This is a genomic window from Staphylococcus sp. CoH_129_LAB_1, from assembly GCF_058191515.1.
In genome coordinates, this window is record NZ_JBXWKZ010000010.1 from 1 (window position 1) to 57,671 (window position 57,671).

General features: G+C 32.2%; 50 protein-coding genes, 1 tRNA gene, 2 pseudogenes and 1 riboswitch. Of the genes and pseudogenes, 40 read left to right on the top strand and 13 right to left on the bottom strand.

The features are described from left to right. Positions 1–101: 101 nt before the first annotated feature. The 6 genes from AC2FB1_RS04520 to mcrC all read left to right on the top strand — a co-directional run bounded on the left by AC2FB1_RS04520 (position 102) and on the right by mcrC (position 7,605). On the top strand, positions 102–1,139 hold the full coding sequence (locus AC2FB1_RS04520; RefSeq protein WP_490674103.1) for an acyltransferase family protein: 1,038 nt from the start codon (positions 102–104) through the stop codon (positions 1,137–1,139). A 241-nt stretch (positions 1,140–1,380) separates the two neighbouring features. Further along, positions 1,381–2,361: a metal ABC transporter solute-binding protein, Zn/Mn family gene (locus AC2FB1_RS04525; protein WP_490674104.1), complete on the top strand. Its 981-nt coding sequence runs from the start codon at positions 1,381–1,383 to the stop codon at positions 2,359–2,361. A 175-nt stretch (positions 2,362–2,536) separates the two neighbouring features. After that, positions 2,537–2,761 carry a hypothetical protein gene (locus AC2FB1_RS04530; RefSeq protein WP_490674105.1) on the top strand — a complete coding sequence of 75 codons (225 nt, stop codon included), beginning with the start codon at positions 2,537–2,539 and terminating at the stop codon, positions 2,759–2,761. A 194-nt stretch (positions 2,762–2,955) separates the two neighbouring features. After that, positions 2,956–4,317: a branched-chain amino acid transport system II carrier protein gene (gene brnQ, locus AC2FB1_RS04535; protein WP_490674149.1), complete on the top strand. Its 1,362-nt coding sequence runs from the start codon at positions 2,956–2,958 to the stop codon at positions 4,315–4,317. 136 nt (positions 4,318–4,453) lie between these two features. Continuing rightward, complete coding sequence (locus AC2FB1_RS04540) at positions 4,454–6,574, top strand: AAA family ATPase (protein ID WP_490674106.1); 2,121 nt, start codon at positions 4,454–4,456, stop codon at positions 6,572–6,574. Further along, positions 6,571–7,605 (top strand): 5-methylcytosine-specific restriction endonuclease system specificity protein McrC, encoded by a 1,035-nt coding sequence (mcrC, locus tag AC2FB1_RS04545; protein WP_490674107.1) that lies wholly within the window; start codon positions 6,571–6,573, stop codon positions 7,603–7,605. The genes AC2FB1_RS04540 and mcrC overlap by 4 nt, the downstream gene beginning before the upstream one ends. Positions 7,606–7,706: 101 nt before the next feature. On the opposite strand, the gene AC2FB1_RS04550 is transcribed toward mcrC, so the two are convergent. After that, the gene (locus AC2FB1_RS04550; protein ID WP_490674108.1) at positions 7,707–9,089 is read right to left on the bottom strand and encodes an amino acid permease; all 1,383 of its coding nucleotides are present in this window, start codon (positions 9,087–9,089) and stop codon (positions 7,707–7,709) included. Between the two features lie 306 nt (positions 9,090–9,395). Here AC2FB1_RS04550 and AC2FB1_RS04555 point away from each other — a divergent pair, with 306 nt between their 5' ends. From AC2FB1_RS04555 to AC2FB1_RS04570, 4 genes and pseudogenes are all read left to right on the top strand, one after another. Next, entirely contained in the window at positions 9,396–10,016 is a 621-nt protein-coding gene (locus AC2FB1_RS04555; RefSeq protein ID WP_490674109.1) for a nitroreductase family protein, read from the top strand. A gap of 227 nt (positions 10,017–10,243) precedes the next feature. After that, positions 10,244–12,253: a catalase gene (locus AC2FB1_RS04560; protein WP_490674110.1), complete on the top strand. Its 2,010-nt coding sequence runs from the start codon at positions 10,244–10,246 to the stop codon at positions 12,251–12,253. Between the two features lie 140 nt (positions 12,254–12,393). Beyond that, a pseudogene (locus AC2FB1_RS04565) lies at positions 12,394–12,930 on the top strand (VOC family protein). 125 nt (positions 12,931–13,055) lie between these two features. Continuing rightward, a complete protein-coding gene (locus tag AC2FB1_RS04570; protein WP_490674111.1) occupies positions 13,056–13,349 on the top strand; it encodes a hypothetical protein in 294 nt (97 codons plus the stop codon). Between the two features lie 217 nt (positions 13,350–13,566). On the opposite strand, the gene lip is transcribed toward AC2FB1_RS04570, so the two are convergent. Next, the gene (gene lip / locus AC2FB1_RS04575) at positions 13,567–15,897 is read right to left on the bottom strand and encodes a YSIRK-targeted triacylglycerol lipase (protein ID WP_490674112.1); all 2,331 of its coding nucleotides are present in this window, start codon (positions 15,895–15,897) and stop codon (positions 13,567–13,569) included. Between the two features lie 552 nt (positions 15,898–16,449). Next, a tRNA-Lys gene (locus AC2FB1_RS04580) sits at positions 16,450–16,540 on the bottom strand. A 217-nt stretch (positions 16,541–16,757) separates the two neighbouring features. On the opposite strand from AC2FB1_RS04580, the gene AC2FB1_RS04585 reads away from it, so the two are divergent. Both AC2FB1_RS04585 and AC2FB1_RS04590 read left to right on the top strand, forming a co-directional pair. Then, on the top strand, positions 16,758–17,630 hold the full coding sequence (locus tag AC2FB1_RS04585) for a trypsin-like serine peptidase (protein ID WP_490674113.1): 873 nt from the start codon (positions 16,758–16,760) through the stop codon (positions 17,628–17,630). A gap of 609 nt (positions 17,631–18,239) precedes the next feature. Next, positions 18,240–19,082, top strand: a complete 843-nt coding sequence (locus AC2FB1_RS04590; protein ID WP_490674150.1) for a YdeJ family lipoprotein — start codon at positions 18,240–18,242, stop codon at positions 19,080–19,082. 26 nt (positions 19,083–19,108) lie between these two features. Here AC2FB1_RS04590 and AC2FB1_RS04595 read toward each other — a convergent pair whose 3' ends face one another. Together AC2FB1_RS04595 and AC2FB1_RS04600 are read right to left on the bottom strand one after the other, a co-directional pair. Further along, positions 19,109–19,984, bottom strand: a complete 876-nt coding sequence (locus AC2FB1_RS04595; RefSeq protein ID WP_490674114.1) for a hypothetical protein — start codon at positions 19,982–19,984, stop codon at positions 19,109–19,111. Positions 19,985–20,102: 118 nt separating this feature from the next. Further along, positions 20,103–20,957, bottom strand: coding sequence for an oxidoreductase (locus tag AC2FB1_RS04600; protein WP_490674115.1), 855 nt, complete (start codon positions 20,955–20,957; stop codon positions 20,103–20,105). 82 nt (positions 20,958–21,039) lie between these two features. Between AC2FB1_RS04600 and panB the strand changes: the two genes are divergently transcribed. The 4 genes from panB to AC2FB1_RS04620 all read left to right on the top strand — a co-directional run bounded on the left by panB (position 21,040) and on the right by AC2FB1_RS04620 (position 24,087). Further along, positions 21,040–21,867: a 3-methyl-2-oxobutanoate hydroxymethyltransferase gene (panB, locus tag AC2FB1_RS04605; RefSeq protein ID WP_490674116.1), complete on the top strand. Its 828-nt coding sequence runs from the start codon at positions 21,040–21,042 to the stop codon at positions 21,865–21,867. Beyond that, positions 21,851–22,702, top strand: a complete 852-nt coding sequence (panC, locus tag AC2FB1_RS04610) for a pantoate--beta-alanine ligase (RefSeq protein ID WP_490674117.1) — start codon at positions 21,851–21,853, stop codon at positions 22,700–22,702. The genes panB and panC overlap by 17 nt, the downstream gene beginning before the upstream one ends. 5 nt (positions 22,703–22,707) lie before the next feature. After that, the gene (panD, locus tag AC2FB1_RS04615) at positions 22,708–23,091 is read left to right on the top strand and encodes an aspartate 1-decarboxylase (RefSeq protein ID WP_490674118.1); all 384 of its coding nucleotides are present in this window, start codon (positions 22,708–22,710) and stop codon (positions 23,089–23,091) included. Between the two features lie 186 nt (positions 23,092–23,277). Continuing rightward, complete coding sequence (locus AC2FB1_RS04620) at positions 23,278–24,087, top strand: alpha/beta hydrolase (protein WP_490674119.1); 810 nt, start codon at positions 23,278–23,280, stop codon at positions 24,085–24,087. Positions 24,088–24,189: 102 nt separating this feature from the next. Here AC2FB1_RS04620 and AC2FB1_RS04625 read toward each other — a convergent pair whose 3' ends face one another. Then, positions 24,190–24,873, bottom strand: coding sequence for a M15 family metallopeptidase (locus AC2FB1_RS04625; protein ID WP_490674120.1), 684 nt, complete (start codon positions 24,871–24,873; stop codon positions 24,190–24,192). 203 nt (positions 24,874–25,076) lie between these two features. Here AC2FB1_RS04625 and AC2FB1_RS04630 point away from each other — a divergent pair, with 203 nt between their 5' ends. From AC2FB1_RS04630 to AC2FB1_RS04655, 6 genes are all read left to right on the top strand, one after another. After that, entirely contained in the window at positions 25,077–25,946 is an 870-nt protein-coding gene (locus AC2FB1_RS04630) for a hypothetical protein (RefSeq protein ID WP_490674121.1), read from the top strand. Positions 25,947–26,134: 188 nt separating this feature from the next. Further along, positions 26,135–27,424 carry an arsenite efflux transporter membrane subunit ArsB gene (gene arsB / locus AC2FB1_RS04635; RefSeq protein WP_490674151.1) on the top strand — a complete coding sequence of 430 codons (1,290 nt, stop codon included), beginning with the start codon at positions 26,135–26,137 and terminating at the stop codon, positions 27,422–27,424. A gap of 305 nt (positions 27,425–27,729) precedes the next feature. After that, positions 27,730–29,124, top strand: a complete 1,395-nt coding sequence (locus tag AC2FB1_RS04640; protein WP_490674122.1) for a YfcC family protein — start codon at positions 27,730–27,732, stop codon at positions 29,122–29,124. 299 nt (positions 29,125–29,423) lie between these two features. Continuing rightward, on the top strand, positions 29,424–30,203 hold the full coding sequence (locus AC2FB1_RS04645) for a (S)-acetoin forming diacetyl reductase (protein ID WP_490674123.1): 780 nt from the start codon (positions 29,424–29,426) through the stop codon (positions 30,201–30,203). A gap of 296 nt (positions 30,204–30,499) precedes the next feature. Continuing rightward, a complete protein-coding gene (locus AC2FB1_RS04650) occupies positions 30,500–30,739 on the top strand; it encodes a hypothetical protein (RefSeq protein ID WP_490674124.1) in 240 nt (79 codons plus the stop codon). A 403-nt stretch (positions 30,740–31,142) separates the two neighbouring features. Further along, on the top strand, positions 31,143–32,846 hold the full coding sequence (locus tag AC2FB1_RS04655) for an ABC-ATPase domain-containing protein (RefSeq protein WP_490674125.1): 1,704 nt from the start codon (positions 31,143–31,145) through the stop codon (positions 32,844–32,846). 53 nt (positions 32,847–32,899) lie between these two features. Here the strand turns inward: AC2FB1_RS04655 and AC2FB1_RS04660 are convergent, their stop codons facing one another. Further along, on the bottom strand, positions 32,900–34,123 hold the full coding sequence (locus AC2FB1_RS04660; protein WP_490674126.1) for a metal-dependent hydrolase family protein: 1,224 nt from the start codon (positions 34,121–34,123) through the stop codon (positions 32,900–32,902). Between the two features lie 14 nt (positions 34,124–34,137). Further along, positions 34,138–35,307: a hypothetical protein gene (locus AC2FB1_RS04665; protein WP_490674127.1), complete on the bottom strand. Its 1,170-nt coding sequence runs from the start codon at positions 35,305–35,307 to the stop codon at positions 34,138–34,140. A 277-nt stretch (positions 35,308–35,584) separates the two neighbouring features. On the opposite strand from AC2FB1_RS04665, the gene AC2FB1_RS04670 reads away from it, so the two are divergent. The 3 genes from AC2FB1_RS04670 (at position 35,585) to AC2FB1_RS04680 (ending at position 38,475) form a co-directional block, all read left to right on the top strand. Then, a complete protein-coding gene (locus tag AC2FB1_RS04670) occupies positions 35,585–36,025 on the top strand; it encodes a MarR family winged helix-turn-helix transcriptional regulator (protein ID WP_490674128.1) in 441 nt (146 codons plus the stop codon). A 17-nt stretch (positions 36,026–36,042) separates the two neighbouring features. Continuing rightward, positions 36,043–37,386: a dihydrolipoyl dehydrogenase family protein gene (locus AC2FB1_RS04675; protein ID WP_490674129.1), complete on the top strand. Its 1,344-nt coding sequence runs from the start codon at positions 36,043–36,045 to the stop codon at positions 37,384–37,386. Between the two features lie 231 nt (positions 37,387–37,617). Continuing rightward, complete coding sequence (locus AC2FB1_RS04680; RefSeq protein WP_490674130.1) at positions 37,618–38,475, top strand: ABC transporter substrate-binding protein; 858 nt, start codon at positions 37,618–37,620, stop codon at positions 38,473–38,475. Between the two features lie 320 nt (positions 38,476–38,795). Here AC2FB1_RS04680 and AC2FB1_RS04685 read toward each other — a convergent pair whose 3' ends face one another. Beyond that, positions 38,796–39,482 carry a type 1 glutamine amidotransferase domain-containing protein gene (locus AC2FB1_RS04685; RefSeq protein ID WP_490674131.1) on the bottom strand — a complete coding sequence of 229 codons (687 nt, stop codon included), beginning with the start codon at positions 39,480–39,482 and terminating at the stop codon, positions 38,796–38,798. Positions 39,483–39,773: 291 nt separating this feature from the next. On the opposite strand from AC2FB1_RS04685, the gene AC2FB1_RS04690 reads away from it, so the two are divergent. The 3 genes from AC2FB1_RS04690 (at position 39,774) to AC2FB1_RS04700 (ending at position 42,085) form a co-directional block, all read left to right on the top strand. Continuing rightward, positions 39,774–40,286 carry a DUF308 domain-containing protein gene (locus AC2FB1_RS04690; protein WP_490674133.1) on the top strand — a complete coding sequence of 171 codons (513 nt, stop codon included), beginning with the start codon at positions 39,774–39,776 and terminating at the stop codon, positions 40,284–40,286. 178 nt (positions 40,287–40,464) lie between these two features. Continuing rightward, on the top strand, positions 40,465–41,661 hold the full coding sequence (locus tag AC2FB1_RS04695) for a 3M3SH-releasing C-S lyase (RefSeq protein WP_490674134.1): 1,197 nt from the start codon (positions 40,465–40,467) through the stop codon (positions 41,659–41,661). A 16-nt stretch (positions 41,662–41,677) separates the two neighbouring features. After that, the gene (locus AC2FB1_RS04700; protein ID WP_490674135.1) at positions 41,678–42,085 is read left to right on the top strand and encodes a carboxymuconolactone decarboxylase family protein; all 408 of its coding nucleotides are present in this window, start codon (positions 41,678–41,680) and stop codon (positions 42,083–42,085) included. Between the two features lie 45 nt (positions 42,086–42,130). Here the strand turns inward: AC2FB1_RS04700 and AC2FB1_RS04705 are convergent, their stop codons facing one another. Beyond that, the gene (locus tag AC2FB1_RS04705) at positions 42,131–42,748 is read right to left on the bottom strand and encodes a CadD family cadmium resistance transporter (RefSeq protein ID WP_490674137.1); all 618 of its coding nucleotides are present in this window, start codon (positions 42,746–42,748) and stop codon (positions 42,131–42,133) included. Positions 42,749–43,010: 262 nt separating this feature from the next. On the opposite strand from AC2FB1_RS04705, the gene lpdA reads away from it, so the two are divergent. The 9 genes from lpdA (at position 43,011) to rarD (ending at position 52,666) form a co-directional block, all read left to right on the top strand. Further along, the gene (lpdA, locus tag AC2FB1_RS04710) at positions 43,011–44,363 is read left to right on the top strand and encodes a dihydrolipoyl dehydrogenase (protein WP_490674138.1); all 1,353 of its coding nucleotides are present in this window, start codon (positions 43,011–43,013) and stop codon (positions 44,361–44,363) included. A 41-nt stretch (positions 44,364–44,404) separates the two neighbouring features. After that, the gene (locus AC2FB1_RS04715) at positions 44,405–45,358 is read left to right on the top strand and encodes a thiamine pyrophosphate-dependent dehydrogenase E1 component subunit alpha (RefSeq protein WP_490674139.1); all 954 of its coding nucleotides are present in this window, start codon (positions 44,405–44,407) and stop codon (positions 45,356–45,358) included. Between the two features lie 72 nt (positions 45,359–45,430). Further along, positions 45,431–46,471, top strand: coding sequence for an alpha-ketoacid dehydrogenase subunit beta (locus AC2FB1_RS04720; protein WP_490674140.1), 1,041 nt, complete (start codon positions 45,431–45,433; stop codon positions 46,469–46,471). A 14-nt stretch (positions 46,472–46,485) separates the two neighbouring features. Further along, complete coding sequence (locus AC2FB1_RS04725) at positions 46,486–47,772, top strand: dihydrolipoamide acetyltransferase family protein (protein WP_490674141.1); 1,287 nt, start codon at positions 46,486–46,488, stop codon at positions 47,770–47,772. 154 nt (positions 47,773–47,926) lie between these two features. Then, positions 47,927–48,265, top strand: coding sequence for a PadR family transcriptional regulator (locus tag AC2FB1_RS04730; RefSeq protein WP_490674142.1), 339 nt, complete (start codon positions 47,927–47,929; stop codon positions 48,263–48,265). Beyond that, a complete protein-coding gene (locus AC2FB1_RS04735; protein WP_490674143.1) occupies positions 48,255–49,028 on the top strand; it encodes a hypothetical protein in 774 nt (257 codons plus the stop codon). The genes AC2FB1_RS04730 and AC2FB1_RS04735 overlap by 11 nt, the downstream gene beginning before the upstream one ends. A 6-nt stretch (positions 49,029–49,034) precedes the next feature. Continuing rightward, positions 49,035–49,250 (top strand): zinc ribbon domain-containing protein, encoded by a 216-nt coding sequence (locus AC2FB1_RS04740; RefSeq protein ID WP_490674144.1) that lies wholly within the window; start codon positions 49,035–49,037, stop codon positions 49,248–49,250. A 187-nt stretch (positions 49,251–49,437) separates the two neighbouring features. Next, a riboswitch (TPP riboswitch) is annotated at positions 49,438–49,541 on the top strand. Positions 49,542–49,739: 198 nt separating this feature from the next. Next, positions 49,740–51,482 (top strand): phosphomethylpyrimidine synthase ThiC, encoded by a 1,743-nt coding sequence (gene thiC / locus AC2FB1_RS04745; protein WP_490674145.1) that lies wholly within the window; start codon positions 49,740–49,742, stop codon positions 51,480–51,482. A 278-nt stretch (positions 51,483–51,760) separates the two neighbouring features. Further along, positions 51,761–52,666, top strand: coding sequence for an EamA family transporter RarD (rarD, locus tag AC2FB1_RS04750; RefSeq protein ID WP_490674146.1), 906 nt, complete (start codon positions 51,761–51,763; stop codon positions 52,664–52,666). Between the two features lie 71 nt (positions 52,667–52,737). Here the strand turns inward: rarD and AC2FB1_RS04755 are convergent, their stop codons facing one another. Next, positions 52,738–52,881, bottom strand: coding sequence for a hypothetical protein (locus AC2FB1_RS04755; protein WP_019835086.1), 144 nt, complete (start codon positions 52,879–52,881; stop codon positions 52,738–52,740). Between the two features lie 761 nt (positions 52,882–53,642). Here AC2FB1_RS04755 and isaB point away from each other — a divergent pair. After that, a complete protein-coding gene (gene isaB / locus AC2FB1_RS04760) occupies positions 53,643–54,161 on the top strand; it encodes an immunodominant staphylococcal antigen IsaB family protein (RefSeq protein ID WP_490674147.1) in 519 nt (172 codons plus the stop codon). A gap of 48 nt (positions 54,162–54,209) precedes the next feature. Here isaB and AC2FB1_RS04765 read toward each other — a convergent pair whose 3' ends face one another. Further along, a complete protein-coding gene (locus tag AC2FB1_RS04765; RefSeq protein ID WP_232133175.1) occupies positions 54,210–54,374 on the bottom strand; it encodes a hypothetical protein in 165 nt (54 codons plus the stop codon). Positions 54,375–54,703: 329 nt separating this feature from the next. On the opposite strand from AC2FB1_RS04765, the gene AC2FB1_RS04770 reads away from it, so the two are divergent. Next, entirely contained in the window at positions 54,704–54,892 is a 189-nt protein-coding gene (locus AC2FB1_RS04770; RefSeq protein WP_049434216.1) for a hypothetical protein, read from the top strand. Positions 54,893–54,949: 57 nt separating this feature from the next. Continuing rightward, on the top strand, positions 54,950–55,570 hold the full coding sequence (locus tag AC2FB1_RS04775) for a hypothetical protein (RefSeq protein WP_053091519.1): 621 nt from the start codon (positions 54,950–54,952) through the stop codon (positions 55,568–55,570). Between the two features lie 695 nt (positions 55,571–56,265). On the opposite strand, the pseudogene AC2FB1_RS04780 reads toward AC2FB1_RS04775, so the two are convergent. Further along, positions 56,266–56,873, bottom strand: a pseudogene (locus AC2FB1_RS04780) (stage II sporulation protein M). Positions 56,874–57,671 lie beyond the last annotated feature (798 nt).

Consider the following 57,671-nt stretch of genomic DNA (forward strand, 5'->3'; position numbering starts at 1 on the left):
TCCCCTGTAAAATACAGAGAATTAGCAGCCTAGAACATAGTGTTTTTATTAAGTTCCCATTTTAAGGGTTCAGTGCCGTCTATACCTCGGTTATTTTTTGGATGAGAGCAATTGCTTGTTTAAGTGTAGTGATGATACATACAATTACTACGACATTTTACAAATTTGATATGCCCAATCATGGGTATCTGTTACGTTTATTTCAATTGCTTATATTATATGCCACGCCAATGTTTGTATTTATTTCTGAATTTTTATTAGCTAAGCAGTATAAAACAAAAGTAAAAGAAGGATTTATAAAGCAAAAGTTGCTTACATTAGGTATTCCCTACATATTAATTAATTTAGGATTAGCATATGTTTATGGACATCCACACGACTTTAAAGATTATTTAAAATCAGTTGAGTTTATGATGTTTCATGGAGGAACTTTAACCTATTTTATAGTTATTATTTTTCAGTTTTATGCTTTACATATATTCCTAGCTAAATATCTTGTAAAACTTAACCCATTTAAAATTATTGTGATGTCTTTAATAATAACAACGTTTTATTGGGGTATACGAACATTTGTTACCCCCTCAAGCGTAGTATATTTAAACTGGATATGGCAACGAGAAGGTTGGATGATATGCATTGGTTGGCTCAGTTATTTCTTTTTAGGATTCTATATGGGCTATTATTATAAGGAGCTAATGCAAAATATTCAAAAATATACAATTCATATTGTTAGTAGCGCAGTGATTGTGACGTGTATTGTAATAATAAATTATTTATCTGGATTTTTGACACTTGTGGATTCAAAACGAATAGATACGCCTATTTATGTGACGATAATTATTTTATTATTTTTCTTAATTGCATCATATACAAAGTATGTTCCAAAATTTTTTGTATTTATTAGTAATTATTCATTTTCAATTTATTTAGTTCATTATTTTATCGTACATAGATTAGGAACGTTACACCACCATCCATTTTTAAATGTTATTTTTACATTTACGCTAACGGTGACGTTCGCTATTTGCATTGCTTACGTTGTAAATTTATGGAAATATGGAAAATATATTGTTGGCGGAATAGGACGAGTAAAATACGATACATTTTATAAAAGTTATCAACAAGGTTTAGTGGATTAGGCTATTTAAAACGTTAGTTTATGATTAAGTTAGTCTTTGTCATATATAGCATATCTAGTAATTAAAGAATGGATAGTCGTTTCACATAGATAAATAATTTAATAATCATAAAATTGTCAATTTGGATTAAACATCAGTGCATTTTTAGCACTGGTGTTTTTATTTTTATTTCTAATATTGACAAATGGAAAATGAAATGAGATTATTAAAACGTAATAATTACGATTTAGGAGAGAAGAACATGATTAAGAAAAGTTTAATGTTAGTATTCATCGGTATTTTAACGTTATCACTTGTCGCATGTGGTACGTCGAATAATGACAAAGATAAAAAGGGCGAGAATAAAGATAAGCTTGAGGTAAAAACGACAGTATATCCACTGAAATCTTTCGCTCAACAAATTGGTGGTAAATATATCCATGTTGAATCGGTCTATCCGAATGGAATGGATCCACATACATATGAACCAAGTCAAAAACAAATGGTAGATATTGGTAAATCAGATTTGTTTGTATATACAGGGGATAATTTAGATCCAGTTGCTAAAAAAATTGCAAATACGATTAATGATAAAAATAAAACATTATCATTAGAATCATCTTTAAGTAAGAAAGATTTATTAAAAGGTGAAGAGGATGAACATGAGCACGAACACGAACATGGTGAACACGAAGAACATGAGCATCATCATGGTAAATATGATCCTCATGTTTGGTTAGATCCTGTATTAAGTCAACAATTTGCGAAAGACATAAAAGACGAATTAGTTAAAAAAGACGGTAAACATAAAGATTACTATGAAAAGAATTATAAAAAATTAGTTAATGATTTGAAAGATTTAGATAAAAACATGAAGGATGCCGTTAAAGGTCAAGAAGGTAAAACAGTATTTATTTCACATGATTCTATCGGTTATTTAGCTGATCGCTATGGCTTTAAGCAAGAAGGCATCGAAAATATGAATGCTGAAGAACCAAGTCAAAAAGATCTTACAAATATTGTAAAACAAATTAAAGAGGATAAGGTAAACTATATCCTAGCTGAAGAAAATGTGTCGAATAAAGTTGCAGACACGGTTAGAAAAGAAACACATGCCAAAACACTTTCATTCTATAATATGGGTTCTCATACTAAACAACAAGACAATGACAGTAATACGTATCAATCATTTATGAAGAAAAATATTAAAGCTATTGAAAAAGCTTTAAAAAATGAATCTTAAAATTAAAGTAAAGAAGTAAGATATGAAGATTGCGTAAATTCTATCTTACTTCTTTTTTATAGGCTTCCTTTTTCAAAAAAAAGTGGTATATTAAAACTAAATAATATGTGGGGCATTATTTATTGTTTTTACGAAGTATGGCTTAACCAATAATAGATTGGAAGGGGAACGTGTCATGAATATTTATAAATTGTTTTATCAACACCATAAAGATATTGTAGACGATAATATTTTAACTGTATTTGTATTAGCGAAAAGCGAAGAAGATGTACGCAAATTTGCGAAAGTCGTCAATTATAAAATTGAAGATATTAAACAAACGACATATGAAGATTATGAAGAAGCTAAAGCAAAAGGTGAAACATATCGTCTTGAACATGCAGATACATATATCGACTAAAAGTATAAAAAAGTATAAATATTGATGGATGTAAAGTTACATCAAAAACTTCTTTTTGCATAAAAAATGAACGTCATCATGCAAAAAGAAGTTTTTTTATGGATTAATATCTAACTTTTTAAAAAATTCTAAAGAAATTGATTTTGAAAAAATGTATAATATCTATTATCACTTTAAAAGGAAAAAGAGGAAAGATAATGAAACAAAAACTTACATTTAAAGAGAATCTCTTTATTGGATCGATGCTTTTTGGTTTGTTCTTTGGAGCAGGAAACTTAATTTTCCCAATTCATTTAGGTCAAACAGCAGGTGAAAACGTATTACTTGCGAATTTAGGATTTTTAATTACAGCGATTGGATTACCATTTTTAGGAATTATTGCTATCGGTATTTCTAAGACGAACGGTGTATTTGATATTTCTGCACGCGTAAGTAAAATTTATGCATACATATTTACGATTGGTCTTTATCTTGTTATTGGACCATTCTTTGCTTTACCAAGACTTGCGACAACATCATATGAAATTGCATTTTCACCATTTATTTCTCCAAGCAGTGGAAAATGGATTTTACCTGTTTTTAGTATTTTATTCTTTATTGTCTCTTGGTTCTTCGCACGTAGACCATCTAAAATATTAGACTATATTGGTAAGTTTTTAAATCCAGTCTTTTTAATTTTATTAGGTATCGTGGTCGTACTTGCATTTATTCATCCAATGGGCGGTATTAGTCATGCACCAGTAACTGCAGACTATAGTAAAAGCGTATTATTAAAAGGTTTTATCGATGGATATAATACACTAGATGCCCTTGCGTCACTAGCATTTGGAATTATTATTGTAACAACAATTAAAAAATTAGGTATTACAAATCCTAATGATATAGCTAAAGAAACAGTGAAATCGGGTGCCATTAGTATTATTGGTATGGGTGTGATTTATACACTTCTTGCCGTAATGGGAACGATGAGCCTTGGACAATTTAAAGTAAGTGAAAATGGTGGTATTGCCCTTGCACAAGTTGCACAACATTACTTAGGTGATTTCGGTATTATCATTTTGTCACTGATTATTATTGTGGCGTGTTTAAAAACAGCTATTGGTTTAATTACAGCATTTTCAGAAACATTTACTGAACTCTTTCCTAAAGCAAATTATTTAGTTCTAGCAACAGTTGTAAGTGTGCTCGCATGTATATTTGCGAACGTTGGATTAACAAAAATCATTATGTACTCACTACCAGTGTTAATGTTTATTTATCCATTAGCCATTACACTCATTTTATTAACATTAGTCAGTCCATTATTTAATAATTCGTCAATTGTGTACCGATTCACTACATTCTTTACAGTGATTGCGGCATTCTTTGATGGTATTAAAGCAAGTCCAGAACCTTTTGTGAAAACAAACTTTGCGCAATCATTAATCGGTTTTGCTGAGAAATATTTACCATTATTTGATATTGGAATGGGATGGATTGTTCCAGCATTAATTGGATTTATTATTGGACTTATTGTCTATAAAGTGCGCGGGAATAAACACGAAGTTCAAGCATAATTAGACGATTTAACATAAGTTATAAGAAGTTGAAATGATACTGTCTTATAGCTTATTTTTTATACTTTTAAAGGTATAAATATATTTATAAAATATATTAAAATGAAGATAATAATGATTTTGAGGAGAAATAAAGATGGACTATAAGATAGATAAAACATGGGCAATCTTTTATAAAGCCTTAGCCAACAAATTGCTAGAATATCAAAATTATCGTGATAAATTGATTGAGAAAGTACGTGAACTTTATATTAATACTCAAATACATATGCCAAAATTAGAAATTGATAATGAAATTATAGATATGGATCCATTTACTGTATTTGGCTTATTTAATAAGAGTTCTATGACTAGAGAAAATAGAATTAAAATTATAGAAGAAATAGCTAAACTATTTGATGTGAAAGCAGATATACCACAAAATTTTGATGGTATTCCAACAGTTATGAATTTACGTGCTACATTTTATAATTTTAGAAATAATCGTGAAGCACAAGATATTGAAAATTTATGGTCGTTGTTTGAAATTGCTTTAATGTATGCATCAGATAAAAGTAAAGATAATGAAAATAAATTTAAGAGAAAGTTTAATCAAGTGATGGCTCAGCCTGGTATAGGTATGGGTAAGTTGACAAGTGGATTATTTTGGATTAATTCTGACACATTTGCGAATTTAGATTCCCGGGCAATTTGGTATATTTTTGAGGAAAGTGAGATTAGTAAACAGTATATCAATGTTGATATTAACTTTAAAAATCCATTGACGGCAACAAATTATTTAATGATTATTGAAAAATTAAAACTATTTCTGCAAGATAATAATGATTTGAACGACTTTATTGATTTAAGTTATGAGGCATGGCGTAAATCAGAGGAAGTCAATCAAAGCTCAAAAGTAAAAGACATTGATGCAGATAAAGATTTAGAAGTTGTGAATTATTGGATTTATTCTCCAAAACCACAAGATATTGATTTTGCTTCTTTCATTCAAAATGGAGAAATGTCTATTGGATACAATGAGCTAGGAAATTTTTCGAAATATGACTCTAAAGAGGAAGTTAATCAAAAGTTACAACAATTGAATCATAATCACCATAATTATATCCATACGGTTAATGCAATATGGGAATTTAGTAAAGAAATGAAGTACGGTGATATTGTTTATGTGAAAAAAGGACAGACTGACATTGTAGGGTGGGGCGTGGTTTCATCAAGACATCAATATAAAAATGGCAAAAATACCATTCAACTTGTTTGGAAAGAAAAAGGAAACTGGAAGATTCCAATAAAAACCTTAAATAAGACGCTAACTAAAATTACGCCGTATAGTGAAACAATTCGAAAATTTAACGAGTTATTTTCAGTTGATCATTCTGATGGATTAGTTGCAACACAAACGACTTATCCTGTGTATACAGCAGAACATTTCTTAAATGAAGTGTTTATGAATGAAGAAGGTTATGACACGCTTGTTCAATTAATTAGAAGAAAAAAGAATGTCATCTTACAAGGGCCACCAGGTGTAGGTAAAACATATGCAGCCAAGCGATTGGCGTATTCAATGATGGGGGTCAAAGATAAAGAACGTGTGAAACTTGTACAATTTCATCAAAGTTACTCATATGAAGACTTTGTGATGGGGTATCGTCCTACGGAGAGTGGTTTTGAATTACGGACAGGTGCCTTTTATAACTTCTGTAAACAAGCAGAAGAAGATAGTGAAAAAGATTACTTCTTTATCATTGATGAAATCAATCGTGGTAATTTAAGTAAGATTTTTGGGGAATTATTTATGTTAATTGAAAATGATAAACGAGGTATGGAAATAGACTTACTTTATGCAGATGAGAAATTCTGTGTTCCAGACAACGTTTATATTATCGGTATGATGAATACAGCAGACCGTAGTTTAGCAATTCTAGATTATGCATTACGACGTCGTTTTGCCTTTTTTGATTTGCGTCCAGCTTTTGATACTATCAAATTTAAGAAATACCAAGAATCATTAGAAAGTCCGAAATTTGATGCCTTAATTGATGCAATTGAAGCATTGAATGCGGAAATTCGAGAAGATGATATGTTAGGTGAAGGATTTGTCATTGGTCATAGTTATTTCAGCAATATGTTTGATGTCTCAGAATCTGAACTATCTAATATTATTGAATTTGAAATTATTCCATTATTAAAAGAATATTGGTTTGATGAACCTTCAAAAATAGATATTTGGGAGGTACGTTTAAGGGATGCGATTCAATGATTAACATTCACAATATTTATTATATGTTATCTTATGCATTTACAGTTTTGAATAAGAAAGGCTATCAACATATAGCAACAGAACCATTTAATAATGTGGCAGATTTATATAGTGCCATTCTAGTTAAAGGAGTATCTAATCAGTTGAAACATGGTCTTCAACATGAATATATAGAACAAACTGGTTCACTTAATGTAATACGAGGAAAAATTAATGTAACAACTTCTATAAAACATGGGGATATTATGAATAAACGACTCAATTGTACGTATGATGAATTTTCAATTAATACGTATATGAATCAAATTCTAAAAACGACAATGCTTAATATGCTCAAATTAGATATTTCTCGCACGCGTAAAAAAGCATTAAAACGATTGTTGATATACTTTGAACAGGTAGAAGTATTAGATTACCGACGCATCGATTGGCAATTACGATTTAATCGTCATTATGAAACGTATCGTATGTTAATGGCTATTTGTTATCTTGTCATTCAAGGACAAATTCAGTCAGAAAGAAGCGGTTCTAGAGAAACAATGATGTTTGAAGATGAACAACAAATGGCACATTTATATGAACGGTTCGTTAGAGCCTATTATAAAAAAGAATTTCCAGAGTTAAAAGTAACGGCATCTCATATCCCTTGGGCACTTGATGACGATAATCATCAAATGTTGCCTACTATGAGAAGTGACATTATGTTGACCTATGGTAAACAATGTTTAATTATTGATACAAAGTATTATACGACGACGTTACAACAATATTTTGATACAAGAACGATTCATTCTGGAAATTTATATCAAATTTTTGCTTATGTAAAAAATGAAGCACTTCACTTAAAATCAAAACAGATAAATGTTGCAGGAATGTTATTGTATGCGAAAACGAATGAATACATAGTACCTGACAATACGTTTCAAATGAGTGGCAATACGATTAGTGTAAAGACATTAGATTTGAATCAAGATTTTATTCATATTGCTAAACAACTTGATGATATTGTGTATGAGTATTTTGGATTATAGAAAAAGAAAAGTAACATTTAGCAGAGCTTTTTTAATATATTAAATATTTTTAAACTAAAACACGTTCTTCATTGATAGAGGAACGTGTTTTAAATAAGATATTATTCTTTTTCCATTTTAACTTTCGCTTTTTCTGACTCTTTTTTGTATTTTTGATACATCACCCAAAGAATAATTGCCCATACTGGCATAAATAATACAGCAATTCTTGTAGAACTATTGATTAGTAAAATAATAAAGATAAATGCAAAGAACGCTAAAATGGCCCACGCCATATATTTACCACCAGGCATTTTAAATTTACTATTTTGATGCAGTTCAGGATTACGTTTGACATAACCTAAATAAGCTACCATAATAAGCGTCCAAATCATAATATTCAATACTGTTGAGAATGTAGTAATTTGAACGAATACTTTTGTTGCATCTTTAAAAACAGCATTTAAAATAACTGAAATACCTAATAAGCTACATGTCACTAAAATAGCATAATGTGGAACACCATGCTTATTTGTCTTATGTAAGAATGGTGGACCTTGTTTACGACCTGCTAAACCGTACATGGTACGACTATTCGCAAAAATACCACTATTACATGACGAAGCAGCTGCAGTTAAAACAACGAAGTTAATGATACCTGCCGCAAATGGAATACCAATTAATCCGAATAATTTAACATATGGACTGTCTGCTGGGTCTAATTTATCCCAAGGGACGACAGACATAATCACTGCAAGCGAACCAACATAGAAAATCAAAATACGTGCTGGAACGTTGTTAATTGCTTGTGGAATGGTTTTGTGTGGATCCTTCGTTTCACCAGCTGTAATACCAATTAATTCAATCCCAATAAATGAGAAGATGGCCATTTGGAATGCCATTAAGAAACCTTGAATACCATTGGGGAAAAATCCACCTCTATTCCAAAGGTTTGTTACACTAGCTTGACCATAAGATGTTTTCATGCCAAGGACGACCATGACGATCCCGACAATGATTAAAGCTAAAATAGTCACAACTTTAATAATAGATAACCAAAATTCTAATTCACCAAAAAGTTTGGCACTAAATAAGTTTAAAGCGATTAATACCAGAATCGTAAACGCAGCTGTAAGCCAATTTGGTACAGTAGGGTACCAGTATCCTACATATTTAGCTACAGCGGTTACCTCAGCCATACCTGAGATAATCCATGTTAACCAGTAAGTCCAACCGACCATAAAACCTGCAATAGGGCCAATGTGATGATGTGCGATATCACCAAATGATTTAAATCCTAAATTAGATAATAAAATTTCTCCCATTGCTCTCATGAACATAAATAATACAAATCCCACAAGAAGATATGTTAATAAAATTGATGGACCAGCTAGGTGGATAGATGCGCCTGAACCCAAGAATAGACCAGTACCAATAGCGCCACCAATCGCAATGAGTTGAATATGTCTATTGCTTAACTCTCTTTGTAGTGTGTCATCTGCCATAATTTTCTTCCCTTCGTGAGTAACATTATGACTGAAACAATGATGACTGAAATGTATACCCTTTGTTATATCATAAATAATTCTTTCAAAATCAAATTATTTATTTGTTAAAATTAATAATACCCTAATAAATTAATACTAATCAAATATAATTTTAATTGTTAAATGTTAAAGTATTATTAATTTAGATTGTTATTTATAAATTTAAAGTATTTTTTAATATTGAGTAAGCAGATTACTTCTATTTATATGTAAAATATTTCATAATTTATGATACTTAATTTAAATAGAGAAAGTAGGATAAATATGAATGACTTTAACGAAATATTAGAAGGTAGAAAATCTGTTAAAGGATTTGATCCCAATTATAAAATTCCACATGAAGAAATGAATGAAATGATTGCAAAAGCAACAAAAGCACCTTCTTCAGTGAATATGCAACCATGGCGTTTTGTAGTAGTAGAAAGTGATGAAGCAAAAGAGAGATTACGTCCATTAATCCGATTTAATACATCTCAAAACGATACTTCTTCTGCAATGATTGTCATTTTTGGAGATTTACAATGTTATGAGGAAGGCGAATTTATCTATAATAAAGCTGTTGAAGAAGGACATATGCCGGAAGAAGTAAAAAATCAAATGTTACCGCTTGTTATGGATTCTTACAAAAATAGTTCGCGTGAAGTTATGAGTGACATTGTAAAAGTAGATAGTAGTTTAGCTGCGATGCAATTAATGTTAGTGGCAAAACAACATGGTTATGACACAAATCCTATTGGTGGATTTGAGCATGACAAAATTGGAGAAGCATTTGGATATGATTTAGAACGTTATGTGCCAGTGTTAATCGTTGCGATCGGTAAAAAAGAAAAAGATGCCCATACATCTTATAGAATGCCCGTAGATAAAGTTGTAGATTATAAATAATTAAATTGAAATGCAATATATTGAAGGATATATAAATTTATAGAAGGAATATATTATATAAATGATTTAAAATGAATGTATTTTAAATAAAATTTGTAGAAATATATTTCTTCTTTAAAATGATTAATTCTTTTATAAATGGGAATAACTAACTGTATTTCGTAAAAAGAAATCAATGTACATAACAATGTATTAACGATACCAATCTATATCTAGGAGAGATAAGTATGGATCAATCAAAAGAAAATAAAAAACAACAACAATTAGATGCTTTAAGAAAAAATAATGATGACAAAGCAATGACTACAAATACTGGTACAAAAGTTAGTGAAGATGAAAATTCACTTACAGTAGGCGATAGAGGTCCTACTTTATTGGAAGACTTCCATTTTCGTGAAAAAATGATGCACTTTGACCATGAACGTATTCCTGAACGTGTGGTACACGCACGTGGATTTGGTGCACACGGTGAATTCCAAGTGTATGAAGATTTAAGCGAATATACAAGTGCTGACTTCTTAACACATCCTGAAAAAACAACGCCTGTATTTGTACGTTTCTCTACTGTACAAGGTTCTAAAGGTTCCCCAGATACAGTACGTGATATTCGTGGTTTTGCTACTAAATTCTATACTGATGAAGGTAACTTCGATTTAGTAGGTAACAACGCACCTGTATTCTTTATTCAAGATGCAATTAAATTCCCTGACTTCGTACATGCATTAAAACCAGAACCACATAATGAAATGCCACAAGGTGGTTCAGCGCACGATACATTCTGGGATTTCATTGGTCAAAACCCCGAATCTATGCATGCAGTATTCTGGGCAATGAGTGATAGAGGGATTCCTAAAAACTTCCGTCAACAAGAAGGCTTTGGTGTACACACATTTAGACTTGTAAATAAAGAAGGTCAATCTTACTTTGTTAAATTCCACTGGAAACCTAAACAAGGTTTAGAAAGCTTAGTATGGGATGAAGCGCAAATCTTACATGGTAAAGATATTGATTTCCATCGTAAAGATTTATATGAATCAATTGATAAAGGCGACTATCCTGAATGGGAATTAGGTTTACAAATTATCAAAACTGAACAAGAATTTGATTTTGATTTTGATATTTTAGATCCAACTAAATTATGGCCAGAAGATCAAGTACCTGTGAAAATCGTAGGTAAAATGACATTGAACCGTAATGTAGATAACGTCTTTGCAGAAACTGAACAAGTTGCGTTCCACCCTGCACATATCGTTCCAGGTATCGATTTCTCTAATGATCCATTATTACAAGGTCGTTTATTCTCTTACACAGATACACAAATTTCTCGTCTTGGCGGACCAAACTTTAACCAAATTCCTATTAACCGCCCAGTTGCAGACGTTCATAATAATCAACGCGATGCAATGCATCAATCATATATTCATCAAGGTCAAACAGCCTACCATAAAAATGGCTTAAACAACAATGAACCTCATACAACACCTAAAGAACAAGGTGGCTATGAACACTATCAAGAAAAAGTAGAAGGCTACAAAGTACGTCAACGTAGTGATAGCTTCAAAGATTACTATACTCAAGCTAAATTATATAAAAACAGCTTAACTGAAGCAGAACAGCAACATTTAGCTGATGCATTTTCATTTGAAATTGGTAAATGTAAATCACCAGAAGTAAAACAAAATGCTGTTAATCAAATTAATAAAGTTGATCGTAAATTAGCTGAATACGTAGCAAACAATGTAGGCGTAGAGGTTCCAGCAGAAAACGAAGAAGTGCAATCAGATGCTAAAGATAGCCAATTAACTTTAGAAAAATTTGATATTCCATTAAAAGGACACTCTGTAGCAGTGCTTGTAAATGGTGATATTAGCGCTGAAACATTAAAATCATATGCAGAAGTATTTGTTAACAACGACTTAAACTATGCATTTGTTGGACAAACAGCTAAAAATCTTAACGATGGCGAAATTGGTATTACTGAAACTTATAGTACAGCAAGTTCAACAGTATTTGACAGTGTGATTGTTCTTTCAGATGGTAAAGAATTATTGCCAGCTGCTGTAGACTTCGCTGAAATGAGCTACAATCATAAAAAACCAGTTGTAATTACTGAAGAAGCAAAAAATGTATTACAAAGTAATAAAATTGATTTAGATGCACCTGGTGTTGTAGTATCTAGTGAACCACAAGCAATCCTTGATGCATTCAAACGTTACAGATATTTCGATAGAAAATAATAAATGATATCTTTATTGAGCCTGGGACATAATTAAGTGTCTCAGGCATTTTTAATATATAGGAAGTCGAGTTTGAATGTTGAATGGGACGACGAATTCAAAATGAAGTCTGTCCTATTCTTATTTATTAAGGAGGGAATATGATAAATCGAGGTATTAATCATATTGGTCTTACGGTTCCTAATATTGAAGAAGCAATGACTTTCTTTAAACAAGGACTAGATGGAAAGATTGCATATGATAGTCAAACTAAAAAAGATAATCCAAGAGGCGGCGCGGCGAATATGTCTAACATATCTTAGGTCTAGAAAAAGGAGCTTCAATGATTCATAAACGTATGATGGTGTTTGGTCATGGACCTAATATTGAAATGTTTGAATTTCAACACGCGCAGCAACATGGACCGCAACCACTATAAGATATAGGTTTTATATATATTCTTTTTATATTGAAAATGACGCGTTTGATAACGTGTTAGAGCGTATGAAACAGGCAGGGGGAGAGCCATTACCTAAACTACATTCTAATACAAAATATGAGGATACAGAGGGTAATGAAACTGTTTATATCGAGCGCCATGAGGAAGTTTAATCGAACGTCAAACATTACCTAAAAGTTTTTATTATCCTAGTGATAGTGAAGCGAAGGTCTTTATTCCTAAAAGCAATAATGAATGATAAATTTCACTTGCCGATATATTGATTTTTTCGACAGTGACGATTTTGTATATTTTTCTCGAAAAAGGGTATTAAACTAAGAGGTCATATAAAAAATCTAATGACAGTTTAAGGGAGTAGAAAAAATGATTGATATTCAAATTCAAAAAAGTGACTTAATTGAAGTAATTGAATCAATAATCAATGAAAAAGCCGAAGTTGAAAATCAAGATGCATGTGAATATTTATCAACTGAAATTGTGAACGGATTAGAAGAATACAATAGTGAAGAAACTCAAGCAAATAATTTATTAGGCTTGAACAGTGAATTACGCCATGAAGTCAAAGAATCTAATAACGCAAAAAAAGTAATACTTACAGCAAATGAAGAAGCGTTCGTATCAAATGATAGTAATATAGATATAGCTTCACAGAACTAGAATGAAAAGTTTACGACAGTTTATTACATCATCTTTTTCTAATTCTTGCACAATGAAAAGCACCTCCTAACGAGTGAAAATTTTTTCATCTCATTGGGAGGCGCTTTTATTTATATTAGATTAGAAAAATAATGATTTAACTATTCTGAAGAAAGAACCAAGTAATTGAAAGACATCGCCAGACATTAGATATCCACCTTTCTGTAAAAGTTTAAAATTAAGCTTCGTTAGTTGAAGTTAAGGTTTCTGTTTGAACTAAATCATCTGCTAAATTATGCCAAAACTGTTGTAATTCTTCTCGTGTGCGTTTTGTATCTGTACTATCTTGACCTACAAAATCGACATGATCCCAATCGTGTTTAGTAGGCGTTACTTGCCAAATGCCTTTTTGATTTGTATCAGTTGCTTCTATATAAGCTTGATTGAAAGGATGTTGAGATGAAATAACAGATACAAGACCGTCATTTTCTCTCCATTCTTTTTCAGTAGCTTTACCAATCACATTTCCTGTCATTGTGAATGGTAAGAACATATTATAGTCTGCTTTTTGTTTTCCTAATAAAGTCGGATGCGTTGCCTCAGCTGTATACGTTTTATAAACGATATTTGGATTTAAAGATGTTTTACGATTTAAATCTGTAGCGCCATCACGTGTTAAATCATAAAAACCATTATCTTTAGATTGCCATAATTTAGAGTTTTTAGCGCGTAAAAGGTAAGAGATGTAGCTTTCACCAGGTTGTTGTTTTAGACCCCATTGAGACAAACCGAAGTCTACACGTGAATTTTTATTACCTAATCGTTTACCTAAATCAAAGACTACTTGACGAACGAGTGCTTCATTTCCTAATTCATCTGCAGCGTGGGTACCATTATGTGGTGTACCTAGTGTTGTGATTGAAGAAATCATATTGTCATGATTACCTTGGAATAATGGAGAAATGTCGCCTCCGTGTTCTTTTTGATATTCAATTTCTTCTTGACTACCATTTCTTAGTAATTCTTCTAATTGACGAACAGTTTGACCTCCCATACTATGACCTACAAGATGTACTTTTTGACCTGGTTGCCAATCTTTATAGACACCTTCATAAGTTTTACCATAGCGTTCGTGGCCATATCTTTCTGCATGTGCAGCGCCATAATCCACAGTACCACCTTTAATATAGTAATAAAGCTCAACGGCACGGTCATAGTTACTACCAAATGCACTAATACTTGCTTCATGTGCTTCGTATCCATTTTCCTCTAAGTCCTGGCGAATATTTAATTTATCGCCGCCCCAATAATGCGCCAATACAGAAGGGTTAATATCATCAGTAAATCCATTAAAACCGTGAACAAGAATAATTGGATCTTGGTTTTTGTATTGACCTTGCTTAGCGACTTTGTTGGTTTGATCTTTTGTTTCAGTTGTACCTTGTTGTTGAGATGTATTATTTGTCGTTGCTACCGCATTGTTAGCTAATGTCTCTAAACCGGCTTGTGAATTTTTTTGATCTTTAGCATCTTTATTTCCAACAGTTTCATTTGTCGTTCCATCAATTGAGATAGTTTCATCTTGTTGAGTGTTTAAAGTATTCTCTGTAGGTGTAGTGGAATCTGTTGAGTGTTTTGCTGTCACAGTTTGTTTTGTTTCAGTACTCTCGACTGTATCATTGTTTTGTTCAGCGGACGGTGTTTTCGCTTCATGCTTGTCATTAACATTTGACTCTTCTTCAGACTCAGATGATGTGGATGGCGTAGTTTTTTTGTTTAGCTCTGATTGGTTCGTTTCAGCTGAACGATTGTCAGTTGTTTTTAATGTATTCTCTTTTGTGGATGGTGTTTTTGATTCACTAGTTGAATGTTCATGAGTCGTCGCTTTCTCTGTTATTGGATTTTCATTTGTTGCTCCTTCTGAAGAATGAGAGGGATGTTCATCCAAAGATGACTCGCTTGCTAGTGTGTCTTCTGTTGTATTATCTTTTTCATCTGAAGTTGGAGTGTCTTTTTGAATTGTATTTTTAGTCGATTCTTGTGTTTCAAGAGAAGGTTGCTCCTCTTTAGTTGAAGCTGATTCAGGGTTATCAGAAGATGTTTTTGTAGTTGATGTTTCTTTAGCTTCTTCAGTTGATGCTTCTTCAGTTTCAGGTGTTGTCTCTTCAGTTTTAGCTGCTGAATATTTTGTAGTTTGATGGGTTACATTGTTGTCAGTCGTTTCTTCCTTTGTATTAGTTTTATTATTGGCGTTTTTATCTTGAGTTGAGGTTGTATTTTCATTATGTAAACTCTGTTGTTTTTCATTTTCATTAGCTATTGACTGAGATGTAGCAGTTGATGGTTCTTCATTAGATTGAACTTTGTCTTGCTTAGTCTCTTGGTCATCAGTTTGTTTTTGATTATCCCCAATAGATTGTGCTACAGCTGATTCAGGAGTTCCCACTTCCTGTTGAGTTTCTGCTGCTTGTGCAATGCCACCTCCCATAAATAGTAACGACGCTACTAAAATGGATGAAGCTCCTACACTAAATTTACGAATACTGTATCTATTTTGTCTTGTTTTCATAAATAGCACCTCTATTAATTATTTTTTGATATAAGATATATAAGTTAAATAAAAGTATTAATTATTGAACGTGGAATAAATCCAAAAAGTTTACTAAATATCGCCTTAATATGTTCCAAAGTAACCATCCTTTCTTAATCGACAATTTAGAAAGCGTTTACAAATATAGTGAAAAATTGTCGTATGTAGAATGAAGCTACATACGAGATTTAACGAGCAATGTTGTCGATTGAATTTAAATAAATAGTAACGCTACATGAAAACGTTGTCAATAATCTGTCACAATTATATAGAGTAAATGTACATTTTAAGAATATATGGGCTTGAAATATGTAATAACATCGTAAATTAAGGGGCAAAAATCTAATAAAGTAGACTGTTCCTTGAAAATTATTAGTTGTGTGTATTCAAATGTAACTCGAGGTTTCTAGGCGAACGAGGTGGCGCATTTCATTTTCTTGTTATAAGAGACATTTTGATAATAGAAAATACTAATATAAAGAGTGAAATAAAAAAGAAACCTAAGAATTGAATCTTAGGTTTCTTAGATAGCGGAGGGAGAAGGATTTGAACCAACGCGAGCTAAAAGCTCCTACTAACCATAAAATGGTTAGCCTCTTAAGCCAGGCTTGAGTATCCCTCCATAAAATTACTTAATTACTATACTATATATTTTAAAGTTTGTAAAGAAAAATATTTTTATGTAAATACTTTATAAATGTACATTGAAATTAAAAATAAATTGTTTTATAAAAAAGACGCATACTGTCCTTTGTTTGTTTTATAATATTGATGTACATATTTTATTTTAAACATAAAACAAATTCATTTCTAAATGGAAGAAAGCAGGGGACAAATTAATGTTAAAATTTAAATTTGGTAAATCATTAGTAGCGAGTGTCGTTATTGGTGCCAGTGTACTCGGATATTCTGCCCAACATCAAGAGGCTAAAGCTGTAGAGACCAACTATTATTATGACGGTATACAAAGAGGATCATATCAAGCCTATTTAAAAGCGAAAAAAATTAGTAACAGCAGTATTTCAATTCAACGCTATCCAAATGCCTCGCAAAATAATTTAAAGGCGATTGGTCGTGTATCTAATTTAAATGGTTGGAAAAAAGGCTCACCTGATGCAAAAGTAAGAAAACAAGATTCAATGGGAACAGGAACAGTGATAGGAGCGCACACATTTGTAACCAATGCACACGTTATTGATGATCAATATGGTCGTGCAGCAGCACCTAAATATATTAAATTTCAAATGAATCGTGATGGAAGTCGTATGCCATACGTTTTCCAAGCAACAGAAGTGATTAAAGTACCACAATATGATATTGCAGTGGTTCACACAAAACAAAATATGTCTAAATATGTGAAACCAGTTAAAATTGCAACTGATTCAGAGATTAAGAAATTGAAATTCAATTCGCCACTTTATTCATTAGGATATCCATGGCAATATAACGACAACACCAAAGCGTATTTTAATAAACTTCTTGTAACTCAATTTTCAACAAATGGTACCGAGATTCAAACGAAAGATATTTTTAGATCAGGCGCTTCAGGCTCACCAATGTTAAATAGTACATTTACAAAAATGTATGGCTTAAGAACGTATGGATATAACTTAATGGGTGGTTCAACGGATGCTTATGCTAAACAAGAAATGTCTGGTGGCGAATCATTTAAAGGATATGCAGGTCGTTTCGTACGCCAACATATTAAGTAATTGATATAAAAAAAGTACATGCTTTAGATAATGAAGTGTGTACTTTTTCATAACGACATACAGAGTCTGTTTAATATTGTAAGTTGAAGATATATATTTTTTATTTTAAAAGGAGCGAAACAAATGAAGAAACATTACTTAGCTATCGGCGCAATAACGGCGACAACTTTACTTGCAGGTTGTGATTTAGGAGATATGATTGGGCTCAATAATTCTAGTGAAAAATCAGAACATACTACATCACAAAGTAACCAATCATCAAATCAACAGCGCCCCAATTCTCATAATAAGTCTAAAGATAGCGTAGAAAACTTATCGCAAGGTGAAAAAGTAGCGTTAGCATTAAATGATCCGTCAGTTTCAGATTATGTCATCAACGCTAATGAATTAAAAAATCACTCTTATTTTGCGAATTATAACGGTGGCGGCGAACAAAAAAACATAGATACCTATCAATTAGAGACTACAGAACAGCTAGAAGGTGCACCAAGTGATATGAAATTCTATAATGCACAACCGGCAAAGGGTTCATTTGCGACAATCATTGGTGTTGGAAGTGACAAAGTCTTTATTGCTGCCACGCAAAGTCCGGGTACGTATGAACAATTCATGAATTCTTCTACAGGACATGAGTTAGATGTAGATACATTATTTGATAAATATAGTAAAAGTATTGATTATAAAGAAATTGCAAAACAAATTTCATTTAGTGGTAGTAAATCATCAGAAAGTCGCCATACATCTAATACAGATAATAAAAATTCAAAAGAGTACTTTGCTAGAGTATGGCTCACAGCAAGAAATGATGTAGACAAGGTATTTAAAGAAGATAGTATGAACTATACGCCTATAGACGTGTCGGGTGAGCCTATTAATCCATATAATAAAGAGGCTTCAAAAGTATACCCAGACGGAACAATTCTACTATCTCCAAGTTATATGTATTTAGGACATGTGATTTTTAAAGATAATGGAGATGGAACAGTGACATTTTATGATGTACCAAGTCATTTCCAAGATAGACGTTGGGATGAAGATGATTATACTAAAAATGAAACGACACGTATTTTAGATAATGGAGAAACTAAACAATTTGCTGATCCTTCAGAAGCCAAGTTAGACAAAGTTGCAAGTCATATCACTAATGATACACCAGAACAACCAGAAGAATTTGATACTGACACAGAATCAAGTTCTGATGATACATCAAGCGAGAAGGATACCTCAAGTGATGAAAAAGTCACACGTGATAATGTTATTGATAAGGTAGAAGATTATGAAGGTCACCAATTAGATACAGATACCTACACATATAAAGAACCAGAACAAGATGAAAACGGAGATTGGGGCTTCTCAATTTTAGATAAAAATGGAGATTTAGTTGGCTCATATATTGTTACTTCTGACGGTGTAGTAACAAAATATGATGAACATGGAGATCCAATTGATTAGTAAAAACCAACAGCTGATTTTAATGGTCAGCTGTTATTTTCTGTGTGAGTACGTTTAATTTCATCTAAACGCTCAATAAAACTATTGATATATGATTCCGGGGCAATGATTTTTGCTAAAGGAGCAAGTTGATAAGCAATATAATAAGCATCAAATCTCGTGCAATTTACCCATGCCGAAATTGTGTCTTCATTACGTGAAACAATCTCTTTAATTGAAAATTGTTGTTTAAATTGATTCCAAATGGTTGTACTCATTTCAAATAATACTGCATTATTCGCGACGTCTTTAGAAAATTTTGTATCTAGAACGTGTAAGGATGGTATCGATTTCAAAGGAACAGTATGTATTTTATGTTGAAATTCGTAAGTAAACCAATAATCATAATGCATATACAAAATGGATAACGGTTTAATAGTTATTTTGTTATGATCTACTTCAATACGCACTCTATGTTTATTGACGATTGCTTTTTGAAGATCCATTAATATTTTTCCAGGAAGTAAATCATCACGTACTTTGAATTGATGTAACATCGTCATCAAAATATGTTTATCTTCTATTCTGACAGATGACATCGCATTTAAAAAGAATTTGTAAATATCATAATGAAGAATAGGTGTGAGACTTTGTAACTTAATGAGTAAACTTAATACACCAAGGCTTTGTTTGTTCATAGTATCATGTGTGAGTTCGTAACCACCTAATTGATAATTATAGACTACTTTAGTATGATTGCTTCTCCAAAAATGGCTTTCATAAAAAAATGTATTAATTGTATTAATATCACGTTGAATGGATTTTTTGCTGACATTTGTAAAGCGATCTAAGTCTTCTTGAGTGACAACATGACCATTTAATAATAATGTAAAAATATTAAGTATACGTGTTGCTTTATCCAAAGATATATCTCCTTTTTATTAAAGTGAAAAAGTTTTTAAAAATAATTATGTAGTTTATAATATGGTTTATTACTATATAATTTGACAAAATATTAATGGTTAAACATTGATTTTAACATTAATATTCAATGGATAAAGAATGGTGAGACCGTAATAATGCGTAAACTGTATCTAACGATGGGGTCGAAAGATGATGTGTTCTAGCCTTACGATAAATAAAACCTTGAATTGCTTCTACTTCTAGCGGTTGATGATGAATGACGTCGTAATACATGCTTGTGCCCATATGATCAGGGTAACCTGCATAGATATGCATAATGTCTTTCACAATCGTGTTGGGCAATTGAATACCTTCTGCTTTCGCAACCTGTTTGCCTTCTTCTAATAAGCGCATACAACATTGATAGACTTCTGGTATTTTTAAGATTTGTGCAGTATTGCCACCTAATGCAGTAATCGAATTAATACCAAGATTGACAAGTAATTTATACCAAATCGTTGTTTCTATGTGATCTTCTAATATAAGCTCAATTTTAGTACGTTCTAAATAATGTTTAAGTTGTTCAGTCCGACGATCATGCTGAATGTGTAAACGATAATCTCTAAAGTGGGTAACTTCATTATTTTTTTTCTGACCACTAATGTAGACCACAGCTTGGTAGACATACTTAAAAGGTAAAGTTGAATGTAAGCCGTAACCATTTTGCGCTAAAATAATGGTTGTCTCATCATGAGTAAGATGTTTTAAATCTGAAATTAGAGCATCAAGTTGATATGTTTTTACAGCTATAATAATTACATCAAATGGTTTAGACATATCTTTTATATCTTTAACAGATACAAGTTGATTTGCAGGTTGGAAAAGGATAGATTGTTCTCTTCTTCCGAGTAATATAACATGAGATAATGTTTGTTGTAATTCATAAGCAATAGTGGTTCCTACAGCACCTGGTCCAATAATTGCAATACGCATTTATAACTTTCCTTTCATTAAAATATTACATATAATTATACGTAATATTATTGAAAGAATGATATAGGAGATAGGTAAAATAATGAAAAATTTATCAAAACTTTTGGAAATGAAGCAAAACGGTACAAAGATTTCAATGGTGACAGCATATGATTATCCCAGTGCAAAGCAAGCCCAACAAGCAAATATTGATATGATTCTAGTAGGAGACTCGCTAGGGATGACAGTCTTAGGTTATGACACAACCACTCAAGTTACTTTAGACGATATGATTCATCATGGTAAAGCTGTTCGTCGAGGCGCCGATGATACATTTATTGTTGTAGACTTACCTATTGGAGCAGTAGGCGTAAGTGCAGAACATGATTTAAATCATGCTATAACGTTATATCAACAAACTAATGCGAATGCATTAAAAGCAGAAGGTGCACATTTGACTGACTTTATTAAAAAATCGACACAAATCGGTATTCCAATTGTTGCACATCTTGGTTTAATGCCACAAAGTGTAGGCGTAATGGGTTACAAATTACAAGGCGGTACAAAAGACGCAGCAGAACAACTTATTCGCGATGCACATGCAGTTCAAGAAGCGGGTGCAGTTGCTTTAGTATTAGAAGCAATTCCAAGCGACTTAGCTGGATTAATTAGTAAGCAATTAGAAATTCCAGTTATCGGCATTGGTGCAGGTAAAGATACAGACGGACAAGTATTGGTGTATCACGATATGTTGAATTATGGCGTAGATCGTTATGCTAAATTCGTAAAACAGTTTGCAGATTTATCTGTAGGAATTAATGGTATTAAACAATACGATAAAGAAGTGAAAGCGGGAGAATTTCCTGCAGAAGCACATACATATAAGAAAAAAGTATTAGATGAGGTTAATAAAGATGACACAAGTAATTAATACCGTAAAAGAAATGCAAGCCATCACACAACAAATAAAAGCATCTGGCAAATCGATAGGTTTCATTCCAACAATGGGCGCCCTTCACGAAGGACATCTAAGTATGATGCGACGTTCAGTTAAGGAAAACGATGTGACAGTGATTAGTGTGTTTGTAAATCCATTACAATTTGGTCCGAATGAAGATTACGATGCATATCCTCGCCAAATAGATAAGGATGTTACTTTAGTTAAAGATATCAATGTCGATTATGTATTCCATCCTTCAGTTGAAGAGATATATCCAGATGAATTAGGTATTACATTAAAGGTGGGACGTCTAGGGGAAGTCTTAGAAGGACCACAACGTCCTGGACACTTTGATGGTGTGGTGACAGTAGTGAATAAGTTGTTTAATATTGTAAGTCCTAATAAGTCTTATTTTGGTAAAAAAGATGCACAACAACTAGCAATTATTGAAAAAATGGTAAAAGATTTTAATCATCCTATTGAAATTATTGGTGTCGATATTGTGCGTGAAGACGATGGACTTGCGCGTAGTTCTCGTAATGTTTATTTAACTGCAAAAGAACGTGAAGAAGCGGTTCATTTAAGCAAAAGCTTAACATTAGCTAAAAAGATGTACGATGCAGGTGAACGTCAAAGTCATAGGCTCGTAGGTGCAATAAAGACATACTTACAAGAACATACAAGTGGTCACATCGATGAAGTCGCAATTTATAGTTATCCAGAACTAGAAGTTGTTAATGAAATAAATGGTCAAATTTTTATCGCTTTAGCTGTCAAATTTTCTAAAGCACGTCTAATAGATAATATTATTTTAGGGAGTAGATAGAGAAAATGATTAGAACAATGATGAATAGTAAAATTCATAGAGCACGTGTCACAGAATCAAATTTAAATTATGTAGGGAGTATTACTATCGATGCTGATATTTTAGATGCTGTTGATATCCTTCCAAACGAAAAGGTTGCGATAGTAAATAATAATAATGGGGCACGTTTTGAAACATATGTGATTGCAGGCGAACGCGGCAGTGGAAAAATTTGTTTAAATGGTGCTGCATCACGATTAGTAGAAGTCGATGATGTTGTCATTATTATGACTTATGTTCAATTAGATGAACATGAATTAATCGATCATGCTCCAAAAGTTGCTGTGATGAACGAGCATAATGAAATTATTCAAATGATACATGAAAAAGAAAATACAATAATTAAATAACCGGATGTGCGAGTAGTTTTGAAATCTAGGAATCTAAAAATAATTGAAAAAATAAAGCAAACACATGCTTGATATAGTATTAAGGTCTATGCAGTGAGATTTAATCTGCTCTGTAGATCTTTTTCGTTTTTCTATTTAAAAGTAAGGGTAAATCATTAATAAAAATAAGCAAAAGGGATGAAACATATGAACTACCTTAAATATTTAGAATCAAAAGACGGCACAAAACTTTATACAAAAATAAATGAGGTAAAAGAAAGTAAAGCGAATATCGTTATTGCGCATGGCCTTGCAGAACATTTAGATCGTTATGATGAATTAGTTTCATTCTTAAATGAACATCATTACAACGTCATTCGTTTTGATCAAAGGGGGCATGGACGTTCTGAAGGTAAGAAAGTATTTTATAGTAACATAGATGAAATTGTAGATGATTTAGATACAATCATTAATTATGTTCAAGAAAACTTCACTGGTAATATCTTTTTAATTGGTCATAGTATGGGAGGCTATGCAGTCACATTATTCGGTACTAAACATCCAAATAAAGTCGCAGGTATCATTACATCTGGTGCTTTGACTCGCTATAATAAACAAATTTTTGGAGAGCCAAATCGAGATATCCCGGAAGATACATATGTTAAAAATGAACTTGGAGATGGCGTGTGTTCAGACGAAGATGTTATTAAAAAATATAGTAATGATGATTTAGTAGCAAAAGAAATTTCAATGGGGTTAGTATATACGTTATTTGATGGAATTACCTATCTAAAAGAACATTCAAATGACTTTAAGGATGAAGTGCTTATTTTACATGGCAAAGAAGATGGGTTAGTAAGTCCAAAAGATTCAATTGATTTATATAACGAGATTGCTTCAGAACAAAAATCGCTTCATATTTATGAAGGATTGCAACATGAAATCTTTAACGAGTCTTCTTATAATCAAAGTATTTTTAGAGATATAGTTGACTGGTTAGATAATAAAATTAAATAAAATACATTTTGTTTAACGTGAAACATTTAGATGGATATAAAAAATCATGAGTAGGATGCGACCTATTCATGGTTTTTTATGTGAAGTTTTTTGAAAAACGAATTATTTTAATCCTACATATTCTTCTAATGTTTTACCAGATTGATACACTTTTGTAGCAGTGTCTTTTCCTAAATAGCGCAAATGCCATGGCTCATATTGATAACCTGTCACTTCTTCTTTTCCTTTAGGATATCTGACAATAAAGCCATATTTATATGCGTTTTTTGCAATCCATTGACCTTCTTTAGTCTTTCCAAAACTTGCATATAAGTTTTTATCTGAATTAACGCCCCCTACATCAAAGGTAAGGCCTGTTTGGTGTTCTGAATATCCAGGACGTGCGCTATATTTGTCTGCAGCCTGTTTGCCATCGCGTGCAGCATAACGATTGTATAGTTGAACTTGAGTAGGGTAACTTCTGTAACCACTAATTTTGTATAATTGAATACCATCTTTTTGTGCAGCGTTAAATAGTTGCTGTAATGCTTGTTGTGCTTTTGGATCTTCCCCAGGATTATAACTTGAGGGAAGTCCAATATCTTTATTTACAATTAAAATATCATCTGCGTAAGTACGACCATCTTTAACGACTTTTTTATGTTGTTGCGTATCATCATCATGTTTATGTGATTGTGAAGCTTGTTTAGAATGATCTTCGCTTTTTTTATTATCATCATCATGACTGTGGGAACAAGCTGAAAGTAATAAAGCGCTTGTCATTAGTATTGCAGGAAACTTTTTCATATATATGCTCCTTTAATCTTCGAGAATATAGATAGGATTTAAACATTGTACACAGTATAACATATAAATTATTTAAGTAAGTTACAAGTTTTTATGAAAAAAGTGATTTTTAACGAAATTTATATTTATCTTACCCTTCAAATAATGTATAAATAATGTATAGTATATTAATAAAATAAGAAGAATGTATGAGGGGCCAATAGATGAAAAAATTTTTATTTTTGGGTAGTGTCATGATGATGTTATTATCTGCTTGTAGTACACATGAATCTTCAAAAGAAGAACATAAATCAAATCAAAATAACGTTCAAAAAGCTAAAAAGAACGAAACAAATAAAAAAGATGAAACATCATCCATCCAAACGTCTAAATTATCAACAAAAGAAAGATTAGCTTTAGCATTTTGTATTGACGGTGTCGATCAATATACATTGACTAAGAATGAGATTTTAACCGGTATTTATGAATACCGACTACCAACGGGAAAACATAATTATAAATTAGTTGATTTTACATTAGTCAAAGTGAAACAACCAGTAAAGCATGCACCAAAACATATGGAGTTTTTTATGGTTTATCCAGATAAAAGTACAACACAATCACTGATTGGGGTTAATAAAGATACAATTTATGTAGGACGTATGCAAAAAGGAACATTGGATTATAATGATTTACTTGATAAAGGAAAAGAAGTTAATTTAGCAGAAGTATATAAAGACAACAAAGATAATAAAGCCTTACCAGAATTAACAAGTAAAATGCATATTTCGAATTCATTGCCTGATAGTGCAAAGAATGAAGGTAATCCTTTAGCATCAAACGATTTAGAAAAATCAGGTAGTGTAAATACGCGTTACCGAAATGAAGTGTATCGACTCATTTCCGATTTTGATGATGTAGATTTGAAAAAATCAGGATATTTATGGGATGATGTAAAAATGACAGATCATAATGGTAACTGGATTGTGAACTATCGTAATAAAAAAGGTGAAATTCTAGGTACTTATAGAACGAAACATGGAAAGATTCAAAAGTTAGATGAAAAAGGAAATATTGTAAAAGAAGAAAAGTAAATCATTGTTTAATAAAACGTTGTGAGATGATTAAGTTAAAACATGTCGCAACGTTTTTCTTTTTATTATGATACGATAAATATAATAGTAGGAGGTTTGAAACGGATGAAATATAAATATAGAACATTTCATTTTTGTGCAACTATACATTATCAATATTTAAAACATGAAAGTGATAGATATAGATGATGACTGCTTTAGCTATTACGATTTTTATACTGACATTGATTTTTGTTATTTGGCAACCTAAAGGACTAGATATTTCAATTACTGCTGTCATTGGCGCTATTTTGGCATTGATAACAGGAGTGGTAGGTTGGTCAGATGTGGTAGAGGTAACGAGTATTGTTTGGAACGCAACACTAACATTTGTAGCAGTGATTCTAATTTCACTCATTTTAGATGAAATTGGTTTCTTTGAATGGGCAGCACTTCATATGGTACAAGCTTCTAAAGGACACGGATTGAAGATGTTTGTTTATATTATGTTGCTTGGAGCGATTGTAGCTGCTTTCTTTGCAAACGATGGAGCTGCACTTATCTTAACACCTATTGTTTTAGCAATGGTTCGCCATTTAGGTTTTAAAGACAAGATGATTTTTCCTTTTATTATCGCGAGTGGTTTTATTGCTGATACGACCTCATTGCCTTTTACAGTCAGTAATTTAGTGAATATCGTCTCATCAGATTATTTTCATATTGGATTTGTAGAGTATTTAAGTCGAATGATAATCCCTAATCTCTTCTCTCTCATAGCAAGTATCGTGGTTTTATGGATATATTTTAGAAAATCAATGCCTAAACATATTCATATCGATCGTATCAAAACACCAAGTTCAGTGATTAAAGATACAATGTTATTCCGCTTATCATGGATCGTATTAGGATTATTATTAATAGGTTATCTAACAAGTGAGTTTATGCACATACCTGTATCCATCATTGCGGGTATCATTGCTATTATTTTTCTTATTTTATCTGCACGATCAAATGCTGTGCCAGTTGGAAAAGTAGTCAAAGGAGCGCCATGGAATATTGTGATTTTCTCAATTGGAATGTATTTAGTGGTCTTTGGCTTGAAGAACGTTGGTATTACAAGTATTTTAGGACAGATATTTTCAGCAATATCCAATCATGGATTGTTTACAAGTATCATGGGCGTAGGTTTCATCTCGGCTATATTATCTTCTATTATGAATAATTTACCGACTGTGCTCATTGATGCAATTGCTATTCATCAATCACAAGCGACGCATATACTTAAAGAAGGTATGGTTTATGCTAATGTGATTGGATCTGATTTGGGACCTAAGATTACACCTATTGGTTCTTTAGCAACACTACTATGGCTTCATGTCTTATCACAAAAAGGAATTAAAATATCGTGGGGCACTTATTTTAAAACAGGTATTGTCATAACAATTCCAGTCTTATTTATGACTTTATTAGGATTATATATTACATTACAGTTCTTATAAAAAAAGCCAAAAATCTTTTGATTTTTGGCTTTTAATCATTTAAGTAACGATAAAACATAATGTCGTCTCGATAACTTTTTCTGAATATGTCATTGGTAATCAATGTCTAACATGACATTCGTAGAGGACATCATGAAGTATGTCATGTTTAATAGTAAATATTGCAAGTCTTCTTTGAAATAACAGTAAGTGATGCTCTTTAATAAATAGTTATAAAAATTGTAATCTTATCATTTAATTATAAATAAGGTATGATAATAAATATATTTTATATTCAAAGTTCATATAAAAAAGGATGGGATGCTATGGAACAAAAGAAAGAAGAAAAATTTAAATTAAAGATGCCACATACTTATGCAATATTAATGTTTATTATTCTAGTTGCTTGGCTTATGACATATATTATTCCAGCAGGAGAATATGTTAGAGAAAAGAAAAATGGGCAAACATTAGTTGTGTCAGGTACATATCACACTATTTCGTCAGAACATATTAATTTCTTAAATATTTTTAGAGCAATTCCAGAAGGACTTATAAGTGGGGGCGAAATTGTATTTTATGTATTTTTAGTAGGTGGTGCGTTTGGGATTGTGCATAAGACAGGCGCATTTGAAAATGGTGTTAATAAAGCAATGAGAGCATTAGGAAAAGCGAATTTTTTAATGATTCCTTTAACTATGACTGCTTTTTCAATTTTAGGGTTTACGATTGGTTTAGCAGAGGAAACGATTATTTTTGTTCCAATTGGTATTATTATTGCACGTACATTAGGATATGATGCAATGACAGGGGCAGCTATGGTGATTTTAGGTGCTGCAAGTGGGTTTAGCGGAGGAATGTTAAATCCATTTACAGTAGGGGTTGCTCAAACAGTTGCGGAACTTCCAATGTTCTCTGGTTGGGGGCTTCGTACCATCATATATCTCTTTATACTAACAACTGCTATTACAACTGTCATGGTCTATGCAAATAAAGTAAAACAAGATAAGACGAAGAGTATTGTATATCATTTAGAACAAGAAGAAGGTCATATTCAACAAGATATTGAATATCAACACTTTAGTAAAAAACAAGCAGGTAGTTTAATCATTATTATGGCCACAATATTATTTAACGTTTTTGGTATTTTTAAATTCGGATGGGGCTTTAATGAAATGAGTGCCAATTTTTTACTTGCAGGTATTTTAGCTGGATTTGTAGGCGGACTTGGTTTCAATGGAACATTTGATGCCTTAGTTGAAGGAATGCAGAAAATATTATTTGGCGCGATGATTGTTGGATTTGCAAAAGGAATTATCGTTTTATTAGAGAATGGAAAAATTATTGATACTATTGTTCATGGAATGACGACGCTACTAACAGATGTACCCTCGTCTTTAGTCATTATCGCAATGTTCATATTGCAATTTATGCTTAACTTTTTTATCCCGTCAGGATCAGGTCAAGCTTTAACGACTATGCCATTGATGGTACCTATTTCAGATTTACTTCACATTAATCGACAATTAACAGTACTCGCCTTCCAATATGGTGATGCAATCAGTAATGTATTATTTCCTACCTCGGCAATTTTAATGGGAGCCTTAGCTGTAGGTAAAATCTCTTATACTGAATGGTTAAAATTTGTATGGAAGCCACTGATTATTTGGTTAATGATTTGTATCATCGCAATGTCAATTGCTTTAGCTATAGGTTATTAAGTAGGAATATACCTAGAAGGGATACTGACGGTTGTCTGAAGTCAGTGAGATGGCTGTCTTAAAAAGGTGTGAATATCAAAGGTATTAAAACGATGTCTGCCTTTAGGACGCTTGATTCAATTATTAAAGATAGTTTCTTAGTAAATGGAATATATAAATTGTTCTTTTGTGCTACTATTTATGGACTAAAGGAATAAAGCTAAAAGTTTGTTCAAAAGTTCACAAACTTTTCATAGTATTTTACATATAAAGTGCTAACATAATAACTGAAAGTTATATTACTTTAAGAGGTGTAATACATGGCAAATTCTAAAAAAGTAGCACTTGTTACAGGTGCAGCACAAGGTATTGGTTTCAAAATTGCAGAACGTTTATTTAATGATGGCTTTAATGTTGCTATTATTGATTTCAATGAAGAAGGTGCTCAAAAAGCTGCTGAATCACTTTCAAAAGAGGGCCAAGAAGCAGTAGCATTTAAAGCAGATGTATCTAATCGTGACAATGTCTTTGAAGTTACACGTAAAGTTGTAGAACATTTTGGTGAATTAAATGTAGTTGTCAATAATGCAGGATTAGGACCAACAACACCTATCCATACAGTAACACCTGAACAATTCAATCAAGTTATCGGCGTGAATGTGGGTGGCGTATTCTGGGGCATTCAAGCAGCTTTAGAACAATTTGAAAAATTAGGACATGGTGGAAAAATTATCAACGCTACATCTCAAGCAGGCGTTGAAGGTAATGCTGGATTATCTTTATACAGTAGTACGAAATTTGCAGTGCGTGGATTAACTCAAGTTGCTGCACGTGACTTAGCTGATAAAGATATTACAGTAAATGCGTTTGCACCAGGTATTGTTGAAACACCTATGATGGAAGGCATTGCTAAAAAATTAGCTGAAGAAAATAACCAACCAGAAGAATGGGGTTGGAAACAATTTACTGATCAAATTACATTAAAACGCTTATCTAAACCAGAAGATGTAGCTAATGTTGTTGGCTTCTTAGCTAGCAGTGATTCTGATTATATTACTGGTCAAACAATTATTGTTGACGGTGGTATGAGATTCCATTAGTTTAAAAAGTATTCAATAAGAAGATTATACATTGAGCCTAAGACAAAATGAGTTGTCTTAGGCATTTTTAATATGGTGGCAGTCGAAGATTAAATTCAAAATGAATTCTGACTACTCCCATTATTTGAAGATAATAAAAATATTTAGATATTCAATCAAAACAAATATTCTTATTCAAATTTTAGATATTCATTACAAAAATAGTTTTAAGATTTTGAAAAAAATAAATATATAGTAAATTTTAGAGTAAATATGTTATATAATATTGTTTAAATCTTACAGAAAGGAAGTCATCAATGAGGTTAAACAATATTAATATAGTTTCTGGTATTTTGTGTGTATTATCATTTTTACTTGCAGTTTCGATTACATTTACAGATATGTTTTGGTATTTACCTGGCTTTTTTGTCATGATATTGTCAGTGGTTTCAAGTGTTGTAGGTCTAATAAGTGGCAGCAAAGTATTTAATGGTATCACGTTATTTTTAACAATTATTTTCTTTATTATTTTTTCAAGTCCTTTATTACTTGCTTAGAAAAAAAGAATCATTTATATAGCACTATAATATGAACGGCAATCTTTACAACTATAACGTAAAGGTTGCTTTTTATGTGAATTACTTTATATTTCTTAAGATTTCCTTTTATAGAACAGCACGATAGAAGGATTATCAGAATGATTGTCGCATTAGTCATGATGGCGATCTTATCAGGTCAATGGTATTCTTAACCTTTGTTGTCATTGGAGTATTTGTTATGTTCTTTGTTATTAAGTATCTTCCAGAAACACGGGGTATAGTTTATCTGACATTGAACATGATTTAAGATGATGTACGGGTGTGAAATATGGCACTACTTCGAGTATTTGGAGTAGTGTTTTTTATTTTTAAAAAGAAAGGGTAAACATGTAACAGCAATGCTATGAACGGAGGAATTAAGATGAAACAATCGAAAGATTTAGAACGATTACTTAAATCTTTAGATGGACAAAAATATGGCGCTTATAAACGAACGAAAGGGATGTATCAATTTGATCAGTTCTATTTAACTATTGATCATGTCCAAGTCGATCCGTTTGCACCGCCTTCAAAAATGCGCGTCATCATTCAACGAGATGTTGCACAGATTCCTAATGAATTATTAGACACTAAAGATAAACGCATAGCGACTTCAGATTTTTTAACTCGAACAGTTGATACTCAATTAAAGCATTTTAATCGTACAGTGAAAGGTTCAGGAAAAAATGGAAAAATCTTTATTGATCATCCAGGTCAAGAAATACTTGAACGTACATCTGTGGTCATTAATGATAAAGAAATTGAAATACGTATTGAAGTTGGACTGCCAGCAGCTGGACGTAAGATTCTAGGAAAAATAGCATCACACACGATAATGCAAGGCATTCCTCAAATAGTGGAAAAAGCCATACGATATGATAATTTAAATCAACAAGCATTGAAAGAACAGGTTACGTTAAAACTAGATCAAACTTATATTAGACAACAACTTGAAACAGAACACTTAGTCGCTTTTGTAGCAAATGGTTCAATTTTACCAAGAAAAAGTGGTGTGTCAGACGCTCCAATGAAAGGAGCAATTCAATTCACAAGTCCTAAGAAATTTGAACATACAATCAAACTTCCAAGTGGTCGGGCAGTTACAGGGATGGCTATTCCGCAAGGGATCACACTCATTGTTGGAGGAGGTTACCATGGTAAGTCGACATTATTAGAAGCACTGGAACGTAGTGTATATGATCATATTCAACATGACGGACGAGAATATGTGGTGACTCAAAATGATGCAATGAAAATACGCGCTGAAGATGGCCGAAATGTTGAAAATGTTAATATTAGTCCATTTATTGATAATCTACCGGGAAAGAAAGATACGACACACTTTTCTACGGAAAATGCGAGTGGTAGTACCTCTCAAGCGACAAATGTAATAGAAGCATTGGAAGCAGAGACCTCATTATTGTTAATTGACGAAGACACGTCTGCAACTAACTTTATGATTAGAGATGGCCGTATGCAAAAGTTGATTGCGCCTGACAAAGAACCTATTACGCCATTTTCTAATAAAGTGAAACCATTGTATGACGATTACAATGTCTCAACTATACTTATTGTTGGCGGGTCTGGTGATTACTTTGATGTTGCTGACCAAGTACTTATGATGGATGAATATCATTTGAAAGACGTTACAAAAGAAGCAAAACGTATTGCGGATACAGATGGATATAAAAGAGACGTTGATAAACAACAATCATTTGGTACACGTGTAGAGCGCATTCCTTTAACAGCTTCATTTTCTAAAAAAGGAAAAGAGGATCGTTTCAAATCAAAAGGATTACGTTCTATACTATATGGTCATGATCATATTTATCTTGGAGGGTTAGAACAACTTGTTGACGAAAGTCAAACCCAAGCATTAACAGTCATGTTGGATTACTTCAGACATCAGGGGATAGATAATCATACTTCAATGATTCAAGCAACGAATGAGATGTATAACCTTATTGAACGTGAAGGCTTAGAAGCAATTTCTCATTTCCACGGTCATCCAGGTTATCTTGCATTACCTCGTAAACAAGAATTCATAGGTACTTTGAATCGATATAGAGGGTTGAAAGTGAAATAACCATAAATAAGAAGCCCTTCAAAATTTTGTAATGAAGGACTTCTTATTTGAATTTAAATAATGTTTTTTACAATATTCCCGTCTAAGCCAACAATTTTAATATTATTAGGATCTTTTAATATACTGATATTCTCTAAAGGGTTATCATTTAAAATTATAAAATCTGCTTTTTTATTTTTATCAATTGTTCCAATTTCATTTTCATAGCCTAAACACTCTGCTGCAATTTTAGTAGAAGCTAAAATTGCTTGCATAGGAGTCATGCCATTTTCAACCATTAATTCTAACTCACGGAGATTAGTACCATGTTTAAATACTCCAGCATCAGTTCCCATAGCAATCTTAACTCCTGCTTCGACTGCTTTTCTAAAGCTTTTAGAATGAGCTTCAATAACTTCTTTTGATTTATCAATAGAAGCTTCAGACATACCTAATTCTTCTGCATATTCAATCACAGAAACAGGAGCTAAAAGTGTAGGAACTAAGAACATATCTTTTTCTTTCATACCAGAAATTGCTTCATCGTCAAGAAAAATACCGTGTTCAATTGAATGTATACCTGCTTCTATGCAATTTTTAATACCCTGTGTTCCTTGTGCATGAGCCATAACTTTTCTATTACCTCTAAATTGAGCTTCTTGTACCATAACTTTAAGTTCTTCAACTGAAAATTGTGTGAAATGAGGATGATCAGTAGGACTTGTAACACCACCAGTGGCATGAACTTTTATAACATCTGCTCCTGCTCGTAACATTTCTCTAACTTTTTTACGTACTTCTTCAACTCCATCACAAATACCATTAGGTAAACCTGGATAATCTTCAATAAACGTCGGAAGTGGCATACCAGATTTTGTCATTTTATCACCATGACCACCAGTAATAGTTAAGGCATTAACACTTATTTGCATTCTTGGTCCTAAAATTAATCCATCTTCTACAGCTTGCTTAATACCTTGATCAGCACCTAAAGCATCTCTAACAGTTGTTACTCCTGCATTGATTGTACGTTGCAAATGATTAATAGCTTTATAAAAATTGTAAGAAAAGGGACGTGCAAATTTTTCATTAATTGGTCCCATCTCTTCAATGATATGAACATGACTATCTATCATACCTGGTAAAATATATTTATTTGAACCATCAATTATATCTTTATCATTTACTTCTAAATTTTGCCCAATATTTTCAAATCTTCCATTTTTTATATATATATCAATATTTGTTTGAATATCTTTTCCATTACCATCAATTAAATTAATATTTTTAATTATCATAGTATTTCCCCCAATTAAATAAAGTTCATAATGATACCTGTTAAAACTACTGAAGCTATCGTAACAGATGTAAATCCGCCAATTAACATTGGACTTAATAGCTCTTTAAATAACGCTTCTTTTTCTTTATCATTTGTAGCAATTGAACGACTAACTTCTTCGCAAAGTAAATAATCTCCCGGAAAACCATATAATGCGGTTAAAGCAACTGGTATAGATTTTGAGTATCTCCACCCAACTAATTTTGCTGCGATTGCTCCTCCTATTAATATTCCTATAGCCCCTGTTAATAAGATAAGAGTAATTGCTGGAAGATGGTGCCATAAATCGCTGGGTGTTATGTCGCCCATGGATCCGATTACAATCAACATTATTGATACAACTAAGATTGTAAACGATTTGTTTTTTTCTGCTTCAGATTGTTCAAATAATCCAATTTTCAATCCTAATACTCCAAAAGCTAAGCTAATAATCGAATAATGAATGTGTGTAAGATTTCCTATAATAAAAGCTAAAGTTGCTAATACAAACATGATAAATAACCTTAAGACATCATTTTGCAAAATAGGGAATCTTTTATGTAATGATTTTTTTTGTTTATTTTCATTTTTAATAGATGAGTCTTCTAATTGCTCTTTTTTTAGATTATGAGAGATATAGTAATTTCCATATTTCTTCATAAAGAATGAACTCAATGGTAAACCGATTACACTTTGTAGCCCTTGTATTAATGCAGGTAAAACAATTAAATAATTTAAATTTAATTGTTTTAATTTATCAATTGTAATTAATAGAGCGACTATTCCACCTGCAATTGGACCAACTCCAGAAGCAGCAGTTCTAAAATCAAATACTAAAGAAACGACTATTAGAATTAGTGTAGTAGACCCAATGATTCCGCATAAAGAAATAATAACTGCTTTCCACTGCTTTTTTAAAATAGATAAGGGCATCATAGTGCCCATATGCATAATTGCAGGAGCAATAGCAATAGCACCTAATGAAGGCAAAACTGCTGTTTTTAAAATAGTATTAGGCAAAATTCCAACCCATTTTAATAATAAAAAGCTAATCATAGCAGTTAATAGCATAGGCACACGTGCTTTTGTAAAGAAAGAAATAATTTCACCTAATGCAAGCAAAGAAAATAAAATAGTAGCAGAAATAAGAGGTTCATGTATCATGCACATCACATCCTTTCAATATAAAAGTAATACTAACATTTTAAGAAAAAATGTTAGTATAAAATTCTAAATTTTCTAAAAATTACCTAGACACGCAATATATAGGAAATATGTAACATGATGATAATAGAACAGAATTTATCTCAACGAATGCTAATACTTTAAAACATTTGAGACAATGAAATATGTCTTAGATGTTTTAAACATATTTCTTTATTAATCGCGCGCGATTGTTTATACTAAAATAAATCTTGCACGATTGAAAAGAGGTGTTGTATTGGACAAGAATGAGATGACTTTAGCAAATCAACTATGTTTTTCAGCATATAATGTGAGCCGGTTATTTGCTCAATTTTATGAACAACAACTAAAACCATTTGGATTAACCTATTCACAGTATTTAGTTTTACTTGCTCTATGGGAAGAAGATCAACGGACATTACACGAAATTGGTAAGCAACTTGACTTATCGAGTAATACATTAACGCCACTGCTAAAAAGATTAGAACAAGCCGGTTGGGTGACAAGAACTCGTGCAGCAACAGACAAACGTCAATTAATTGTGGCATTAACTGATAAAGCCTATCAGCAACAAAACGCCATCTTTGAAGCGGTAGCTGATTGTTTACCTTCGAATATGAACAAAGCAGATTATAGCCAAGCTAAAGATATATTAAATCAATTAGAACATACGTTGAAACAACTCACTAAAAAATAAAGAATAGGATGAGCTATATGAAAAAATATGATGTTACATTTATTGGTAGTGGACATGCCGCATGGCATGCAGCTTTAACATTAAAAGAAGCAGGTAAAGAGGTAGCTATTATTGAAAAAGAACGTATTGCTGGAACATGTACGAATTGGGGGTGTAATGCCAAAATCTTACTTGAGAATCCGTTTGAAGTATTAGAAGAAGCAACGCATTATCCAGGTATCATTGAATCAAATGATCTTAAAGTAAATTGGTCTAACTTAATGGATTACAAACATCAAGTTATTAACCCTATGGCAGATGTCCTAAAATCAATGTTCGAAAAACAAGATATTGACGTCTACATGAGTGCGGGTGTAATTAAAGATGAACATACAGTTGAAGTAAATGGCGATACATTAGAAACAGAAAACATTGTCATTGCGACTGGTCAACACAGTCATAAATTACCTATTGAAGGACAAGAATATACACATGACAGCCGTGACTTCTTATCAATGGAAGAAGCACCTAAAAGTATCACATTCATCGGTGGTGGTATTATCAGTATAGAATTTGCGTCTATCATGATTAAAACAGGTGCTGACGTTCATGTAGTTCATAATACGGATGAAATTTTACCAGGATTTAACCGTGATCATGTAGATAAATTGGTTGAAAAGTTAGAAAATGAAGGTGTTAAATTCTATCTAAATGAAAATACAACTGCAGTTAAAAAAGATGGAGACACATTTACACTTACAACTGAATCAGGTTTATCCATCGAGACAGCATATGTACTTGATGCAACAGGAAGAGTGCCAAATGTTGGAGGTATTGGATTAGAGAATGTCGGCATTAATTATAGTAAAAAAGGAATCGAAGTTGATGAATATTTAAGAACTAATGTTAAAAATATTTATGCAAGTGGCGATGTATTAAATAAAGCAGTTCCTAAATTAACGCCAACTGCGACATTCGAATCAAACTACATTGCTGCACATATTTTAGGTATGGCACAAAATGAGATTCAGTATCCAGCTATTCCTTCAGTACTATATTCACTTCCACGTCTATCTCAAATTGGTGTGACTGTAGAAAAAGCCAAAGAAAATGATCAATATACAGTAAAACATATCCCATTCGGTAAACAAATGGTTTTTGAATATAAAAACGAAACAGAAGCTGAAATGTATATCGTATTAGATGACAATAAACGTTTAGTAGGTGCTGAAATTTATGCAAGCGATGCTAACGATTTAGTAAATTTACTTGTATTTATCATTAATCAACGTATGACGTCACAAGATTTAAACCAACTTATCTTTGCATTCCCAGGTACTTCAAGTGGTGTCATTGATTTATTAAAAATGAATATGTTATAAGATAATCTAAGTGACAAGTTATTAAGTAGATAATAAATATCCTCTCTTCAAAAAATATTGAAGAGAGGATGCTTATATTTCACTTATGATGATGATTAATGCGTCTGTACCTTGTTAAGTAAGGTATGGACGTATTTTTTATAGTGATTAATAATGTTTAAAAACATTCAAAACGTAAATACACATAATGTAAGAAAAAACGAATACAATTTCATTTGGAGGGATGTTAGTATGACTAAAGAATTTCAATCAAATGGTGTAACAGTAGAAATACCAGAAGAATTAGAATCTGTAGTAGCGTTAGAATATTCATTTGTAGAAGCGTTAGCAAAATTAGACATTAATGTAACCGGCATTGCAGATGATAAAGATGAAAATAATTTAGATGAATCGGTTAAACATTTAGTTGGTAATTATACGTCTGTAGGCTCTCGTCTAGAACCCGACACAGAATTAATTAAAAAAGCAGAACCACAATTGATTGTAGCTGATAAAACAAGACATGAGTCAATATTTGAAAAATTAAATGCGATTGCACCAACTGTATTATTAGATAGTTTTGATGCAAACTACGATCAAAGTATTGAAACATTTAAAACAATTGCAGAACTTGTTTCTAAAGAAGATAAAGGTCGCGAACAAGTCGCGCAACATAATGATAAAGTTGAAAGTTTAAGTAAAGATGTTAAACTTGATAAAAATCAATCAACAATCGCTGCAGTGCCTACACATAATGGCTTATACGTACATGCCTCTCAATCCTATGTAGGCCAATTCTTACAAAAAGTAGGGTTCAATGGTTCTGTTCCTGAAGATATGGAGAACCATCTACCTGAATATATGGGTGCAGATTACTTAAAAGTAGATACAGACCGATTTGCAAGTTTTAATCCAGATCGTATATTTATTATGGTAGATGAAGATAATAAAGATGATTATGAAAAATTAAAAGAAACTGAAGATTGGTCAAATATTGAAGCGGTTCGTAATCAACGTGTGCATGACGTCAATCGTGAACGTTGGGCGAAATACAGAGGCCTAATCGCATCAGAACTAATCTTAGAAGACTTAACAAATATTGAAGAATAAAGTTATTTATTTCTAGAATTCATATTTTGGGGTAAGACAGAAAGTTGTCTTACCCCATGTTTTATATTAAAATGTCAATTTAAAATATGATAACGTATGAGATGAATAATTAAACGTGCTACGACAGATACAACAATATCCTGACTTATTCATTTACCTATTAAAAATTTAGACGAAGTAATCCAAGATATTAAACATATTAGAGTGGAAAAAGATATTCAAGTTATCATTGAAACCATTATAAATCAAGACATTTAAAAAGGTTGGTCTTTCATATTAAGAAAGGACCAACCTTTTGTATATTAACACTGCGGGGTGTCTTATTTATTGTTTTTTAATTCTAAGAATTTTTCAGCTACAGCTTTACCAGATTGTGGATTTTGTCCAGTAATGATATGACCGTCAATCACAGCGAATTGACTCCAATTGTCACCTTTTTCGTAATGTGCACCACGATTTTTAAGTTCATCTTCTGTTAAATAAGGTACTTTATCTGCTAAGCCAACTGCTTCTTCTTCAGTATTAGAAAAACCAGTTACAGTTTTACCATTAATAATAGAGTTACCTTCACTATCTGTAACATTTAATAGACCAATAGCACCATGACATACAGAAGAAACTGCACCGTTATTTTCATAAATGTTACGTGTTAATTCTTGTAAACCTTTATTATCTTTGAAGTCCCAAATTGTTCCGTGACCGCCTGCGTAATAGATAATATCATAATCTTCAGCACGTACAGCATCTGGTGTAAGTGTACTACCAAGACGTGTCATGAAGTCGTTATCTTGATAATATTTCCAATCTAATTCAGACATCATATCTTCTTGTAGACTTGCAGGATCGATAGCTGTATAGCCACCTTCTGGACTAATATAGTCGATATCATAACCATTTTTGTATAATACATCTGCAAAGTGAACGACTTCACCCAACCATAATCCAGTTGGACGATTCATATCAGGATATTTTGAAACGCTTGTAACTACAACTAATGCTTTACTCATCGTATACCTCCTAAATTGTTTACGTAATTCATAATTACCCATTTTTAAAGAGGAATAACACATGCTAGGTATATTTTTTATATTAAAATATAATTTCATTTGATTGAAAATAATTTTACAAAAGTGGTTTGAATCATCTTAATGGGGGTACATACTAATATACAATTTACCAATTCTATGAATTCGTAAAAGTATCCTCACTAGTCAATAGATTAGTGAGGGTTTTTGTGTTCTAATGATAGATAAATTATACTTGTAGTAATCTTTAAATATAAAAAAGGAGAGATCATAATGGCCCATGATAATGGAAAATTAAATTGGTCAAGTTTAATCATTGGTACGCTATTACTGATTATTGCTGTGGTTATATTTAGTAATCCAGTTCAAAACTTCTATACATTGACTTGGTTGATTGGCTTACTCATTATGATAGGCGGTGTCATTCAACTTTTATTCCGTCGTACGACAAAAAAACTCGTAGGTGTAAATACAAAATTAATTTTAATTAATGGTATTATCGATTTAATCTTTGGCATTCTAGTTGTATTTAATGTTGGAGCAAGTTCAGTATTCTTTGTATTTATGTTTGCGTTTTGGTTTATTTTCAGTTCGGTTATCGGTCTGTTTACACTATCACAACAACATCAATTACGCGGTTTATCAATTATCGTAAATATCCTAGGTATTATTTTAGGGATTATCTTATTATTTAATCCAATGATGGGTATGATTTTTGTTTCAACATTAATCGCATTTACATTCGCAGTCCTAGGTGTGACATACGTCATTGATGGTCTAGCATAATATATTTATTTAAACATATTAAATTTTAAACTCTTCACTACTGTAATAGTGAGGAGTTTTTCTTTTAAAAAAGAATGTCTATTGTGTTGAATGAAAAATAAAGTTGATATACAGAATATGACGTAAGTATTAGAATGATAATTGATAAAATACATGAACATGTTTAGGAGGAAATCTCGTGAATTACAATTTTGATGAAATTATTGATCGTCGTTATACCAATGCAATGAATGTGGAAGGCTATAAAGGCTATCTTTTTGGTGATGCAGATACGTCAGATTTAAAAGATAATGATGAACTGATTCGTATGTGGGTAGCAGATATGGATTTTAGTACACCAGAAGTCGTATTAAATGCGATTCGTGAACGTTTAAATAAGAAAATTTTAGGCTACACAAACGTCTTCGGTTCTGAATATTATGAAGCTTTTGTATCTTGGACAAAGAAACGTTATGGTTTCACTTTCCCGCAAGAGCATCTCGTATTCTCTCATGGTATTGTGGCTGGGTTAATTGAACTTGTAGGTTATATTTGCGATAAGGATGATAAAGCATTAATTGTCACGCCGAGTTATGGACCATTTAAAATGGCATGTGATAAAAATCATATTTCAACAGTATATTCTCCACTAATCAATCATCATGGATATTATGAGATTGATTTTGATGATGTACGTAAAAAAGTAGAAACAGAAAATATTAAATTATGTATTTTTGCGAATCCACATAATCCAACGGGACGTGTCTGGTCAGAAGAAGAGTTAGCCACATTGGGCCAAATTATGAAAGACAATGATATATGGCTCATTTCAGATGAAATCCATTGTGATATCAAACGTTCAGGTCAATCACATGTGCCATTTGCCAAAGCTGTCCCAGATTACGACAAAATCATCACAACTATGTCTCAAAGTAAAGCCTTCAACATTGCAGGTTTGATGTTTTCAAATATCATTATTCAAAATGAATCACTTCTAAAAACTTGGAACACACACCACTTTGGTACGGAAAATCCTCTAAGTGTGGTTGCCACTCAAGCTGCTTATGAAAAAGGCGAAGATTGGTTACAAGCAATGAATCATTATTTAGATGATAACTTTAACTATTTAGCAGATTTTCTAGAAAAAGAGCTACCGCATGCAGAATTTAAAATTCCGGAGGCGACGTATTTAGCTTGGGTAGATTTAAGCTATTATATTAAAGAAAAAGATATTGATGAATCAATGGCGAAATTCTTTATTAAACACGCTGGTGTCATCATTGAAGGTGCAGAGCAATTTGTTCATAACGCAGAGGGTCATATTAGAATTAATATTGCAGTTCCTAGAGAAGTGATGAAAAAGGGACTACAGAAAATAAAAGCGGCTTTAGTTTAAATAGGAGTGACATATCATGGCTATTATTGAACCCTCACACATAGGTCATACACCATTTCAACGATTATTAGGTCATCACGAAGACATTATGAAGACGTGGTCAGCATTGAGTGACACGCTAGAAAATACTAGCGCGTTAAACGCAGAACTTAAAGAAGATATACGCCGTATGCTAGCTCAGAAAAATGGTTGCCAATATTGTAAGGCAAAAGGCAAGCCTACCGGGAGTCTAACAGATGAAAAATCAGCAATATGTATAGGATTTACAGAAGTCTATATCAAACTGGGAGATCAAATACCTACAACGTACACAGAAATCTTAAAGTCTCATTTATCAGATAAAGAAATTATCGAACTTATTACATTCATCACATTTACAAATGCCCAACAACAATTCGGTGCGATTATGAAATTACAACCTTAAATAAAAGGACTCTAGCTTAGGTTAGAGTCCTTTTATAATTTTAATTTAAAATAACATTCCCCAAATCGTCTGCAAGGTGTGGTTTTCGATAATAATAAATAAACCCAGTCCAATATACACAACTGTCATAATCCATCGACTGAATTTTTCTACGGTTTCACCAATTTCTGGAATAGATGCAAGCTTCTGTGCAGTAAATACTAAGACATAGATTAAAATTAAAAAGACGATTAATGTCACAATAAGTTCAGATATGCTAAGCGTGACGAAATAAGGTACAAATAAACCAATATTGTCTGCTCCGCAACTCGCGATAGTGACTAACGCGACGGTACCAATTAATTTAGTTAGACCATGTTTATCTAGTTCTTGCTTCGCTCTTTTTTCTCCTTCACAATCATCAAAAATAGCTACTTTTAATCCTAAATAGATAGGAATAAGACCAAGTAATCCTAAAATCCATTTTTCAGGTACATAATTTAAGACAAAAGCAAAGAATAAACTTACGACAATCAATGTCACAGATCCTACATATTGACCAATATAAATATTTCTATATTCTTTTTTTGTATGTGCTCGTGCAAAGAAAATAAGTAATATGACAAGTAAATCTACTGCAGTTGCGATATATAATATAGCAGCGGTAATAATAGTTTGAATCATGGCATAAACTTCCTTTTAAAAGTGATATTGAATAAAGTATATCGTATTTCAAATAATAATTATATAGATTTTATTTTAAAAATTTTACCAACTTTTTAATGCTTTCATTATATATATAAAATAAATAATCTTAAACACTTAATAGTTTGAAAATTCAAAATATAAGGTGTAAAATAAAGGTGAAGAGATAAGAAAGCGCTTACAAAATATCTCTTTATAATAAAAATGATAAAAGTTCTCTTATGAAAGGAGGCGTTCATTCATGAGTGAATCATATGATGTGATTGTCATTGGAGCTGGACCTGGTGGCTATGTTTCAGCGATTCGTGCTGCGCAATTAGGCAAAAAAGTCGCAGTCATTGAGAAATTTAATGCTGGGGGAACTTGTCTAAATGTCGGATGTATTCCATCTAAGACATTATTAGAACATGGTGAGAAAGCATATAACATTCAAGTTGCCAATGACTGGGGAATTACAACAAAAGAGTTAAACATTGACTTCCCTAAATTTGTACAACGTAAAAAGAAAGTTGTACAAACACTTACGGGTGGCGTTAAACAGTTACTAAAGAAAAATAAGGTAGCTTACATTGAAGGAGAAGCAAGCATATCGAAAGATTTAAAAGTAAAAGTAAATGATGAAATATATCAAGCGAAAGATATCATCCTAGCAACTGGTAGTAAACCATTTGTACCACCGATTGCAGGACTAGATAAAGTGAAATATGAAACTACAGATACATTTTTCGACTTAAAAGAATTGCCTAAAGAATTGGCGGTAATTGGCGGTGGTGTTATCGCAACAGAACTTGCTTCATCAATGGCTGATCTCGGTGTTAAAGTAACCATTGTTGAAGTAGCAGATGATATTTTACTTACGGAAATTGATGATACAAGAGAATTGTTAAAGTCACATTTAGAAAATCAAGGTATTCATATTATTACAAAAGCTAACATTAAAACAGTAGATAAGACTAAGGTTGTGCTTGATGGTCAAGATGACGTAAGATTTGATACTTTACTTGTCGCAACTGGCAGACAACCAAATACACAAGTGGCTAAAGATTTAAATTTAGAGATGGATGGCAAGTTCTTTAAAGTGGATGACCATTATCAAACAAGTCAAACACATGTGTATGCTATTGGTGATTTAGTAAAAGGTTATCAACTTGCTCATGCTGCAAGTGCACATGGTATTCATGTAGCAGAAACACTCGCTGGAGAGCAACCACCACTTGTACATCAAGAAAACATTACACGTTGTATTTATACACGTCTTGAAGCAGCTTCAATTGGTTTATCAGAAGCACAAGCAAAAGAAGCGGGATACGATGTAAAAGTCACACAATCTGCATTTCAAGGTAATGCAAAAGCACTCATCAAAGGGGAAAACGAAGGATTCATTAAATTGATTATTGATAAAAAATACGGAGAAGTACTTGGTGCCTTTATTGTAGGACCTCATGCGACAGATTTAATTGGTGAAATTTTAGGGGTAAAAGCATCAGAAGGTACAATCCATGAATTATCTCAAATTATTCAACCACATCCAGCATTATTAGAAGCAATTGGCGAGGGTGCGGATGCATACTTTGGTTCTGCCATTCACATGTAGTTATTACACTTACGCCCTATGAAAGATAGGAGGAATTGACAATGAAAATGGAAAAAGAACAAGCACGTTGGATTTATAAAACAATGAACGAGATTCGATTTTTTGAAGAGAAAGTACACAAAATTTTTAGTGATGGCCAAATACCAGGATTTGTGCATTTATATGTAGGTGAAGAAGCAGTTGCAACAGGTGTGATGTCACAATTAAGCGATGATGATTATATTACAAGTACACACCGTGGTCATGGTCATGCCATTGCAAAAGGTTGCGACTTAAATGGTATGATGGCGGAAATTATGGGCAAACGTGATGGTTTAGGTCATGGTAAAGGTGGCTCAATGCATGTTGCTGAAATTGATAAAGGGATGCTCGGTGCCAATGGTATCGTAGGTGGCGGTTTTGGTCTTGCGATTGGTGCAAGTATTTCAATTATTAACCAAGGTAAAGAGAATGTGGCTGTTTGCTTCTTTGGTGATGGTGCCGCAAACGAAGGTACATTCCATGAAGGTTTAAACTTCGCTTCAATTTTAAATTTACCAGTTATCTTTGTCTGTGAAAATAATCAATTCGCTGAAGGTACAACACATGATTATGCAAGTGCATCTGAAACGATTGCGGAACGTGCTTCTGCATATAATATGCCAGGCGTACGTGTAGACGGTATGGATGTTTTAGAAGTCTATAAAGCGACACAAGAGGCAGTAGAACGTGCTAAAAAAGGTGAAGGTCCTACATTAATAGAATGTGATACGTATCGTAAATATGGTCACTTTGAAGGTGACGAACAAAAAGTAAAATCACCAGATGATCGTAATGCGGATAAAAATGCTACTGTAGAATTCAGAAAACAAGCGATTGAAGAAGGCTGGTTAACTGAAGAAGAAGCTGATGATATTGAAAAAACAGCTGAACAAGCCGTAGAAGATGCTGTGAAATTCGCAGATGAAAGTGAATTACCAGATGAAGATTCACTATACAAAGATGTTTTTGCATAAGAAATCATTAAAATATTAAAACGAATGAACAGATAAGAACAAATGACCTAACCATATGAGGAGGTTTTTACGATGAGTGAAGAACGTAGATTAACATTTATGGGCGCGATTAATGAAGCAATTGACCAATCTATGAAGGAAGATGAAAATGTCATCTTAATTGGTACAGACGTTTCAGGTGGCGCTAAGGTAGAACATATTAAAGATGATGATACATTTGGCGGTGTGTTCGGAGTAACAAAAGGCCTTGCTAAAAAATATAGTCGTAAACGTGTTATCGATACACCTATTTCTGAACATATTACATTAAGTGCAGCTGTAGGGGCAGCTGCAACAGGATTACGCCCAATCGCAGAACTTATGTTTAACGACTTTATCGGATTTGGTTTAGATCCAATTTTAAACCAAGGCGCAAAAATGAGATATATGTTTGGCGGTAAAGCTAAAATTCCATTAGTTGTACGTACAGTTCATGGCGCTGGCGCAAGTGCCGCAGCCCAACACTCTCAATCTTTATACAATATGTTTGCAACGATTCCAGGTGTTAAAGTGGTCGTACCATCAAACCCATATGATGCAAAAGGATTATTGATGTCAGCCATTCAAGATGATAACTTAGTTGTCTTTTCTGAAGATAAAACATTACTTGGTCAAAAAGGTAATGTACCGGAAGAACCATACACAATTGAAATTGGTAAAGCCAATGTGACACATGAAGGTGACGATTTAACGATTGTTGCAATTGGTAAAATGGTTGCTGTAGCTGAAGAAACAGCTGAACGACTAGAAGAAGATAATGTTTCAGTGGAAGTCATTGACTTACGTTCAGTATCTCCTTGGGATCAAGATACAGTGTTAGAATCAGTGAAAAAGACAGGTCGTTTAATTGTCATTGATGAGTCTAGTCCACAATGTAACATTGCTGGTGACGTAGCATCTGTGATTGGTGATATTGGATTCGATTACTTAGACGGCCCAATCAAAAAAGTGACTGCACCAGACACACCAGTACCATTTGCATCAAACTTAGAAGCTGCATATATACCAAATGCAGATAAAGTATTAGACATAGCATCTGAATTAATTGATGACTTAAAAAAGGCTAACGCGTAGGGAGGTGTATCACAATGAGTGAAAATATTATTATGCCAAAACTCGGTATGACAATGAAAGAAGGTACTGTAGAAGAATGGTTTAAATCAGAAGGTGATACAGTAGAAGAAGGCGAAAGCATTGTCACAATTAGCTCTGAAAAATTAACCAACGACGTTGAAGCACCTGCGAGTGGTACATTATTAAAAATTAAAGTACAAGCAGGCGAAGATGCAAAAGTAAAAGCAGTGCTCGGTATCATCGGAGAAGAAGGCGAAGATACAGGAAGCGATGACGATGACGGCTCTGAAGAAGAAACAAAAGATAATAAAGACAACGACACAACTTCAGAAGATAAAAAAGTACCTTCAACTGAAGAACAATCTGATAAAAAAGATACAGAAAAAGAAGTGAAGCCTGAACAACGAGAACGTATTTTTATCTCTCCATTAGCACGTAATATGGCTGAAGATAAAGATCTTGATATCACAAGAATTAAAGGTACAGGTGGAAATGACCGGATTACAAAATTAGATATTCAACGTGTAGAATCAGATGGTTATGATTATGAAGGTGAAGCGGCTTCGTCTAAAGAAGGTACATCTTCAACAGCACAAAGCTTTGATGTATCTAGCATTGGCGAAGGTCTAAATCCAATGCGTCAACGTATCGCTCAAAATATGCGTCAAAGTCTTCATAATACAGCTCAATTAACATTACATCGTAAAGTCAATGCAGATCGTCTATTAGATTTTAAAAATCGATTATCTGAAGAATTAAAAGATGCAGATCAAGATGTGAAATTAACTGTAACTGCACTATTAGCCAAAGCAGTTGTGTTAGCTCTTAAAGATTATGGCGCAATGAATGCACGTTATGAAAATGGTAAATTAACTGAATATGACGATGTGCATCTTGGCATCGCAACATCACTTGACGAAGGCTTAATGGTACCAGTGATTAACAATGCAGACACAAAAAGCATTGGTGCTTTAGCACATGAAATTAAAACATCAGCTGAAGCAGTTCGTGAAGGTAATACAGGTGATGTTCAACTTAGTGGCGCAACATTTACAATTACAAATATGGGGGCAAGTGGCATCGAATACTTCACACCAATCTTAAACTTAGGTGAAACAGGTATCTTAGGAGTTGGTGCTTTAGCTAAAGAGCTTGTTCTTGAAGGAGATAATGTAAAACAAGTCGCTCGCATCCCATTAAGTTTAACCTTCGATCATCAAATTTTAGACGGTGCAGGCGCAGCTGACTTCTTAAAAGTACTTGCAAAATATATTGAAAATCCATATCTATTGATGTTATAGATAATAAATAACTTTTTATCATAAAGACCTCCAGGAGTCTGAAATACTTCTGGGGGCTTTATTTATACTCAACTATCTTACATTATAAGTTAGTTGACGTAGCTATAATGTTATACTATCTTATATTATAAGATAGTTAGTAAAAGGTGATCACATGACAATATCTAATCAAATAATGAAAGGGCTTTTAGATGGAGCAATTTTAGGTCTTATTGCAAAAGGAGAAACGTATGGATATGAAATTCTTGAGAAATTAAAGGAACATCAATTTCCTGAAATTAGTGATGGCAGTATTTATCCAGTGCTCTTAAGACTAGATAAAAAAGGTTATGTACATACAACCATGCGTAAATCCGACAACGGCGGACCTAAGCGTAAATACTACACTATTTCAGAAAGTGGACTCAAAGAACTACAACAGTTTAAGAAAAAGTGGCAAGCTCTTAATGAAGGTATGGATCATATATTCAGGAGTGATAATAATGATAAGTAAAGAAAAAGAAGACTACTTATTTAAGTTAAAGGCTGAACTTTTATTTAGAGGCAAAGATGAACATGAGGTTAATGATATTATAGAAGAATTAAGAGATCATTTAGCACTTGCTGAAAAGAATCACGATGATGTTAGTGATATTCTAAATACTCCAGTAAAAGATTATGCTGATCAATTCTCAGAATATATAATTTTAACTAGGGGATTGTTTAAATACTTAGCTTTATTTTCAGCATTTATGCTAGCTATTTTTATTATCCCAAATTTTTTTACAGAACAACTTAATATAACAATTGGTTTTATTATTAATATCTTATTTATCTTTTGTATAACTACGATTTTACCTTTTTTCTTAATTAGAAAGGGTCTCGTAAAGTATGGAGAGCAACGACGAGTATATATTTATGCTTTTATATGGGGGGCAGTTATTTTTGGACTCATCTTATTAAGTACGTATCTTACAAAACACTATCCCATTTATCATATCATTACACTAACTGAATCAAAAAGTGTGATAATAGGACTGATTCTGTTGTTAATTGTAATGACTTTATCTGTTATTTTGAAACAGCGTTTGTTCGCTTTAGTGATATTTATTGTTTGTTTACCAGATATAATTGGATGGGTAGTTAAAATATACAGTCGCTCAGAATCTCAATCTAGTATTGTTTCACTAATTGTAGCCATTGCTTTATTGTTAATATTGAATATTGCATTTTTCATCTTTACATTTAAAAAACGTAAAAATAAAGTGAAGGAGTGATTTATTATGTCAGAAAATCAAAATCAAGGTTGTATAAAATGTGGTCATACAGAAGTGGAAGAAGGTACATTGTCTGCAACAGGATCTGGTATATCTAAATTATTAGATGTACAACATAATAATTTTAAGACGATAACTTGTAAAAATTGTGGATATACCGAATTTTATAAACAAGATAGAAACAGAAGTAGAGACTTTATTGATTTGTTCTTTGGAGGATAAGTCAATTCGAGAAACAGCAGTAATCCCAGTGGATACTGCTGTTTTAATATATAAGTAAGACTTCGGGTTGTGTGAAGTTAGACTTTCGGATGTCTAAAAGTTGTAAAAACTATTTAATATATTGACTTGATATTTATGGGATTTTAAGTCATTGTATAAGTATAGGTTAAATAACCTATAATTTAATAATCTCTGCTAGGGGTGCTTTATATTGCTGAAAGGAACATCATGTTCCAACCCTTTGAACCTGATCTAGTTAATACTAGCGTAGGGAAGCCAGTGAGTGACTTTACAATGACATATGGATGTTTTCATAGTTTGATGAAAAGGTCAATTTAACTATTAATCATTTTCTTCATTATGATACTTACATATATTTTCGTATACATTCACTTATTCTTATGCATTCAGTATTAAGCTGAATGCTTTTTTTATGAATCATATCATCAGTGATATTTAGACCCTTCTAGTATTTAGGAGGCAATGTCAATGGAACAAGAAAAAATCAATTTTAAAAGAACTTTTCCAGCAAGTAAACGTATTTTTAAAAAAGGCGAGGGTAATGATAGTGATATCTTTGTACCATTCAGAGAAATCGAACTCTCTGACACACAACTAGAACAACGCAGTTTTCAAAATGATCCTGTCGTTGTTTATGACACAGCAGGTCCTTATCATGATGAAAGTTACGAGGTAGATATTAATCGTGGACTACCAAAAGTACGTGATGAATGGATTGAGGCGCGTGATGATGTGGAACATTATGAAGGTCGCCGTATTCAATCGATTGATAATGGTTTTTCAAAAGAAGGTCATAAAAACTATGTAGCTCATCCATTTGAATATCAACCAAGACGTGGTAGTAAAGAGACACCTGTGACACAAATGTACTACGCTAAACAAGGGGTTATTACAAAGGAAATGAAATTTGTGGCGATTAGAGAACAAGTTGAGCCAGAATTTGTTCGAGATGAAATTGCAAGGGGTCGCGCCATTATCCCAAATAACATTAACCATCCAGAATCAGAACCTATGATTATTGGGAAAAACTTCTCTGTCAAAATTAATGCGAATATTGGCAACTCAATTGTGTCTTCTTCTATTGAAGCAGAAATTGAAAAATTAGTATGGGCTACACACTGGGGTGCAGATACGATTATGGATTTATCTACAGGTAAAAACATCCATACTACGCGCGAATATTTATTACGTAATTCGCCTGTTCCAGTGGGAACTGTACCGATTTATCAAGCATTAGAAAAGGTAAATGGGGTAGCTGAAGATTTAACATGGGAAGCATATCGAGATACATTAATCGAACAAGCAGAACAAGGGGTTGACTACTTTACGATTCATGCTGGTTTACGTCTTCACTATATTCCATTAACTGTAGATCGTTTAACTGGTATTGTATCTCGTGGTGGTTCAATCATTGCACAATGGTGTCTTGCACATCATGAAGAAAGTTTCTTATACACACATTTTGATGAAATTTGTGAGATTTTAAGTCAATATGATGTTGCTATTTCACTTGGTGACGGTTTACGTCCTGGATCAATTTATGATGCCAATGATGAAAGTCAATTTGCAGAGTTAAAAACATTAGGTGAATTAACAGATATTGCTTGGAAACATAATGTACAGGTAATGATTGAAGGGCCAGGGCATATTCCAATGCATAAAATTAAAGAAAACCAAGATTTAGCAGATTTCTATTGTAAAGAAGCACCATTTTATACATTAGGACCTCTTGTAACAGACATCGCACCAGCATATGATCATATCACATCAGCGATTGGCGCAGCACAAATTGCAAGTCATGGAACAGCGATGTTATGTTATGTGACTCCTAAAGAACATTTGGGATTACCAAACAAAGATGATGTGCGTGAAGGAGTTGTAACATATAAAATTGCCGCACATGCAGCGGATTTATCTAAAGGGTTACCAGGTGCAACGGTACGTGATGATGCGATTAGTAAAGCACGCTTTGAGTTCCGGTGGATTGACCAATTTAACCTTGCCCTAGATCCTGAACGTGCCAGAGAGTTCCATGATGAAACCTTACCAGCAGAATCAGCCAAAATTGCACACTTCTGTAGTATGTGTGGGCCAAAATTCTGTTCAATGCGCTTATCACACGACATTCGTGATTCATACAAAGAACAACTTGAAGGTATGAAAGAAAAAGCCGAAGAATTCAGAGAAGGCGGCAATAAAATTTATCATTAATCAAAATAAAAATGATGAAGAGAACCTGGACAACATAAGTTGGCCAGGTTTTTTACGTGTGTATCATCACTAACTAAATGAAACATACGCTTATATCAAGTGTTTTTCAATTCTAGTAGTATTCAAGTAAAGAAACCTTCACAAAGATGGCTTCAAAATGAATGCTATTTCACTACCTTTTTTATGAAAAATATTTTTCAGCTATACCCAATTCTCACAACTACTGATACGATAGAGTTATACATATTTCCAGGGTAATATTGCTAGGAGGTTTTAGCATGGAGAATCATGCCGAATTTAAGAAGGGGGTTCTATTTGCGTTAGGAGCGCATTTATTATGGGGGATTTTGCCGATTTATTGGAGGCTGATTCATGGTATTAGTGCCTTTGAAATTCTCGCATATCGCATTATCCTTGCGATGATTTTCATGGTTCTAATGATTTTTGTATTAAAAAAATCGCAAGCATTCAAACAGGATATCAATCGACTTGTGGCACACCCTATTCAACTTGTTGCGATTATCGTTGCTGGTTATGTCATCACGATTAATTGGGGCACGTTTATTTGGGCAGTGTCTAATGGCCACGTCTTACAAACCAGTTTAGGTTATTATATTAATCCACTCGTGAGTATCTTACTTGCGTTTATTTTCTTAAAAGAACGCTTTAATAAATTTGAGACGCTCGCTATCGTATCAGCAGCAATTGGCGTCATTTATATGACAATAAAGATAGGAGAATTTCCTATTATTTCTCTAATGCTGGCCTTCTCATTTGGCATTTACGGTCTACTAAAAAAATTAGTACGTGTCGAAGCAATGAGTGGTATTGCGATTGAATGTATTGTTACAGCGCCAGCAGGGCTTATTTATATCATTTACTTATGGCAAGCCCACCATTCATCAGTTGGTTTAAATATGAGTACATTTTTACTTTTATTCTCTGGAGCGGTTACAGCTATCCCACTTATTTTATTCTCAGCTGGGGCACGACGTATTCCATTGTCACTCACAGGATTTATTCAATATGTTAGTCCAACGATTATCTTTTTACTAGGTATTTTCGTATTTAAAGAAAGATTTGATATCCATCAATTTATTACATTTATCTTTATTTGGATTGGCATTGTGCTTTATAGTATATCTCAATATATTAAAATGAAACGCAGTCCAAGACCAGAATAGCAAAAAGTATCCCTTTACTGTTTGTATAGCAAAGGGATACTTTATTTATCATTTATAAAAATTTATTTAAATTAGCCTAATGATCCATTAGCGCCAGCACTTTCTTCCTCAGCGCTATTTATATTTTTCCATAGAACACCTAAGAATACTGCAGCAATTGCTACAACACCTACATATTCAACAATTTTACGTCCAGGTGATTTATATCCAGCCATAATATGACCTCCATTTATCATTTTTACGTAATGAATTCGCATATTAAAGTATTCCCGTTTTTAAATTTAAAAAACATTTCCACTGTTAATTTTGATAAAGGTATTGTGGAATGAACAAGATACATAGCTACACCAATGATTTTCATTATAGACCCTACCTCATTTGAATCTAAAAAGCCTACACATTTCCATGCTACATAGTCTTCATTTTTTTATAATTTACATTTCTAGCAATTGATACAATGTCGTGATGCTTTTTAACTTTTTATAGAATGACTATTGATATAGAAAGAAGTACCGTTAATAGCATGAAGCAGAAGTATGACAAATAAACATAGACATTATCTATTAAGTTTCTTCGCAAAGTAAGCAAAATAACTCATCATTATAGCGAAAATGACGGATGAAATGAAACAACGCACAATACCTAAATCTAATTTTAATAGTCGTTGTGCTAAGTAAAAGATTATAAAATAAACGATAAAAAAATATAGGAAATAACGTATTGTTTTCATTAGTAATCTCCTTATCAATTAAAATATGTATGATTTAATGCTAACATGTATTAAATATAAATTAAAAATAATGAAAGAATAAAAAAGTAGAGTAATATTATAAGTGTTATATAATTAATTAGACTTTCAATTAATTATTTTTAAATAAATTTATATTTTAATTTATAAAAAGTTTGAATGTATGAGTGTAATATTATATATTAAAGGTGGAAGTTCATTATAATTCTAAAAGAGGAGTGATCCATAATGAAGAAATTTGCAAAAGCAATGGTCGTTGGTGGTATTACTTTAGGAACAGTATTAGGGTTTAATGTAACTGAGCATAACGGTGTATCAAACGAAGCACATGCACAAACACAAACGTCACAAGGCTATCATTATAACTATCATGGTTATACAAAATCAGGTGGCGACTTTGTATTAAATCACAATTTCTATAATGCGTTAAAAGCTGGAAATGTGATATTTAACGGAATTAAAGTAAATGATCAGTATCAAAACGGTACATCAACAACAACGAAGTACGACCAAACATTCAATCAAGTCAAAGACAACACAGCAGCAATGGTTGATTTTAAGGTCGCACCTAAAAAAGTAAGCTTAGAACAAGTGAAAGACGTTTACGGAGATTATTATCAATATCAACCATCACTGACTGAGAAACAAACAGATGAAACAAATGGATTATACGGTTATACAGTAGGCAAAGGTCATATTACGTTCCATGTTACGGATGGCTATGTGGATCATGTTGCTGTGTCATAATAGAAGATATAAAAGAGCAGCACCTCGCTATGAGGTGCTGTTTTTATGTTAATCAAGTATACTAATTAATGTCATAATGAAAGTCAGTATACAAGCAATAATAATGACTAACTTTCCTTTTTCAGTTTTCTCATGTCCATGTTGGTATTCTCGTAAAACAAATAACCATGAAATGATAACTAGCAATCCTAAAACAATACTAATAAATTTCATGTAATGATCTCCTTGTACATCTAGAATTCTTGTTTCAAACATAACGTGATTTAAAATAACAATCAACTATCATTTTCGTGCAATTACAATGATGATAAGGTATATTAAAAGGCTTTACGGTTATTTATTATAGTTGAATTCTTAAAAGTATATTTAGAAAGCTATAATTTATTAAAATTATAATTTAAACATACTTAAGACATCTATTTATGTTCTAAGTTTTTATGTATGAGAATAAAATATAATTATACAGATAATTTTAGAAAAAGATTAATATAAAATGTTAATCTTAATATATAGATAAAATATATTATTAAAGGAGGATATTCATGAAAGATTCTATCTTTTGGAAGAAATCATTTATTCCTGTGTATTTCATCGTGGCTTTCTTATTGTTTATTCTTTTTAAATTTTACATACAGACTGATAACTTTTCTATATACATACTCATTTTTATTGTACTCGGCTTTGGAATAGCGTCTGTGATTTATAATTCTAGAAATAAATATTGGAAATGACAAATAAAGATATCCTCTAAGAAATTAAATATCTTAGATGGTTGTGAGGTTTTCATGATGAAAAAAATATTAAGTATAGCATTAATTAGTACTATATTATTAAGCGCATGTTCGATAAACATTATACAGGATGATAAAAATCGAGAGGATAAGGATAAGAAACAGACACAGACACAAGAATCACATAATAATAAAAACCATAATCAAAATACTCAACAAAATGAAGTTAATCAATCTACACAGAATAACGAAATAACACAACAAACTAAAGATAACCAATCTACTCATAATAATACTCAAGAGCTAAGTGAAGCACAGGCAATTCAAAAAGCAAAAAACGTTTTTAGTAGTGGAGCCTATCATGAGTTTAACATTGATCGAAATAGAACAAACGATCAAGAATATGTTGTCACATTTTTACTTAATGATGCAGTAGGATTTCCAATGAAAGCTGCAACAACAGTCAATAAAACATCAGGAGAAGTAGGAAATCTCATTGATGACAGAACTGAAGCAGATAAACAAAATCACATTCAACATGCTAATGAAAGTTCAATGTATAAAGGAAATAACAGTAAAAATAAAGAGATATATGGACGCGACTTCAGTCGTCCTAACGATAAAGTCATGGAAGAACAAAAACGACAAAATAATTCCAATCAATCTGAAAATAACTAACATATTATTTCCTGGGTGATTTCTATAATTATTTATTTATGATTATGGATTTTCACAATGTTGCGTAATTAGTCACATGTTGCCAGTTAAGAGAATACTACTATGTAAAAATGATAATTATTTATATTTTTTCTGTATTTGCAACAAAACTGCATTTAATATATACGATTGTTTTATTGTCATTATGACATAGAGTATTATTAATTTTGAACATTTATACTGAGAAATTCAGTGATGATGTGATTTATTATTCAAAATAACAGAATTGATATTAATAAGCTTAGCACATTTCATCGTATTTCGTTTGTTATGAATATTTTCTTTTTAATTTTTATGGCTCCAATTTATAGTCTGGATAATGTCTACTTATCAGTTGCTTGGACTATTTTGGGTTTAATAAATGGTGTTTATTTATTAGTTAAACAAAGACATGGAAATACTAATAATCGTATGTGATGTACTGATAAAAAGAGCCTAAACACAGGCTCTTTTTTATTTTGAGCATTTTTCACATAAAACGTTTTGATTTTTAGCCCAACTTTTTAGATTTGTTACGCCATTAAGATTTTTTGAATTTGTGTGTATTGTTATATTTTCGTTTTTGTCGATTTCTCTTTCACAATGACTGCATTTTAATTTTTCAAGAAACATAAAATGACCTCACTTTTTGCGATTTTGTATTCTTTTGATTGTATTTAATTCATTAAATTTGAAAGCATATCAGCTACATATGTTTCAGTAAATGCTGATAATATAACCAATGGTAAACAGACGAATAAATATGCTTTTAATAAATTAAATAAACTTATTTTGAAAGGGTAGTTTTGCTTTTTTTCTTTTCTGAATAGATTGGTTATTTTTCTTATAATTGATTTATTTAGCATATAAAGACCACTAATAAATATACAAAAATTCATCATTTCTAAAGTGTAATGTGGTATATAAGCGATTAAGTTAGTTAGACCTTTGTAAGTGTCAAAATGTATGAAAAAACTAAATAGTATTCCAGGAATAATAAGCAATACTATTAAGTTTAGAGTATATAAAAATGGTATGGGTATCAAAGCTAACAAAAGCATTTGTATTGGTACATGAAAGCCATTGTTTTGTATAAACCCCCAAACTTTTTTAGACCTTGTGTTTTACTAATGCTTTCAGGTGAATTGGATCCTAACTGTTTTATAAATTCTTCTGAAGGATGAAAAAATAAAGCAATTAGAATTGTCACTAATAGTAGAATTGTTGATAGTATAAAGAAATTTAATGCTCTTTTAAAATAATTTTGGTCTTTAATATTTAGCATAATTAACCCTTTCTTTTTTGTTTTTTTGAAACGAGTATCATGAGTTTCTTCCTGTCCAGATAATTAATAACTTTATAATAGAAAGTCCTATATATTGAATTGTATTTTATTTAAAAGTTCTATAAACATTTGAAGTACTGACATCTACCATTTTAGCATTTTTAGTAACAGTAAGTTTTTTCTCTTTATAACTTTTTAATTTTATTGAGTGTTTGAAGCCTTACTTCATAATGATCTCTAGCTCTTACAGTATTTAATCGAAGTTTTGTTTTCTTGATAAGATGATATATTTTCATTAATAGCATATAAGATAGAATGAAATAGATTTTATCCTTAATAAATATCTAAGTTAGTAATCGTTGTGAGAGAAGTTAAGCATTTTACTAAAATCAAGCTCGTTATTATTACTTTTTAAAAGTTACTTAGACGTAAAATGACTTATCGGAAGTAGCCTATTATCGTATATTCGGAGATGATGCAATATATAGGTCGCTTATCTCTCAGGCGTCAATTTAGACGCAGAGAGGGGATTGGTGCAACTATGCTAGTTTCGCTGCCTCTTCTTTATTTAATAAATCAATAGCTAATTGTAATTTCATTTTTATATTATCCGTTGATATTGTAAATGTATGGAAACAAGAACAGCCACAGTTTCCTAATTATGTCTCTGAAAGCCATGGGCCTAAAGAATGTGAAAAATTACTTAGTGAAGACGGATTGAATTGGTGGAATAATTTGTAATATAAAAGACTTAAAGTTGTGTTCTTTTGAATGAGTAGTTAATCATTGATTAATATG

Bases quoted from the DNA above. Each gene is read 5' to 3' on its own strand.
- thiC (WP_490674145.1), top strand. From the start codon at position 49,740: ATGGAACAAGAAAAAATCAATTTTAAAAGAACTTTTCCAGCAAGTAAA.
- AC2FB1_RS04705 (WP_490674137.1), bottom strand. From the start codon at position 42,748: ATGATTCAAACTATTATTACCGCTGCTATATTATATATCGCAACTGCA.
- AC2FB1_RS04730 (WP_490674142.1), top strand. From the start codon at position 47,927: ATGACAATATCTAATCAAATAATGAAAGGGCTTTTAGATGGAGCAATT.
- AC2FB1_RS04700 (WP_490674135.1), top strand. From the start codon at position 41,678: ATGGCTATTATTGAACCCTCACACATAGGTCATACACCATTTCAACGA.
- AC2FB1_RS04755 (WP_019835086.1), bottom strand. From the start codon at position 52,881: ATGGCTGGATATAAATCACCTGGACGTAAAATTGTTGAATATGTAGGT.
- AC2FB1_RS04725 (WP_490674141.1), top strand. From the start codon at position 46,486: ATGAGTGAAAATATTATTATGCCAAAACTCGGTATGACAATGAAAGAA.
- AC2FB1_RS04570 (WP_490674111.1), top strand. From the start codon at position 13,056: ATGATTGATATTCAAATTCAAAAAAGTGACTTAATTGAAGTAATTGAA.
- AC2FB1_RS04590 (WP_490674150.1), top strand. From the start codon at position 18,240: ATGAATTCTTCTACAGGACATGAGTTAGATGTAGATACATTATTTGAT.
- AC2FB1_RS04645 (WP_490674123.1), top strand. From the start codon at position 29,424: ATGGCAAATTCTAAAAAAGTAGCACTTGTTACAGGTGCAGCACAAGGT.
- lpdA (WP_490674138.1), top strand. From the start codon at position 43,011: ATGAGTGAATCATATGATGTGATTGTCATTGGAGCTGGACCTGGTGGC.
- panB (WP_490674116.1), top strand. From the start codon at position 21,040: ATGAAAAATTTATCAAAACTTTTGGAAATGAAGCAAAACGGTACAAAG.
- rarD (WP_490674146.1), top strand. From the start codon at position 51,761: ATGGAGAATCATGCCGAATTTAAGAAGGGGGTTCTATTTGCGTTAGGA.
- AC2FB1_RS04665 (WP_490674127.1), bottom strand. From the start codon at position 35,307: ATGATACATGAACCTCTTATTTCTGCTACTATTTTATTTTCTTTGCTT.
- panD (WP_490674118.1), top strand. From the start codon at position 22,708: ATGATTAGAACAATGATGAATAGTAAAATTCATAGAGCACGTGTCACA.
- AC2FB1_RS04655 (WP_490674125.1), top strand. From the start codon at position 31,143: ATGAAACAATCGAAAGATTTAGAACGATTACTTAAATCTTTAGATGGA.
- AC2FB1_RS04675 (WP_490674129.1), top strand. From the start codon at position 36,043: ATGAAAAAATATGATGTTACATTTATTGGTAGTGGACATGCCGCATGG.
- AC2FB1_RS04685 (WP_490674131.1), bottom strand. From the start codon at position 39,482: ATGAGTAAAGCATTAGTTGTAGTTACAAGCGTTTCAAAATATCCTGAT.
- AC2FB1_RS04540 (WP_490674106.1), top strand. From the start codon at position 4,454: ATGGACTATAAGATAGATAAAACATGGGCAATCTTTTATAAAGCCTTA.
- AC2FB1_RS04625 (WP_490674120.1), bottom strand. From the start codon at position 24,873: ATGAAAAAGTTTCCTGCAATACTAATGACAAGCGCTTTATTACTTTCA.
- AC2FB1_RS04600 (WP_490674115.1), bottom strand. From the start codon at position 20,957: ATGCGTATTGCAATTATTGGACCAGGTGCTGTAGGAACCACTATTGCT.
- mcrC (WP_490674107.1), top strand. From the start codon at position 6,571: ATGATTAACATTCACAATATTTATTATATGTTATCTTATGCATTTACA.
- AC2FB1_RS04550 (WP_490674108.1), bottom strand. From the start codon at position 9,089: ATGGCAGATGACACACTACAAAGAGAGTTAAGCAATAGACATATTCAA.
- AC2FB1_RS04740 (WP_490674144.1), top strand. From the start codon at position 49,035: ATGTCAGAAAATCAAAATCAAGGTTGTATAAAATGTGGTCATACAGAA.
- AC2FB1_RS04770 (WP_049434216.1), top strand. From the start codon at position 54,704: ATGAAAGATTCTATCTTTTGGAAGAAATCATTTATTCCTGTGTATTTC.
- AC2FB1_RS04640 (WP_490674122.1), top strand. From the start codon at position 27,730: ATGGAACAAAAGAAAGAAGAAAAATTTAAATTAAAGATGCCACATACT.
- AC2FB1_RS04525 (WP_490674104.1), top strand. From the start codon at position 1,381: ATGATTAAGAAAAGTTTAATGTTAGTATTCATCGGTATTTTAACGTTA.
- AC2FB1_RS04620 (WP_490674119.1), top strand. From the start codon at position 23,278: ATGAACTACCTTAAATATTTAGAATCAAAAGACGGCACAAAACTTTAT.
- AC2FB1_RS04690 (WP_490674133.1), top strand. From the start codon at position 39,774: ATGGCCCATGATAATGGAAAATTAAATTGGTCAAGTTTAATCATTGGT.
- AC2FB1_RS04765 (WP_232133175.1), bottom strand. From the start codon at position 54,374: ATGAAATTTATTAGTATTGTTTTAGGATTGCTAGTTATCATTTCATGG.
- AC2FB1_RS04555 (WP_490674109.1), top strand. From the start codon at position 9,396: ATGAATGACTTTAACGAAATATTAGAAGGTAGAAAATCTGTTAAAGGA.
- AC2FB1_RS04735 (WP_490674143.1), top strand. From the start codon at position 48,255: ATGATAAGTAAAGAAAAAGAAGACTACTTATTTAAGTTAAAGGCTGAA.
- AC2FB1_RS04520 (WP_490674103.1), top strand. From the start codon at position 102: ATGAGAGCAATTGCTTGTTTAAGTGTAGTGATGATACATACAATTACT.
- AC2FB1_RS04720 (WP_490674140.1), top strand. From the start codon at position 45,431: ATGAGTGAAGAACGTAGATTAACATTTATGGGCGCGATTAATGAAGCA.
- arsB (WP_490674151.1), top strand. From the start codon at position 26,135: ATGACTGCTTTAGCTATTACGATTTTTATACTGACATTGATTTTTGTT.
- AC2FB1_RS04660 (WP_490674126.1), bottom strand. From the start codon at position 34,123: ATGATAATTAAAAATATTAATTTAATTGATGGTAATGGAAAAGATATT.
- AC2FB1_RS04650 (WP_490674124.1), top strand. From the start codon at position 30,500: ATGAGGTTAAACAATATTAATATAGTTTCTGGTATTTTGTGTGTATTA.
- lip (WP_490674112.1), bottom strand. From the start codon at position 15,897: ATGAAAACAAGACAAAATAGATACAGTATTCGTAAATTTAGTGTAGGA.
- AC2FB1_RS04715 (WP_490674139.1), top strand. From the start codon at position 44,405: ATGAAAATGGAAAAAGAACAAGCACGTTGGATTTATAAAACAATGAAC.
- AC2FB1_RS04530 (WP_490674105.1), top strand. From the start codon at position 2,537: ATGAATATTTATAAATTGTTTTATCAACACCATAAAGATATTGTAGAC.
- AC2FB1_RS04585 (WP_490674113.1), top strand. From the start codon at position 16,758: ATGTTAAAATTTAAATTTGGTAAATCATTAGTAGCGAGTGTCGTTATT.
- AC2FB1_RS04775 (WP_053091519.1), top strand. From the start codon at position 54,950: ATGAAAAAAATATTAAGTATAGCATTAATTAGTACTATATTATTAAGC.
- panC (WP_490674117.1), top strand. From the start codon at position 21,851: ATGACACAAGTAATTAATACCGTAAAAGAAATGCAAGCCATCACACAA.
- AC2FB1_RS04630 (WP_490674121.1), top strand. From the start codon at position 25,077: ATGAAAAAATTTTTATTTTTGGGTAGTGTCATGATGATGTTATTATCT.
- isaB (WP_490674147.1), top strand. From the start codon at position 53,643: ATGAAGAAATTTGCAAAAGCAATGGTCGTTGGTGGTATTACTTTAGGA.
- AC2FB1_RS04560 (WP_490674110.1), top strand. From the start codon at position 10,244: ATGGATCAATCAAAAGAAAATAAAAAACAACAACAATTAGATGCTTTA.
- AC2FB1_RS04680 (WP_490674130.1), top strand. From the start codon at position 37,618: ATGACTAAAGAATTTCAATCAAATGGTGTAACAGTAGAAATACCAGAA.